We start from the raw sequence: 57,671 nt of genomic DNA on the forward strand, positions 1-57,671 counted from the left end.
TTCGAACTGTCTATTTATGTGACCCAGATCGGCGCGGGAGTTCTACCTGCCACCAAACCTGTACGCTTGTACCAGTTTGCAAGCCAAAAAAAATGAGCTGGCTGCCAGCGGGCCGATAGTATCCAATCGGCACACGGCCGGCAAGGCACATGTCTTGCCGCCAACGGCGCTGCGCGGTAGTGTCTTGAGCCAGAACAAGACAGAGAATGAATCCCATGCACACCCGAGCAGCGACTATCGCCATAAGCGCCCTCCTCGGCACTTCCGCAGGCGTCGAGGCCAGGGAGACCCTGGAGGTTTTCATCACTACGCCGGAGGGGCAGCGTTTCCAGGCCCACCAGGAGCTGGGGGCAACCTTCGAGGTATATGACTCGGGTGCGATCTCTGGTCCCAGCACCGTGCAGGAATACAGCGCCATCCGTTGCGACAGCGCATGGGGTGCCATGAAGTACCGGATCCCCCTGGCGAGCGGGCCCGGCTACCGCCTGGAGGCGCACGGGGACAAACTGCGGCTGCGCGTGGTGGAGTACTCGGTGCATAGCGAGGACACCAATATTGCCGCGATGGAAGTGCACTGCATTGATTCCGCGCCGAGACCGATCACGAACGCGCTCGGAGAAGTGACTCTGGAGCGGGGCAGCGAACAGAGACAGAGCTTTCAGCTGGCCGGCGGCTACCTTGTGGAGTTTCGTTACCGACCCAGTGGCAGCGGCGGCACCCTGGCCAGCGAGGGCGAAAAAGTCGGGGCTTCCGGTGCCGCATCACAGCAGGCGGACGCCGGCCTGACGACCAGTGATGAGGGCTGAATCCCGGAGGTGATCTCAGCCTGAAACATCTCTGCCGGTGTTCGCCCGGCAGGCCCGGGGCGAACACCGCGCAACATCAGTGGAATACCGGCGCTTCCACGAAGCTCCAGAACAGTACCGTGCCCACCATGACCATCACGGCAACCACCAGTGATACCGTGACAATGGCACTGGCAAACAGGAAACCGCGCTCCTCGGACACACCCATCACGATTGGGATCCCCAGGTACAGCAGGTATACCGCATAGGCCACCGCCAGCGTTGCCAGCAGGATATCCAGCCAGAGAATGGGATAGAAACCGGCGACACCGGCGAGGAAAATTGGCGTCGCAGTGAAGCCGGCGATCACCATCCCCTTCATGGGGTAGGTTTCGGCACCGTAAGTCTTGGCCATCCAGTGGATAAAGTACCCGATCGCCATCACGGCAATCACCATGGTGCAGTAGAACACTGCCACCAGGGAGAGGGCGCTGTCCCTTGTGATGCGGCGGGTTGCGCCATCACCGATGGACCAGCCAACTTCCGTGGTTCCGATAAACCAGGCCAACGCGGGCAACAATGCCAGCACGATGACATAAGGGATCTGCCGGCGCAGACTCTTTTCCGGCAGACTTCCAATTTGCTGCCACTGCCTGCGCGGCTGTACCAGCAGTCCGAACATATGGCTCAACATCCTGTTTTCCTCACGCTGTGCGAGGAACCCCGGGCGAGACCTGTCAGCTCAAATTGATCTGGATACTGCTTGTCAAAGTGAGGAATACCACTGAGGTCATTCCCGAAGCTCCAGCTTTTTCTTATTTTGCGCTTTCAGCTTGTAACAGCGTGGTCGCGCAAGTCAACGGGATTTCAGGAATTGGCGTTTTTGTTGCCGTGCACGTTTCTGCAGGAAACAGCCGCTTGTGAACGGGTGCTACCAATCAACCCGGATTGCACCAGATAGGCAGCAAAAAGTGTCGGCGGAAAGGTGTAGCCCCTGCCCGCCAACAATACTCAGCCCACTTCGGCGATATCGACGGGCACCATCCACCCGAAGGGATCCTCGGCCCGCCCCTCCTGGATATCGAGCAGCGCACTGCGCAGGCAGCCGGCGACCGGCCCCGGCGCAGTGGCAAGCTCGTAGCGCGCATCGCCGTCACCAAGGACGCTGATCGGACTGATGATTGCAGCAGTACCGCAGGCAAAGGCCTCACTACAGGTGCCGGAGCGCACCAGCGCCAGCAGGTCGTCGATATCGATCTCCCGCTCGTGCACCACATAACCCTGCTCGCGGGCCAGGGCCAGCAGCGTGTCACGGGTTACTCCCTCGAGAATAGAGCCGTTGAGGGCGGGGGTATGCAGCTCGCCGTCCATCACGGCAAAGAAGTTCATGCCCGACAATTCGTCCACGGTGTGACGATTGCCCGGGTTCAACCACAGCGACTGGTCGAAGCCGCGCTTCTTCAGGCGCGCAATGCTCTGCAGGGAGGCTGCATAGTTGCCGCCCACCTTGGCGTCGCCGGTACCACCCACTGCGGCCCTCGCATCATCGCGCTCCACCCATACCCGCATATTGCCGGGGTGATAAGCCTCCGAAGGGCTGGCAATCACATAGAACTCATAGGAAGTGCTGGCAGAAACGGAGAGGTCCGGCTGGGTGCCGATAAGGAACGGGCGCAGGTAAAGAGACTCCCCACTGTTCGCCGGCACCAGGTTGGCACAGTAAGCCGTCACGGTCTTTACCCCGTCCATGAACAGTGCCTCCGGTACCGCTGGCATGCACAGGCGCTCTGCCGAATAGGCCATACGGCGGGCATTGCGCTCGGGCCGGAACAGGCTCACCCCGCCACTGGTGCGATACGCCTTCATGCCCTCGAAACAGGACTGGGCGTAATGCAATACCTTGGCAGCGGGGTCCAGTGACAATGGCGCATAGGGAATCAGCCTGCCCCCACTCCAGACACCATCCTGACAGGTGGCGCGAAACATCACCGGGGCCATCACATTGCCGAAACCCAACTTCTCCGGCAGTTCAAATCCGCGCAGACTTGCCGCCACCGCGGGATCAATGGATACGCTCACCTCGGGCCTCCTCCTTATCTTGTGCGCTGATTATGGGGCCAAGCCGGGCCCACTCCAAATACTTCGACCGCCAGCCCCCTCTATTGCGCAAAATCAGACGGCACTAAACACGATCATTAGGATAGTAATATCGCAATGAACAGAGCTAATCCGGCAGTCACGCAGACAGCCCGACCGCGGCACATGCAAGCCGCGCCCATGAACCCGCTTTTCTAACCACCGCACAAAAATATTGGCGCGTATTTCTTAATATCGATGACCAGTGGCGCACTGCCGGCATCCCCGCTGCTAAACCGATTGAGGGGCGACCACGTAATTGAGTGTGAGGAGAAAAAACGCCGGACAGGCAGCACCCCCATCGCCGACATGGCGCGGCAAAAACGTGCCGTTGGCTATACTGATCTGGCGAGGCGCTGAATAACAGGCAACGGGCGTCTTGACGGGATTCGACGCATTATTCAACCTATCGTCGGACCCGGCTCGGGATCTAAATCACTCCGGGCACTGTCATGGACTGAGAGAACCACACTTCAGGGAGAGAAAATCCGCACGGCATCCGTGCCCAAGCGGAGTAAGTGCTCGACTCCTGGCCGCTGCGGCTGCGGGGACGGGTGAAGCAAAACATGGAACAGAAGTGGTTCAATCGTGACACAGACAGAAATCAGCAAAGACATTGCTATCGGCTTGATGTTTACAGCCACAGCTCTGCTGTGTGGCAACGCCTGCGCGGAAGTCGAAGACACATCCGCGACAGTGTCCAGCGCTCCACCTCCCGCCTACCTCGAAGCGGCATCAAAACCCCTGCACCTCGCCAAGCGGCAGCTGCGGCCCTCTGAGGTCGTCGACAGCTACCGCGAACGCATCGAGGAGATGGAAGCCCAGTACGGCGCCTATGGTGCCGGTATCGACGAGCAGCTTGTCGGCTTGGCCACGGCATTGCAACGCAACGGCGCCCACGAAGAGGCCATCAGCGAATTTCGCCGCGCCATGCTCATCAACCGTGTCAATGAGGGACTCTATTCACTCAACCAGGTCCCCATGATCGAGAACATGATCGAGAGCCAGATCGCACTCAACCAGTGGGAGGATGCCAACGACAACCAGCAGTACCTCTACTGGCTGCATGCGCGCAACTATGGTGAAAATGATCCCCGCATGCTGCCGGTGATCGACAGCCTCAGCCGCTGGCATTTGCAGGCCTACAAAGAGGAAAAGGGTGGCACCCTGTTCGAGCACCTGATCAGTGCCACAGATCTCTACAGCCTGGCGGTCGACATCATCACCAATAATTTCGGTGCCAACGACCTCCGTCTGGTGGAGGCTCTACGCGGCCTCAAGGCCACCAATTATTACCTCGCCACCTACAAGGGCGAGCCCCAGGAACCGGTGGTGGTCAATGCCAACTTCGGCGGCGGTCCGGATATGGACGCAGCCCGCCGCACGAAGCTCGATCACTACAAGCTCAACAGCTTCAGCTCCGGCAAGCAGGCGATCGCCAGGATCGTCGATGTTTACCAGAAAAACCCACAGTCGCCGCCGGCCGCTTCGGCCAAGGCCAAAGTTGAACTCGGCGACTGGTATATGATGTTCAACAAGTGGCACTCGGCCCGCGAAACCTATGGCGAGGCCTACCAGGCGCTGTGGGACAACGGTGCGACCAATCAGGAAATAGACGCGATTTTCGGCCGGCCCGCCGCCCTGCCCGCTCTGCCGATGCTCGAGGAGGACCGGCAGGGGCTCGCGGATGCCTACGTGACCGTGTCTTACGACGTCACCGCCTTTGGCAAAGTACGCAATATCGAGATACTGCATGCGGAGCCCGCGGATGATGTCGGCATGCGCTCCCGGGTTCGCAATGCGCTCAAGCGGGCAAAATTCCGCCCGCGGTTTGAAAACGGCGAACCGGTGGAGACCACCGGCATCGTGCAGCGATTCGTGTTCGACTGACGGGTAAACTTGGCGATTCCTGCGCCCCTCTGAACCGGCAGCCAAACCCAGCAGGGCAAGGCGCTGTCGAAGAAGACAGGACGCATGATCAGCGGGACGCAGGCCGGGCTATGCCCGGCCCTGTGCGCTGTGGAGATCGCCCAATTTTACCCTCGCGGGACTGCCGCCAAACGCTCACGCACGCACACGCATTAGCCCGGGCGGGAACCGGGCCTCAGGAGAGAACAATGACTCTACGGATAGCGGTACCAGGCTCAACGCAGCACACACGCAGCTGGCGCACCCTCGCTTCGGTCATCGTGCTGAGCGCAGTGATCGCCGGCTGCAAAACCCAGCAGACCCAACAACAGCCGCCGGCCCAGCCCCAGCAGCCGTCGTCGAGCTCATCTTCACAATCCCAGTCCCAGTCGCAGCCAAGCCCCAGCAGCCCGTCCTCGAGCCGCAGCCAGAGCCAGCCGCAGACTGCCAGCAGCACCTCCTCCAGCAGCTCCTCGCGCTCTTCGCCCAGCCAGAGCATGCCGAACAGCAGCGACAGCCGCACGAATACCAGCATGCCCACCATCGAGTCCGGCAGCGAAGCGAGCCGCGAAGCGACCACCGCTGCCAGTAGCGGCGAGGAACAGAGCCGGCGCCAGAGCTCTGCGTCCGATTCCATGCCGGATCCGACCGCACGGAATAACCAGCCGTCATCACCGGTATACAGTGAATCGGATCGCCGGCCGGAAGAGAGCAACATGCCCCCGGACCCCTCCACCAACAGTGAGGGGGAGCCACCGGATGAAATCGATTTTTCCGAGGAAGAGCAGACAGCAGCGTCCTCAAGTAACAGTTCCTCCAGCAGCAGCGCCTCGAGCAGCAGTTCCGCGAGCAGCGCTTCCAGTAGTTCTGCCTCGGCGACCAGCTCCGCCAGCAGCGCATCCAGTGCTGCCAGCAGCAGCGCCTCGGGCTCTCCCGCCAGTGGTGGTGGACCCTCTGGCGGCAGCAGCGCCCCCAACGAAGCACCCGCCACTGCCGCAGAGCGTGTGGAACAACTGGAGGGAGAATTTGAGGCCACCATGGCCAGCTATGACGGCATGATCCTGCGGGAGCGGGACTATGTGCGCAATCGGCCCGCCTCCGAAGAGGAGACCGAGGAGATGGACGAACCGCCACCCGGGGAATCCCTCGAGGACCTGATCGAGTCCGCAGAGGCTGAGATCCCGCCCCCGCCCGGCGGTGGTGAGGGGGGTGGCCCGGGCCCGGAGGAGAGCAACTCCAGTGGCCAGGCCACTGGCCCCGGTATGCAGACAGCTGGCCGCAAGGGAGAATTCGACCACAGCGGCAGCACGCCAGTGGTTCCCGCCGACATCCCCAAAGGAGATGACGATGATGTGGTGGCACGCCAGATTCGCGAAGCCGCCATGCGGGAGTCGGATCCGGAGCTCCGCGAGAAGCTCTGGGAGGAATATCGCAAATACAAGAAATCGCAGAAGTAGTCGCGGAGGGAACCCCAATGCAGTCACTGAATGCCACTCTGTTTCACCCCGGCATCGCCCGCTTTCTCGGTCGCAGCCTGGCCCTCGTTGCCGGCCTGGTCCTTTTCGGTTGCACCTCGACCGAGGTACGGACCACGGCCTACACCCCGCTGACCGTGGAGGATTCCGCCATTCCGGAAGGCCGCTTGCTGGATGTGGGTATCGTGCAGTTTGACCCGGGCCTCGAAACCACCGAGGTCAGCGAGGAAGACCTGGTATTTCCCGAACTGCGCCAGGCGGAATCCCGCTATATCGCGGTCACGCTGTCCGAATCCCTGCAGTCGAGCCAGGGCTGGGGGGCCGTGCGCGTTGTGCCCAGCGCGCGTTCCAACATCGATGTCACCGTGACCGGCCGCATCCTGCAGTCCGATGGCGAGACGCTCACCCTCGAGGTCACAGTGGTCGACTCCCGCGGTCAGCGCTGGTTCACCAGGGAATACAGTGAAAAGGCCTCCCACTACGCCTACGACCGCAAACACCCCACCGAGGGCGATGCCTTCCAGGGACTGTACAACCGTATTGCCAACGACATGATGGTCTACCGGCAGCAGCTGTCGGACCAGTATGTGGCCGAGCTTCGCACCATTTCGGAAATGAAGTTTGCCCGCAGTTTCTCGCCGGATGCTTTCTCCCGCTATCTCACCCAGAGCGAGGACGGCATCTACCAGCTCAAGGCATTGCCCGCTGAAGATGACCCGATGCTGCAGCGGGTACGACGTATTCGCGAACGGGACTACCTGTTCGTGGATACCCTGCAGGGTTACTACGGCACCTTCGTCAAGTCCATGGAAGCGCCTTACCAGGAGTGGCGTGCCCTGAGCTTCGAGGAGGTGCAGCAGATGCGCGAGCTCAAGCGCAAGGCACGTAACCACACCATTATGGGCGCAGCGGCGATTGTCGGCGGTATCGCTGCGGCAGGCGCCGGTGGCGGCGCCGCCCGCCAGGCCGCCAATGTGGCGGTTGCCGGCGGCGGTTACCTGGTCAAGAGCGGTTTCGATCGCCGCAGCGAAGCCAAGATGCATATCGAGGCCCTGCAGGAACTGGGCGATTCCATGGAGGCGGAAGTGGAGCCCCAGATCGTCGAGCTGGAGGATCGCACGGTGACGCTGAGCGGCACAGTGGAAAACCAGTACCGCCAGTGGCGCGAACTCCTGAAGGAAATCTACGAAGCGGAAACCGGCGGGCTCGACGGCAGTATCTGATGATGTGCGGCGGTGGGAAACACCGCCGCGCTGCCCGGAACAATAACCACGACTTTGCGGAATCACTATGCAACACCGCGACGAGAACCCGGATGACAAGGGCATCATCAGCCCCGCAGATTTCAGTTTTGGCGGCAGTGTCACACCGGAAGCCAAGCCCGGGCAGAAACAGGACTCGACCAGGGCCGCGCCCCCGGGCCGCGACTATCGGGCACTCACCATCGGCTCGCTGCTGGTCCTGGGCCTGGTCGGGGTTTTCTGGGTGCTGCCCCAGGCGGTCGACAAACCCAAACCCCAGGCCCCCGTGGCTGCGACACCTGTTACCCAGCAATCCCCTGCGGGCAACCGCGAAAAGCCTGTAAAGGCATCACCATTCAGCGATGCCGAGATTGCCCAGCAACGCCGCGAAGTGCAGAAGGTCCTGCAGGACATTCTCGCCCTGCAGGAAGAACTGCGTGAGCGGCACGTCGATACCTGGGCGGCCGAGGAATTCGGCAGCGCGCGAGGCCTGGCTGAGGAGGCCGACACCATCTACCGTCAGCGGAAATTTATGCAGGCACTGGAAAAATACCGCGCCTCCCTGGCCGCCCTGCAGGAAATCCGTGACAGCATTCCCGCGCGTATTGAAAAACATCTGGCAGAGGGCAATGAGGCCCTGGACCGCGGTGATGCCGAGGGGGCCCACAGCGCCTTCGACCTGGTACTCACCATCTCTGATGACCACCCCCGCGGGGTGAAAGGCAAGGCCCGGGCGGAAAAACTGCCAGAAGCCTGGCAGCATTTTTCCCGTGGCAAGCAGGCATTCGCAGAACAGGACCTGGATACCGCCCGCGAGGCGCTGCAACAGTCACTGAAGGTGGACGGGGAAACCCGGCCAGCCAAGGCGCTGTTACCTGAGGTGCTCGCCGCCATCAAGGACCGGGATTACAGCGAAGCCATGTCGGCGGGCTACGCCGCAATCAGTGCCGGGGATTTTTCCGCCGCCCTGGAGGCGTTTCGCAGCGCACAAAAGCTGAAGCCCGGTGAAGAGGATCCGGAAGTGGGCATCCAGCAGGCGAGGAGCGGGCTGACCCAAACCCGCATCGACAGCCTGTTCGCCCGGGCGCGTCAGCAGGAAGCCGCCGAGGAGTGGCACGGTGCGGTGAAGAGCTACGAAAACCTGCTGGAAATCGACAAAAGCCTGGTTTCCGCCATCACCGGCAAAGCGCGCTCACAAGCACGGGCGGAGCTGGACGACCGCCTGAGCGAGTTGCTCAAAGACCCGCTGTCCCTCGGTGGCAGCAAGCAGAACCAGTATGCTCGTTCCGTGTTGAAGGATGCGCGGGCAATCAACGCCGATTCACCCAAACTGCAGGGCCAGATCGAATCACTGGAAACGGCGCTCACCCAGGCAGTGATTCCAGTGGCGGTCAGACTGCAGTCGGACGCCACCACCCATGTCACTATCTACCACGTGGGCAGGCTGGGTAATTTCAGCGAGCGGGAAATCCCCCTCAAGCCGGGACGTTACACCGCAGTGGGAACCCGTGCCGGCTATCGCGATGTGCGGCGTGAATTCACCGTTGTTCCCGGGGAAGAACCACCGGTCGTCGTCATCCAGTGTGCAGAAAAAATAAACAGCGCCAATAACAGCTGAATCGAAGAACCGTCGCCCGGGATTCAGATCAAATAATCCGGGCAACTGCCAATTACCCACTCCGCCGGAAACCGGCAACGGCAGGGGCCCGGAATTATCGCTTGATGAAACTGGACCGAAAGGCGACGCCGGTATCCGCAAAAAGATGTTTTTTGCGCCAAAGGGTCCGACGACCATCATGCCAGGCAGGGTTGCGGGCTAAGCTTGAGTGCACGGAGCGAGGGAGTGCCGGAGCCCTGACCCGGGCGCGGCAGTCGCTGCCGCCATTGCGATAATTCAGATAAGTGCGCAGTAACAGGAAAGCATAAATGACAGCGAAGGAAGCGGTACCTGTCCGTGATGGCGATCGCGCGGACGATGAATTTTCGGTCATCCAGCCCACTGGTTTCTCGCCCGTTCAGGTTGAGGACCGTGCGCGACAGATGCTGTTCTCAACCCGGGCTCTCGTAATTGCCGGTAGCATGCTCTTTGGCCTGCTGGTCCTGGTTTACCTCCTGGTCGCACGTTCACTCATCTTTGAAACCCAGCCTGCCGATGCCGACGTCAAAGTCAGGGGCTTTGCCATTCCCCTGGGTGACGGTCACCTGGTGTTGCCCGGCGATTACGAATACACGGTGACAGCCACAGGCTACCTGCCCAAGAGCGGCAAGGTTTCCGTGTCCGAGGAAAAGAACAGCCGCCATGCGGTCAAGCTGGAACGCCTGCCCGGCCACCTGCAGGTGGTCAGTGATCCGCCGGTTCCGGTGCGCATCCTTGTGGACGGCGCCGAGGTGGCCAGTGAGCAGGGCCTGGCGCAAAACATCCCGGCTGGCCGCAAACGCATTACCGTGCTGACCGATCGCTACCTGCCCTTCACCCGCGAGGTGGACATCGAGGGCCTCGACAATACCCAGCACCTGCAGGTCAAGCTGCGCCCCGCCTGGGCCAATGTACGCATCAGCAGCAATCCCCCGGGTGCCACCGTCACGGTGGGAGGCGAGGTGTTGGGCACCACCCCCATGACCGCCGAACTGATCCAGGGTGACCGGATCGTGGAAATTTCCAAGCCACAGCACAAAACCGCGGAAATACCAGTGGCGGTAACCGCCGGCGTCGACCAGACACTCACCCCGGTGGATCTCGCAGCAGCAGACGGCATCCTGCGCCTCGCCAGCACCCCCGAAGGCGCCAGTGTCACCGTAAACGGTGAATTCCGCGGCCGCACACCGCTGGATGTCGAGTTGGAGCCGGGCTCCACGCACCAGGTGCGGCTGTTCAAGGATGGCTACTCCGCCGTGGAGCGCACCATTGATATCGCCGCCGGCGTCGAGCGGGAAATGACCATCGACCTGTCGGCAGTATTCGGCAAAGTGCGCATCACCAGCAGTCCGGCCAATGCAGAGGTCTACATCGATGGACGCCTCGCCGGCAGCGCCGGTGAAACCTTTACCCTGCCCGCCCGCAGTCACCGTATCGTTGTTCGAAAGAGTGGCTTCGAGGACTACGAAACCACCGTGGTTCCCAGTGCCAAGCTGGAACAGAGTATCCGCGCAGTACTGCTGACCGCAGAGGAAGCCCGCTGGAGCCAGGTGCCGGCCGAATTCACCCATGGTGCCGGCGGTCGCATGGTTCTCATGCGCCCCAACGCGGAATTCACCATGGGCTCCTCCCGGCGCGAGCAGGGCCGGCGCGCCAATGAGGTACTGCGTCAGGTTGCCCTGACACGCCCCTTCTACCTGGGTACCACCGAGGTCACCAACCGCGAGTATCGCCGCTACAAGCGCATGCACTCCTCAAGCCACGTGAACGGTGTCAGCCTCGACAACGACAACCTGCCGGTGGTGAACATCAGCTGGGCCGATGCCGCCATGTTCTGCAACTGGCTCAGCGCCCGCGATGGCCTGAAGCCGGTCTACCGCACTGAGGGAGAGCGCGTTGTCGGCTTTGATGCCAGCGCCAACGGTTACCGGATGCCTACCGAGGCAGAGTGGGCCTGGGCCGCGCGCTACGAAGGTGGCAGCATGAAGAAGTTTCCCTGGGGCGATGAATTACCGGTGCGGAAAAACTCCGGCAACTATGCCGACAACAATGCTGCACAGCTGCTTCCCGCGGTGCTGCGCACTTACAGCGACCGCTATGCCGCCACAGCCCCGGTCGCCAGCTACCAGGCCAATTCCCTGGGCATCTACGACCTGGGCGGCAATGTCTCGGAGTGGGTGCACGACCTCTACACCATCGGTACCGGTCTCTCGCTGCGCAGGGAGGAAAACCCGGTCGGCCCGCAGGATGGGGATTACCATGTGATCCGCGGCTCCAGCTGGCGCCATGCAGGGCTGACGGAACTGCGACTTTCCTACCGGGATTACGGTGCCGAACCGCGCAACGACGTGGGCTTTCGTGTCGCACGCTGGGTCAACTAGGAGACTGTCATGAAGTGCCATTCAAAAGAGCAAAGACATGGCCGCCCCGCGGGCCTGCTGGGGGCGCTCCTGTTCGCGACTTCCATCGCTCTCTCCGGGCTGCCAATCGCCGCAGAGGAAACGACTGAGGGCGAGAAGGATACGCAGGAACCGGTGCAGGTGGCCCAGGTCGGGGAGAAAGCCAGTGAAGGGGAAAGCTCCGGCACGGCTGGCGGCTCGGCGAGCAATAACAACGCGGATGATTACGAGGCCTCGGAGGAAATCTCAGAGGACCTGTCCGTCTCGTTCCCGGTGGATATCTGAGACAGGCGCACAAAGGAACCATCACTACAAGTACAACGAAAAATGAGGTCTGCAGGGGCGAGGCTCATCCCGTCGCCCCGGTAACTGAGCGAGAAGCACTATGAAATTCAAGTCGTCCGATTTTGTCTTCCAGCTATTTGCCCTGCTGGCGGCGGTCATCCTCGTGCACGCCGTGTATGTGGCAGTCATCCGCCCCAACGCCGATGCCCTGATCGAGGAGCAACTGGCGCGGGAGGCCGCCGGTGAAACCTATGTCCAGCAGCGCTCGCTGTATATCGTCATGCGCGATTACGAGCAGGAAGCGTGCTTTGTGCTGATGCTCTGGGCCATGGCCATCATGGGCCTGAAGGCGCAGCGCAGCATGCGCGAGCGCCGCCTCCTGGACAAGGCGCTGCTCAACGTCAGCGAAGGCACCCCGATCCTGCCGGAGGATGCGCGGGACCTGTCGCGGCCGATTCAGGCCCTGCCGGAGGAGGAGCGCAACTACCTGCTGCCCCGGGCCCTGCTCACGGCCCTGCAGCGCTTCGCCTCCACCAAAAACGTGGCCGCGGTCTCGAACTCGGTCAAGGAGGTGTGTGAAACCGAGGGCGACCGCCTGGACTCCGAACTGGCCATGGTGCGGTACATCACCTGGGCCATCCCGTCGATCGGCTTTATCGGCACGGTGCGCGGTATCGGTGAGGCACTCTCGCAGGCACACAAGGCCGTGGAAGGCGATATCGCCGGTGTGACCGTCAGTCTCGGTGTGGCTTTCAACTCTACTTTCATCGCCCTGGTGATCAGCATCGTGATCATGTTCTTCACACACCAGCTGCAGCTGATGCAGGAGCGGCTGGTACTGGATACACAGAATTATTGCGACAACCACCTGCTGCGGTTCCTCAAGGTCAGTTGACAGGTTTCCGCCAGCAAAAAACAGACGTTGCCAAAACAGCACCCCATCCCCGCTTGAAGCCGGGGCTGGAAAGTGAAAAGAGGAATGCCCTATGGGACATGGTGTCCTTGAAATCAATGACTGCGGGCTGCGTGTCTTTACCGGCACCGACGAAATCCTGGAAAGCCCCGGCATCGCCGTCGTGGAGCCCCATAAAATCCTCGTGGGCACCGCCGCGCAGATGCGCGCCCGCTGCCACCCCACCCAGGTCAACAACCAGTTCTGGCGCCGCCTCAGCCTCGAGAGCCTGAAGTCGGAAAATGCCCGCTGCCGTCACCATGCCGATCTGGCCTACTGCCACCTGCAGGAAGTGGCCGATCACTGCGACCTGCCCGAGCAGGTTACCCTCGCCGTGCCCGGCAACTTCAGCCGCGAACAACTCGCCCTGCTGCTGGGCATCATCAAGGAAAGCCCCATCAATGCGGTGGGACTGGTCGATGCGGCCACCGCCTGTATCAGCGCCACTGCACCACGCGGCGTCCATCTGCATGTGGAACTCCAGCGCCAGCAGACGCTGGTGAGTCGCGTTGCGGTCCATGAGCAGGCGTCATTGGATATCGCCGAAACCGTCAACGACGCCGGCCTGCAGAACTTCCAGGACGCCTGGGCCCGGGTATTCACCGATGCCTTCATCATGCAGTGTCGCTTCGATCCACTGCATTCCGCGGATGCGGAACAGCAGCTTTACGACCTGATGCCCCAGTGGATCAACCGCGCCATGCGCGGCGGCGAAGTACTGGCGGAGATGGAAGACCGCACCGCCAAGGTGACCCTGCGCCAACTCCAGGACGCCAGCACTCCGATTCTCTCGCGTGTGCGGGCACTGATCGAAAACCTGTCAGAGTCGTCCAGCGTGGTTTTCGTATCCCATCGCTGGGCAGAAATACCCGGCGGCGCACAGCTCGCCGAGCGCATTCACCTGTTGGCCCACAACTGCATCGCCCAGGCTGTCGCCGGTCGCTGGGAGCAGATTTACAGCCCCTCCGAGGCCCTGCCACTGATCAATGTCCTGGACGCCGCTCCCCCCAGCGAAGTGGTGGTCCAGGTCAACAGTGCCGCCGAGGCAGCGGCAACCCACCTGCTGTTCGGTCACCGGGCACTGGCGGCACAGCAGCCACTGTTCGTCAGCTGGCAGGAAGGCAAGCTCAATATCACCCCCACCCCGCCGGAACATCCTGCCGGGACCGTCACCAGCCATGCCGGTCGCCTCGCCCTGCGGGTGGATGCAGGTGCACGCCTGATGCTCAACGGCCAGGAGATTTCTGCACCGGTCAACCTGACCGCCGGGGACAGGATCGGCGTACCGGACCTGGAAGATGTGATTACAGCAATCAGCGTGGAGCGTTATGGCGCGTAAGAAAAGGCGCTTTTCCGCCTTCAGCCTGTCATTTCTGGACATCATGTCCTGTGGCTTCGGTGCCGTTGCGCTGATCTTCCTGATCATCAAACACGGTACCGACCGGGACATACAGGCGGAAAACCAGGATCTCGCTGCCGAGGTCAACCTGCTTCAGGAAGAAGTGGAGTTCGGCCGCGAGCACCTGGTACTGGCCAGAAATACCCTCGATGTGACCAGTGACGAGCTGGCGGAAGCCCAGGGCCTGGCTCGCCGCATCATGGAACAGATCGAGGATGTGAAAGGCAACATCGCCGAGGTCGACAGCAACAATGATGAGCAGGACATCAAGCGCCTGCAGGAGAAGCTGAAGAAGCTCGAGGAAGCCAAGAAGGAACTGGAAGCCGAGAACAAAAAGCTCGGCAACAACGTGCGCAAATATGTCGGTGATGGGGACCGGCAGTATCTCACCGGATTGCGCCTTGGTGGTGACCGCATCCTGATCCTGCTGGATTCCTCCGCCAGCATGCTGGGCGATGAACTGATCAAGGTGATCCGTGCCCGCAACATGTCCTCACGGGTCAAGCGTGACACCGAAAAATGGCGCCGTGCGGTCAACACGGTTTCCTGGCTCACCGCACAATTCCCGCAGGACAGCCAGTACCAGATCCTTACCTTCAATACCGGTTTCCGTACCGCACTGCCCGGTACCGAGGGGCGCTGGCTGAACGTGGACGACCGCGACCAGATGGACCAGGCCATCAAGGAACTCAATGAGATAGTCCCGGAAGATGGCACCAGCCTTGAGCGGGTCTTCAATGCCATCAACGGCATGAGCCCTCTACCGGACAATATCATCCTCATCACCGACGGCCTGCCCACACAGGGCATGAAGGCCCCGCGGGGCAATACGATTACCGGCAAGCAGCGCCTCGACCTGTTCAAGCGCGCCGTCAAGGCGCTGCCAAAAAATATTCCCGTGAATGTGATCCTTGCTCCCATGGAGGGCGACCCCTACGCCGCCAGTGAGTTCTGGAAACTCGCCATGGAGACCCAGGGTTCCTTCCTGGCACCTTCGAGAGACTGGCCATGAGACGCAACCGAAACAAGCGACAACAGGAAGAGTTCAACATTTCCTTTCTCGATGTCATCTGCTGTGGCTTCGGCGCCATCGTCCTGCTGCTGATGATTGCCAAGACCGTCGAGCCCATCGTACTGGAGGAGGCCGAACTGGACCTGGACGGGCAGGTGGAAGAACTACAGGAGCAGCTGGCGGAAATCCGCGGTGAGACCACCGTGCTCAACCGTGACCTGAACGCCAAGCGCGAGCAACTGGATATCGAACGCGAGCGCATCGCCATCCTGAAGGGCGAGCTGGAGACCCTGCAAGTCCAGTATGCGCGCAAGACCGAGGGTGAGTCGGAAGAGGGCAAAATCCGCGGCGAACTCACGGTCGCGTTGCAGAGCCTCACCGACGAAATGCGGCGCCTGCTGGGGGAAAACTATCAGCGCAAGAACAACGTCATTGGCGGCATCCCGGTCGACAGTGAATACATCCTGTTCATCATCGACACCTCCGGCAGTATGTTCAATTACGGCTGGGATCGCATGATGCAGGAGATGGTGAACACCCTGAACCTGTATCCGAACGTCAAGGGTATTCAGGTGATGAACGACATGGGGGACTACATGTTCTCCAATTACCGCAACAAGTGGATCCCCGACACTCCCGGCCGCCGGGACGCCATCCTGCAACGACTCCGTTCGTGGAACCCGTTCAGTAACTCCAGCCCGGTCGAGGGTATCCAGAAAGCGGTGCGCAGCTTTTACGACCCCAACAAGAAAATCAGTATCTATGTGCTCGGGGATGAATTTACCGGCAAGTCCATCCGCAATGTGATGCTGGCGGTGGATCGCGTCAATGCGCAGCACGGAGAGAGCAAGCGCAATGTGCGTATTCATGCCATCGGCTTCCCGATCCAGTTCTCACGTCCCCCACATCTGCAGACCACAGGTCTACGCTTTGCAGCATTGATGCGGGAATTGACCTACCGCAATGGCGGTACTTTCGTCGGTCTCAACGATTTCCGCTAGCAGAGGGCCCGTCCAGGAGCAGATTATGGCGAACAGAAAGAAAGGATTTCCCTCGGCGATGCGGACAGGCCTCGTAGCGGCAGCACTGTTGCTTGGCGCCTGTTCACATACGGTGAGAGTGGACGGGGAATTCCCGCAACCGGTCGGCCCCCAGCATCCGCTGACCGTGGGCGTCTATCTCAGCGAGGACTTCCGTGAATTCACCCATCACGAGGACAGCGAGGATCGTGAAGAGTGGAATATCAGCACCGGCAGGGCGCAGGAAAATCTCTTCCAGACCGTGCTGGGCTCCATGTTCGCGGAGACCATCCCCCTCGGGCAGTATCCCGCCAATGTGCCCGGTGACGTCGAACTGGTGATCGTACCGGAAATCCGTGAACTGCAGTTCACCATGCCGCGGGAGACACGGGTCAACATCTTCGAGGTGTGGATCAAATACGATATGAATGCCTACGCACCCAATGGTGACTCGGTCGCCAGCTGGGTGATCACTGCCTACGGCAAGACACCAACGGCATTCCTCAAGTCCCGCGAAGCCGCGCTGGCCCAGGCGATCAATGTGGCGCTCAGGGATGCAGGAGCCACTCTCTATACGGGTTTTGCCCGCGTACCCGAGATGCAGGTACTGATCGAGGAAAAACGTCGCGCCCTGGCCCTGGAAAAGATTCCGTCGCCAACAGACAGCGCCAGTGCCACTGACGCGCCGGTGGAGTAACGGGCAGTAAACCGACGGCCGGTGATTGTGCCATCACCCGCTGCCGGCCCCATCGACCCCGGCGCAGGGTTGCCCGGGGCCGACCAATCGACAGGAGGTTGTTGTGGTTAGAGCAATTTTTGGTTTTGCACTGGTGCTGCTGAGCGGCTGCACCACCGTGGTCATCGACGAGTACCGTCGCAGCGATGGGGAGCTGGCCAAGGGGGACAGTGTGGTCATTCTCGGTCGCAGGCACTCCAGCGACTACGAGACCGAACCGGACCTCATCGACTGTGTGGGACGGCAACTGCACGACCCCGACGCCGGTCTGAACATCATTCCCGAGCGCCAGTTTGTCGATGCCATGTACCCATGGTTCGAACCACGCACTGCCCCGATGCACCTGCGCTCCCTGGACCGCATGCTCGAAAACCAGGAGTTGCGTCAGCGTCTCGAGACATATGGCGTGAAGTACATCATCTGGATTGATGGCTCCACGGAAACCACTGCCAGTGCGGGTTCCATCGGCTGCTCCATCGGTACCGGTGGCGCCGGCTGTTTTGGCTTTGGCACCTGGGACAAGGAGTCCGACTACGAGGCATCGGTCTGGGACTTCCGTGACCAGGAGCTGTCCGGCAAGCTGAGCGCGGATGCCAAGGGCACCTCCTATATGCCGGCCATCGTGGTACCCATTCCACTGATTGCACGGGTGCAGACCAACGCCTGCAAGGGTATGGCACTTCAGCTACAGGAGTTTCTGCTGCCCTCGCAAAGCACCAAACAGAAATCCTAGGGAGGCAAAGGATCGATGCATACTTTCAATAAAATACTCATCGCTGCCCTGCTCGCAACGACTACCGGTTGCGCATTCAATCCGGCTACCAACCGGCCGGACCTGGTGCTGATGTCGGAGGAAAAGGAGATCGACATCGGCAAGGAGATGCACGAAAAGCTGGTCGCCAGCACCCCCATTTACCGGGACCCGGTGCTGACCGCCTACGTGGATCATGTCGGGCAGAAGGTTGCCAAGGCCAGTGACAGACCCGACCTCGGCTACACCTTCACCATCATCGACAGCCAGGACATCAATGCCTTCGCCCTTCCCGGCGGTTACGTGTACATCAACCGCGGGCTACTCACCTACCTGCACTCAGAAGCGGAAATGGCGGCCGTGCTGGCCCACGAAGTGGGACACATCACTGCACGCCATGCCGTGCGCCAGAAAACCGCTGCCACCGGCGCCGGTGTCGCATCGGTGCTCTCCGTGCTCGTCACCGGCAGTGGCGTGGTCGGGGATGTTGCCAGCCTTTGGGGGACCGCCGCAGTCAAGGGCTACGGTCGCGAGATGGAACTGGAAGCTGACCGCTTTGGCGCCCAGTACATGTACAACGCGGGCTATGATCCGCAGGCAATGATCAATGTGATCGGCCTGCTCAAGGACCAGGAGACCTTTGCGCGGCGCAAAGCCCGACTCGAGGGCAAGAAGCCGCAAACCTACCATGGTGTTTTCTCCACCCACCCACGCAACGATATCCGCCTGCAGGAAGTGGTTGCGGCAGCCGGCAAGCTGCCCGAGGACAAGAAAATCACTAAGGTGGAATATTATCGCGAGAAGACCGAGGGCCTCGTCTACGGACAGAATGCGCAGCAGACGGAGAAGAACCGCTACAACCACAAGCGACTCGGTTTCTCCCTGCTCTTTCCAGAGGGCTGGACCATAGAAAACCAGCGTTCGGCCATCGTCGGCACTGCGCCGGACAAGAGCGCCACCATTACCATCAAGGTGGATCAGCGCAATGGCAACCAGCCCGCCGATATGGCCCTGCGGGAAGCTTACGACGTGCGCAACCTGGAGCAGGACGAAGTACTCAACCAGTACAGACTCACCGGGCATACCGGCAAGCTCCCCTCCGCCACCACCGAAACCCCCGACCGGGTGGCCGTCATTTACTACGGCAGCCGCCAGTACCTGCTCGAGGGCAAGGTCCAGGGCGAAGCGTCGGATAAGGAAGTCAGGGAGCAATATGACAACCTTTTCCTGAGCAGCATCCGCAGCTTCCGGCCTCTGCGCAAGAGCGATGTCGTCGAGCCCGATATCAAGCGGGTCAAATATGTGCAGGCGAATGAAAAAACCACCTTTGCCTCGCTGGCGCGGCATATGGATATCGGCGACTACGCCGAGGAGCAACTGCGGCTGTTGAACGGCTACTATCCCCGCGGAGAACCCAAGCCCGGCGAGTGGATCAAGATCGTCCAGTAAATCAAGACCCGGGCGACCCCTGTGCCGGGTCGCCTGCAGTCGGGTTTTACTGAGTTACATTTTGTACAGCGAGGTGAAAAACTCTGACGTTTGTCCCGTAGGCATCCAGAGGACAATAAAGCGATAACAATAAGGGAAACAAAAGGAGAGCCCCATGAACGGCCTGATGATGGGAACACCACTCACCCTGACCGGAGTCATGCGCCATGCGCAACAGAACTTCCCGGACAGTGAAATCGTCTCTGTAACCGCAGACAACCCCCTGCACCGCTACCGCTATCGCGATGCCTTTGCGCGGACCGCACAACTGGCCAATGCCCTGAGGGAACTCGGCGCCCGGCCGGGAGACAGGATCGGCACCCTGGCCTGGAATGATTACCGCCACTTCGAGCTCTACTATGCCACCTCCTGCTCGGGTCTGGTCTGCCACACCATCAACCCGCGGCTGTTCGCAGAGCAGGTTGCCTACATCATCCGGCACGCGGAGGATCGGTGGTTGTTCATCGATCCCATGTTCATTCCGCTACTGGAAGCCCTGTCCGATCAACTGGAGTGTGTGAAGGGCTACGTCGTGCTCACCAACAGCGCCAATATGCCCGAGACGAGCCTGCCCAATGTGCTCTGCTACGAAACACTGCTCGAGAGCCAGCCAACCTCCTTCGACTGGCCCGAGCTGGATGAACAGGCAGCCGCTGCGCTCTGTTACACCTCGGGCACCACCGGCAACCCCAAAGGGGTGCTCTATTCCCACCGCGCCATGGTGCTGCACACCTACGGGGTGCTGCTGCCGAACGTGTTCAACCTGCAGCAGCACGAGGCTGTGCTTCCCGTTGTCCCCATGTTCCACGTCAATGCCTGGTCGATCCCCTACGCGGTACCGGCTGTGGGCGCCAAGCTGGTGTTGCCCGGGCCGAAGATGGCGGATGGCGAGACTCTCAGCAGCCTGATGAACAACGAGGGCGTCACCATCGCCGCGGGGGTTCCCACAGTCTGGATGGCGCTGCTCAAGTACCTGCGGGAAAACGACGAGACCCTCACCAGCCTCAACCGGGTGGTGGTCGGCGGCTCCGCCTGCCCCTGGAGCATCATGGAGGAATTCGAGCAGCGACATGGCGTCTACACCCACCACGCCTGGGGCATGACGGAAATGAGCCCACTGGGTACTTACAACAGCCGCATCGCCGAGACCCTGCCAGCCGAGCAGGCGCGGGCCCTGCGCCTCAAGCAGGGGGTCGCCGCCTATGGGGTCGAGATGCGCATCGTCGATGACGAGGGCAGGGAATTGCCCCGGGATGGCGTGGCGTTTGGCGCTCTGCAGGTGCGTGGCCCCTGGGTCTGCGAGCGCTACTTCAAGGCCGAAGAGTCCGCGCTAACAGCCGATGGCTGGTTCGATACCGGCGATGTGGCCACCATTGATCCGCAGGGTTATCTGGGAATTACCGACCGCACCAAGGACGTGATCAAATCCGGCGGAGAGTGGATTTCCTCGATCGAGCTGGAAAACATCGCCGCCGCCCAGCCCGGCGTTGCCGAAGCAGCAGTGATCGGCGTGCCCCACGAAAAGTGGAGTGAGCGCCCACTACTTGTGGTGGTGCCCGCCATTGGCGCGCAGCTCGATCGACAAACCCTGTTGAGTGCCTTCGAGGGCAAAGTGGCCAAGTGGTGGATTCCGGAGGATTGCGTGGTGATCGATGAAATCCCCCACACGGCCACCGGCAAGGTGAGCAAGAAAGACCTGCGCGAGCAGTTCGCCGGTCATCACTGGCCCGAGGAAGCTCCCGCATAACCGCCCGCCCCGATGCCGACCGGGCCCCTGCCCGGTCAGGCATCACCCACCCCGTTCGGTCATCACATTCTGGTAGAAGGGAACCTCGCGTTCCCACCGGAAAACTTATGCTGCCCATCAGAAAAAGAACCCTACTCGCCCTGCTGTCAGTGTTCGCCACAGGTATGCCCGCACCGATTTGCGCAGGCCCGGCTGAGCCACTGGTCATCGCACATAGAGGTGCCTCCGGTTATCTGCCCGAGCACACCCTGGAGGCCAAGGCCCTCGCCTACGGCATGCGACCGGACTACATCGAGCAGGACCTGGTCTTGAGCAAGGACGACCGATTGATTGTGATGCACGACATTACCCTCGATGCGGTCACCGATGTGGCCAAACGATTCCCCGGCAGGGCCCGGGACGATGGACATTTCTACACCATCGACTTCACCCTCGAAGAGCTCAAACAACTGCGGGTGACCGAAGCTTTCGAGCGCAACGGGCAGAGCACCACGCAGAAATACCCCGGTCGTTTCCCCCTGTGGAAATCGAGCTTTCAGCTTTCGACTCTCGAGGAGGAAATAGAAATGATCCAGGGGCTCAATCAAACCCTTGGCTACGACATCGGGATCTACCCGGAAATCAAGAAGCCCTGGTTCCATCATCGCGAGGGCCGGGATATTGCCAGGCGCACGCTGGAAGTCCTGCACAACTATGGCTACAGGGACCGAACGCAGAAAGTCTTTTTGCAATGCTTCGACCCGGAAGAACTACAGCGTATCGACAGCGAACTGATGCCGCAAATGGGCATGGACCTGCCACTGGTGCAACTGGTCGCCGAAAACCGCTGGGGCGAAAAGCAGGTGGAGCAGGAGGGATATCTCATCAATTACAGCTACGACTGGATGCATGAGCCCGGCGGCCTGGACAAAGTGGCGGACTATGCCGATGTGATCGGCCCCTGGGCCGTGATGCTCGTACGCAAGGGTGACAGCGGCCTGCAGGCCAGCCAATTGCGGCTGTCGGCAAAGAGACTCGGGTTGCCCGTGCACCCCTACACGTTTCGCGCCGATACCCTGCCAGAGAACCTGGACGGCATAGGAAGCTTCGATGACCTCCTGTCCCTGTTCATTGGCCAGCTGGCGGTCGAGGGACTGTTCACCGATCATCCCGACCGGGTTCGCACCTACATCACGGATCGACAGTAAAGGCTCACAGCCCCAGCGGCAGAGTCATCGTCTCTCTGATCCTCACTGCGTCAGGCACGCGAAAATCACTCTCATCCCGACCCCGCTTCCCACTCACCCTTCAGGACCGGCCCGGGAGGGTAACCGACCGCCGGCTATACTTGCCCCGCGCGCCGCTTGAGACGTCACCCCATGGAAAACGAACTGCAGTCGCTCCTCCAGTCCACCAAAGCCGTGGTAGAAGTGATCGGCTATGCCATCGAGGTGTTCGGGGTGCTGGTCATGGTGATCGCCACGGTCCACTCTACCGCCCACTTCCTCCGCACCCGCGCCCAGGTGCCCGACGAAGAGGCGTACACCCGCTACCGACAAAGCCTCGGGCGCGGAATCATCCTCGGCCTGGAGTTCCTGATCGCCGGGGATATCGTCAGGACCGTCATCGTTGCCGACAACCTGGAGAATGTCGGCACACTCGCACTGATCGTTTTCATCCGCACATTCCTCAGCATCACCCTGCACCTTGAGGTGGAAGGCCGCTGGCCCTGGCAGGTGCGCCACGGGCAGCGGACGGAGTAAGTGTTCACATTCGGCCTGCGCAAGGAAATCCAACGATCATCGAGACCACTGGGCCGCCTTGCAGCCGGATTCCCGGGGCGGTAACAATAGTCGCACTCAATACACGGGCTCAAAGCCGCAGAACTGCATAGCGGGACCCGCAGCCATTGCCGGAGCAGTAATCACTGCACGCTGCCTTCAAGCCACAGCAGGGGAGAACAACAATGCTGAAAACCACCACCAGCGTCGTCGAGGGGCATGAAGTGCGCGAATACCTGGGTGTCGTTGTCGGCGAGGCAATTCTCGGCGCCAATGTCTTCAAGGATATTTTCGGATCCATTCGCGATATTGTCGGCGGACGCTCAGGCTCTTATGAACAAGAGATGGCACGCGCCAGGGCGCTCGCGTTTGCGGATATGGAGGAAAGCGCCAAGGGTCTTGGCGCCAATGCCATCATCGGCATCGATATTGATTACGAGGTGGTGGGCGCCCAGGGGGCAATGATGATGGTCAGTGTCAGCGGCACCGCCGTGCAGCTGCGCTGAGCCCGTAAGTGCCAACTGGCGCGGCGCGGGGTTTGGTATAGGCTATTAGGACGAGGGGCCGGCCATGGACGCCGGCACAGGGAAACAGGCCAATCTTTTCTGAGGAGATCCCCATGCACTGCCCTGCCTGCAAGGATACCAGCCTGATCACGTCAGAACGCGCCGGAATCGAGGTGGATTATTGCCCGAACTGCCGCGGCATCTGGCTCGATCGCGGCGAACTGGACAAGATCATCGAACGCTCCGCGACCGAGGCACTGGGTCCCGGCGCTGCACATCGTGAGCAGCATGCCCAGCCGGCCCACAAGCAAAAGCGCAACCTGATCACCGAATTGTTCGACTTCTGAATTCCCGGTCGGCCGGCGCTGGCCCCCTGCCCCGTCTTACCGATATATTGTCTCCTGCGAGATAAACACTGGGGGCCGTCATGAACACGGATCGGACACATTTTCTCTCTGAAGTTGAAGCGCGGCTGCTACGGCTGTTCTCTTGCTCCAAGAGTGGTTACCGCATCTCTCCACAGGAGCGTCACCGGCTGGAAGGATTTATGCAGGCTGGGGTCTTTCTTGGCCTCACCGACAACTCCGCACTGGGAGTATTGATGGAGCGGTGTCACCAGACGGTATTCAACAAGAGTATCGCCGAGCGTCGGGCAGAAAACCCCATCAATGCCGGCTACGAACGCATCGATTACAGCCCCTACGAGCAGCCGGCTTACACCAGGCGCCGGAGCTGCCGCCGGCAAAGGGAGGACTCGCAGGAGACCGGTTGAGTCCGGCCCCGCTGCAGCATGGCGTTATTCGAAGCTGGAAAAGTCTGCCGGTCGCTTTTCCATAAAAGCGGTCGCGGCCTCCCTGAACTCCTCAGAACCGAGCCTTTTCTGGAAGTGCAGCGCTTCTTCCTGAATGACCTGTGAACCCGCCTCACGGGTCCCGGCGCGCAACAGGCGCTTGGTCAATCGCACCGCTTCCGGTGCCTTGCTGGCCAGCTCCGCCGCGGTCAGGCGCGCTCGGGTCAGCACTTCATCCGCCGGCAGTGCCGCGTTACAGAGTCCCAGCGCCACCGCCTCCTGTGCATCAAACTTCTTGCTCAGCAACAACAACTCCGACGCACGCGCATGACCCATGATCCGGGGCATGAAAAAGCTGGAGCCGTATTCCGGGCACAGCCCCAGGTCGACGAACGGCATCTTGAACATGGCGTCGTCACCGGCGAAGGCCAGATCGCAGTGCAGCAGCATGGTGGTACCGATGCCCACCGCAGGACCGTTGATGGCGGCCACCACCGGCTTCGGGAAGTTGTACAGGGCCAGCATGAACTGGAAGACCGGTGACTCTTCGTTGGAGGCCGATCCACCGAGAAAGTCCATCAGGTCATTACCACTGGTGAAGATCCCTTCGGCACCGGTGATGATCACCACCCGAACCTTGCCATCGTCTGCAGCGCTGTTCAGCAGTTCGGCCATGGCTGAATACATGGACATAGTCAGCGCATTCTTACGCTCGGGACGATTGATGGTGATCTCCAGCACGCGATCGGTCAGCTGTGCCTGGATTTCCGCACATGAACTCTGCATGGGCCTCTCCGTTCAGGTCATTTGAGCCGCGGCAGCGCAGACAGGGCCGGCCGCCGCCATGAATAGCCCCATGGTAGCGGCTCTACCTGACAATGGCAGTTCCGAATCGCTCAGTTTGGGTGACACCCCTGAACTGCAGCTGAGACCGGGGCCAGCTACAGGGCGAGTCAGCCCGAATTGCAGGTAAAGCACTGGGGCGAATCGTTCGAAACCGTCGGTGCCAGGGACGGCACCGATGGAGCTACACGGACGTATTCATGCGTTTTCGAACGATTCGCCCCAGTGCTTTGCCGCCCCCCTGCCAGCTACTGCTATGGAACTGTCCCACGAACAGAGAAAAGGCGCCCGAAGGCGCCTCAGATCATGAATAAACTCACCTTCACCCTGTGACTGGGGCCGGTGGCGGCAACGTAAAAGAGCGGGCATCTAAGCGGGCATCTAGGGGCGCTGTGAATGCATCCCTGCGCGCTCCGCCGACGATATCCTGTCGCCAACGGTTCGAAATACCCGCCCTGCCGCATTGCCTTGGCTTTTGACTACGATGCCCTGTCAGCGCCCAGAGACGCCCGAAGACACCCCTGAATGAACGTTACTTGCCGACAAAATCCCGCCGCAATGGCTGGCACATGCAGTGCACTCCACCGCCCCCCGGAGTGATCATGGAGATATCCGGGTCGATCACTTCCAGGCCATGGGCGCGGCATTTTTCCGCCAGACCCTTGTTGGCTTTCGGCAACATTACCCGGTCGTTACCCAGGGCTACAACGTTCACGCCCAGCTCCAGTACCTGCGGGAATGGAATATCGATGATCTCGATCTTGCGGTCACGGAACCACTGCACCAGCTCAGGCTCCACTGCGTCGATGCAGATCGCTGCCAGCTTCTCCGCCAGCATGGCTACCATGACGTCAATGTGCAGGAAGAAAGGATCGAACTGGTAACCCTTGACCTCCCAGCCCTCTTTCTCGATCCAGCCCTTCATCTGCTCGAAGCCCTGCGGGCTGGTGCGCTCACCGGAGTAACCGCAGAGAATCACACCCGGTTCCAGCACCATGAAATCACCACCTTCGAGTGAGCCGGCGGTAATGATGTCGTACAGGGGAATATCCAGCTCCATGTACTTCTTCACGATCGGTGCCCATTCGCCCCGGCGCCAGGGGCTGTACATCTGTGTCACGATCGGGCCCCAGGGGGTCATCACCGAGGAATCGCGGCCGTAGATCTGGTACGGCAGCGTGCTGTCCGCCGGAATCAGGTGGGTATTTACACCGGCGTGACGATACGCATCCAGCATCTCTGCATGCTGGGCTGCGGCCACCTTGTGATCGAACTTCATCCCCAGGCGTACCGCCCGGCGGGCACTGGAATTACCGGTGCGCCAGCTGAAGTTGTCCACCGGGCCGATCAGCACGTCCCGCAGCGGGCCGTACTCGGAATCCATACCCCACTTTTCCAGGGGCTTGGTGCCGCCATTCTCTTCGCGGCGGCGCATGACGAATTCACTCATGACTTCACTTCCAATGGTTGCTTGCCCGGCGAGGGTTCGAAGCGCCGGGGCTGTCTTTATGTTTGTCTGAAGCGCGTGGTTCAGGCGATGCCGGCACGATCCAGCATGGCCTGCAGCAGTACATTACAGCCGGCTTCCAGGTGCTCCGCTTCAGCCGACTCCGCCTCGTTGTGGGAGAGCCCACCGGCACAGGGCACGAAGATCATGGAAACAGGAGCCACTCTGGACACATACACCGAATCGTGGCCGGCACCGGACACCATCTTGCGATGGCTGTAGCCGAGGGACTTCACCGCCTTGTCCACCGCAGCAATGCAGTCCTCATTGAACGCCACGGGAGGGGAGTGCCACTCGTCGCGCACCTCGACGGTGGTGCCGGTGGCCTCCTCGACCTCCTTCACCAGTCGGTGCAGACTCTGGTGCAGGTGCTCCAGCCCCTCCGGCTGCGGATGGCGCAGGTCCAGTGCCAGCACTACCTTCTCCGGCACGGTGTTGCGACTGCCGGGCTCTGCACGCAGGTCACCGCAGGTCATGCGCGCGTCCTCGCTGAACGCTTTGACCTCGCCGTAGAGCTTCTGGCATAGCAGCGACAGGGCCTGCACCGGATCGCGGCGATCCTCCATCGGGGTCGGACCCGCGTGACAGGGGGTACCGTGGAAGGTCACATCGTACCAGCGGATGCCCTGCACCCCGGTGACCACCCCGATCACCTGCTCCTGTTTTTCCAGGATCGGGCCCTGTTCGATATGCGCCTCGAAGGCCGCGGTGATCGGCTTTGGCTCGGCGGGCTCGTCGCCCAGGTAACCGATGCGTGCAAGCTCACCGCCGATGGTCTTGCCTTCTTTGTCTGCACGACCGTGACCGTAATCAAGGCTGAATTCGCCTGCCCATACCCCGGAGCCGATCATCGCCGGTGAGAAGCGCGCGCCCTCCTCGTTGGTCCAGACCACGACTTCAACCGGCGCTTTGGTCTGGATCTGGTGCTGGTCCAGCGTACGCAGCACTTCCAGCCCCGCAAGCACGCCGTAAACGCCATCAAACTTGCCCCCGGTGGGCTGGGTATCCAGGTGGGAACCGGTGATCACCGGCGGCAGGTCTTCGCTGCCGGCACGACGGGCAAAGACATTGCCCATGCGATCAACCCGGATCTCACAGCCGATTTCCTGACACCAGCGGACGAACAGGTCACGCCCCTGCTTGTCCTCATCCGTCAGTGCCTGCCGATTGCAGCCACCCGCAGGGGTACCACCGATCTCGGCCATCTCCATCAGGGTGTTCCACAGGCGGGTGCCGTCAATACGCAGTTTTTCTACAGTGTTTTCCATTCGATGGCCTCCGGACCTTATAATGCCGCCAATATTAAGCTGATTTCGGCAATTTTATTTTTGATCCGCACCCCGCAAAGTGCGCATTATTTTGCCGCCGATCAAAATCCAACCAGGTACCGTTTTTTCATGACCGTTACATACAGTTCCTACCTCAAGGTCGATGACCTGCTCAAGTGCCAGCATCCCCTCTCAGAGGGACCGGAGCACGATGAACTGCTGTTCATCATCATTCACCAGAGCTACGAACTGTGGTTCAAGCAGCTCCTGCACGAGCTGGATTTCCTCACTGGCCTTTTCAACCGGGGCGAGCAGAACCGGGCGCTGCATACCCTGAAGCGCGTAGACGCTATTTACCGCACCCTGATCCAGCAGGTAGACATCCTCGAGACCCTGACACCCCTCGAGTTCATGTCGTTCCGCGATCGCCTGTCCACCGCCAGTGGCTTCCAGTCCTATCAGTTCCGCGAGCTGGAATTTCTCTACGGGGCCAAGGACGCGAAGAAACTGGACAACTACCCCGAGGGCTCCGAGCACCACCAGCGGCTGAAGAAACGCCTGGAGAGCCCCACCCTGTGGGACGCCTTCCTCAAGTTCCTCGCCGGAGAGGGGCACGATATCCCGGACAGCGTCCTCAACCGGGATTTCTCCCAGATGGCCGACCCCTCAAAGGCGGTCCAGCGGGTGCTGATTGATATCTACCGTAACGACCCCCTGGTAAGCGAAATCTGCGAGGCGCTGGTGGATATCGATACATCACTGCAGCAGTGGCGCTACCGGCACGTGAAGATGGTAGAAAGAACCATCGGCAGCAAGATGGGTACTGGCGGCTCGACCGGTGTAGGCTATCTGCAGAGCACCCTGTTCCGCCCGGTCTTCCCCGACCTGTGGGCGATTCGCTCAGAGTTCTGAGCCCGGCAAGGGCCGGCCACCTGCCGGTCCCCAACCTGCAGACATAAAAAAAGCCAGCTGCTAGCTGGCTTTTTTGGTTCGCCGGAGCGAGGCGAGGATTACTCCTCGAACGGTACCAGGGATACCTGGATGCCCGGGTTTACCTCTTTGGCGGCGTCAGCGATCTGCACATAAGTGTCCGCGCTGGACTTGTTATGGGCACGCACGATGACGATCGCCTGCGGGTTTTCAGCGAACAGCTGGGCAATACGGGCACGTACCGCGCGGGTGTCGATACGGCTCGGACCCATGTAGATCTCGTCGTTGGCATTGACGGTCAGCAGGATGTTCTGCTTGTCGGGGTCCGGCGGCGTCTGTTCGGTCTGGTCCGGATCCGGCACGTTGACGTCAAGCGCCTTCTCTTTAACAAAGGACGCCGTCACGATAAAGAAGATCAGCATGATGAACACAACGTCCAGCATGGGCGTCAGGTCGATATCGGCTTTTTCCTCTTCTACGGCCTTACCGCGTCGTCTACTCATAAAACACCGTACAGTTGTCTAATTCGAATGGCGCCGGATTGACCGGTCTAATCAGGTGGGCAAGATTGCCGCGAAATTGCCCAGTTTGCAAGCGAAACCTGCCAGACGGAACAATCTTCTTTGAAAATCAATGAGTTAGGAGCACGCCCACGCCAGCCGCTCACTAATTGAGCAGCCGGCGTATGGCCTAGCGCGCTGCCAGATAGCCCGCATAATCCGGCACCGGCCGCTCGAAGTCGGCCCCCATCAGGGTCGACTGGACCATCATATCGGCGCTGGCGGAATTGCAGGCCACCGGGATGTTCCACACTGCGGCGATGCGCAGCAATGCCTTGACGTCCGGGTCATGAGGCATCGGCTCGAAGGGGTCCCAGAAGAATACCAGCAGGTCTATCTGGCCCTCGGCAATCCGGGCGCCCAGCTGCTGGTCACCACCGAGCGGGCCGCTCAATAGCTTCTCCACTCGCAGACCTGTCGCTGCCTCAATACGGGTGCCGGTCGTCCCGGTCCCGAGCAGGCTGTGCTGTGTCAGAAGCGTACGGTGGCGACTGCACCACTCAATCAGGTCACCCTTGCGGTTGTCGTGCGCCACCAGCGCGACACGCTTACTGGCAGGGATGGTTTTGGAGATGAATTGCATGGGTCCCCCGTCTGGCCTCCGACCGGTTGTGATCGCGCCATTGAGACACGTTCCCTGGCCGATGACAAGCGCCCCCGGGGAGGCGGAGCGAGCCGCCCAACTGTAGGGGCGCAACGCACTCTCCGGCGAAAGCGAAGCCGCTGCGTCACGGCCAGGCACGCCCTATAATGGGCCCCACCGGAAAACTCTATATAAAGAAGTAAGGAATCAGACCATGAGTGTTGGAGCCTGGGAACCGGAGCAGCCAAACCCCACACAGCCCGAAATTGATCGCGAGCGCCTGCAGCGTTTCATCGCCTCAGTGGCAACCGGGCAGATTCAGCTGGAAAAGTTGAGCGAAGAGGACCGTACAGCGTCTCAACTGATCCGCTTGCCCGCCCAGCACTGGCTGGAGGAGAGCGAGCACTGGGAGGCGGAGGAAATCTGGCAGTTGATCCGCTTCTTCACGCTGGCCGAGGCACAATTGCCGGGGTGGGATGCCGCTGCGGAGTCCGCGGTAATTCCACTGGCAAGGGCGCTGCGCCGCCGCCAACAGCCACTGTCGAAAGAGCAACTACTCTGGATCCGCCAACACTCGGACAACCGCTACCTCCCTTACGGCCCACTCTGAGGCTCTCCGCCCTTGGCCCGGAGCCCAGAGTCCGGAGCCCGGATAAAGTCTCCGTCGATAGGGACCGGCAGCGCCACCGGAGCTGCCGGTTCTCTTCCGGATTCAATCGCCCAGTCGCGAGACCTGACCAAGAAAAAAATCCCCACTGCCGGGCATGCGGTAATTGGCCGGCAGGTGGCGCCACACTATGTACCCCTCATCATCGAGCAACCAGGCACTGGGCCGGCAGGCCGCAGCACTGGCTGGCCCGCGCATTCCCAGTAAGCGCCCGGTCAACCGCAACCATAACGGTACGCCAGCAGGAGCAATAAAAGCCTCATTTTTCGCATTATGCGCATCCAGCTGCAGGACTTTCGGTTTGTCCTTACCCGGCCACCAATGATGCCAGTGTTCCGGCGCCTCGGTGCTCACCAGCACCAGCTGTACACCAAGCCTGTCCAGACGGGTCTGCAGGCTTGCCAACTGCAATAGCTGGGCGCGGCTGTCTGCACAGAAAGAACCTCTCATGGCCACCAGCAGATATCCGCCCTCCCCGGTCGCAGACTCCCCTTCCCTCTCCTCAACAGGCGCTGCCCCGGTAGTGTCGAGGGGCCAGGATCCACCGCCGGCCAGCAGGAGCGGCGGAAATTTCTGATTCACAGGTGGCATTACCGGATGGCGTAGTGCACTGGCATGGAACAGGTACAGGAGCACCACGAACAGATTGTATATGGCGAGATGAATCGGCAGGCTTTCTTCTCGCGCGCTCAAAATCACGAAGGCGAGCCCCAGCAGAACCAGGACAAATGCTTTTGGCTCCCGCTGCTCTCCGGAAAATTTTTGTGGCTGCCAAAAGCGCAGCAGCATCCATACAGGCAGCGCCCATGCATTGACAGCCACTCCCAGCCATGGAATTTCGCCACCGGAAAAATACGCCCAGAGCGCCCAAAAACCGCATCCCCACAGCCAGATAAATGCTGCGAAGGTAAAAAATCCCTTGATAGTGGTCATATGCTGGTAAAAATGCCCTGAAAAACTTGCAATTCAGTATATAAATAAGCTGCAATTAGCGCGATGTTTTCCAAGCTTCAAGCATTTTCTTTTCATCGCTACAACAATACTTAAATACAGGGATATTTTATGGCTGCAAAAAAGAAGTCTACCGCCAAGAAGGCCGCGGCGAAGGTAAGCCCCATTGCCAAGCTGGAAGCCGAGCTCAGCAAGCTGAAGGATCAGCTGGATAAAACCCGCGAAAAGCAGGAGAAGGACGCTGCCAAGACTGCCGACAAGCTGGCCAAAGATGCGGCCAAGGCTGCTGACAAGGCCAAGAAGGCTGCGGCAAAACTGAAAACTGTTAGGGCCAAAAAGAAAACTCCGGCCCAACAGAATCAGCTGAAGAGCGCCAAGTCGGCTGCTGACGCTGCCAAAAAGGCTGCAGACAATGCCAAGGCCACCGCCAAGGAAGCCAAGGAACAGCTCGCAAGCATCAAGTCTGAAAACCAACTGGCAGCCAAGGTTGCCAAGGCAGTTGCCAAGGAAGAGGCCGCCGTAGCCAAGAAACTGGCCGCGGAAGCCAAGAAGAAAGCCGCCGCAGAGGCCAAGAAGGCCGCCGCTGCAGCCAAGAAGAAAGCTGCTGCAGAGAAGAAAAAAGCCGCCGCAGCTGCCAAGAAAAAGGCTGCTGCAGAGAAGAAGAAAGCAGCCGCAGCCAAAAAGAAGGCGGCAGCTGCCGCCAAAAAGGCCAAGGTGAAAGCCGCAGCAGCGGCCAAAAAAGCCAAGGCGAAGGCAAAAGCCAAGGCCAAGAAGACCACCGCCAAGAAGAAGCCAGGCCGGCCGAAGAAGGCTGCCACCAAGGCGACAACCAAGAAGTCTCCGGGTCGGCCAAAGAAAGCCGCCACCAAGAAGGCAGCCAAGAAGTCTCCCGGCCGCCCGAAGAAAGCTGCAGCCAAAAAGAAGACTGCCGCCCGTCGCGGTCGTCCGCCAAAGGCCAAGTAACGACTGCGCAAAAACAACCAGTGCCTGTCGTGGGCCCCGCCCCTGGCTCTGCCATCAGACCCCGGCTCCCGCCGGGGTTTTTTCATTTTGGCCTCAGGAGGAAGGTGGCCGGTCGGACTCTGGCAGCCATGTCATGCAAGATCTGCAAGGCAGGGAAGTCGTCAGTGCGAATTGAGGCGCAACCCTGCAATACCGTGATCGCGGCCCAACTCCAGTACACAGTCCGCACGCGCGGGCATTTCCCGCAGTAGGTTACGGGTGATGCGCTCGTAGTGCTGCACGAAACGCTCGATCTGATCATCCGACATTCCGCCACCACTGACGCTGCGCAGCTCGTGCTCCTGCTGAGTACGCCATGCCAGCACACACTGCATGTCGGGCACTTTGAGCATTACCAGAGTATCCATCCGGGCGAATAAGTCCCGGTACGACCCAGCCAGCGCACGATTGATGTAATTGCGCCAGATACCTTGCGGATCCTCGTTCCGCTCAAGCGCATTGATGGGTTCATCATTGCCCTGCCAGGGCTGCGCCCCCACGCACCAACCCTCGAATACGAGGATGTCCACAGGGCCATGCTGGCGAACCCATGACTGCCGTGGTGCGCGGTCGTCGATGGACTTGTCGAACCAGGGGATCGGTACGCTTTCCGTGTCACTGCTGGTGCACAGTCGATCAATAGTCTCTATGCCGAGCGGCACATCGTGGGTGCCGGGCACACCCCGGGTTGCGAATAGCGGATGCACAGTGCGGGCAAGCTGCAGGCGTTCGGCGCGGGTGAGGTAGATATCATCGAGGGAAAAACCGGTGCTGCGCAGTCCCATTGCGGACCAGACGAGGTTGAGAAATGCCGTCAACGTCGACTTGCCGGAGCCCTGGCCGCCACATAACCCCACGACAAGGCAGCACTCATCCTTGCGCTGCTCGGCAAGCCAGACGGCAAGGGGTAGCAGATAGGCATCGATAGACAGGTTGAACTCAGGCGGTAACCGCCGCTCGGTGACAAAACCGGCGATTGGCATCGCCAGACTTTGCCGCAGCGCCTCCGCCCGCTCCAGAACGAATCGCGGCCAGGTGGACGTCATTGCACTGTTAGCCATAAGCCGGGGACCGCAAACATTCCGCTGTTCCTGTTCATCCGCTCTCTCCCTGCTGCAATACCCCGGAAGGAATGCACTTTCCGTTCCAGCCCTGAAGGGGCGGGCGGTCAGCCCTCCCCCCACTGGGCGCCGCGAATCCGTGGCGGCAACAGCCCGGTGCACAAATCGCGCAGACGGCTCGGCAATACCAGCATTACCGGCGTCACCACCAGTGTCAGCACGGTGGAGAATGTCAGGCCATAGACGATGGCACTTGCCAGCTTCACCCAGAAGGAAGCAATCACGCCGCCCACCACGACTTCACGCCCGACCATGTCTACACTGACGCCCAGCGCCAGCGGGAACAGGCCAAGAATGGTCGTGGCAGTGGTGAGGAACACCGGCCGCAACCGCTGCGCCGACGCTTTCACTGCGGCGGCTGCCGGCGACAGTGCCGGCTCACTGTTGCGCACGTAATTGTAGGTATCGATGAGGACAATGTTGTTGTTCACCACGATACCCGCCAGCGCCACGATACCTACACCGGTCATGATCACACTGAATGTGCTCTGGGTGATCAACAACCCCAGCATTACCCCCAGGGTCGACATCACTACCGACGACAGGATCAGCAGCGACTGATAGAAGCTGTTGAACTGGGTCACCAGCAGGATGAACATCAGAAACAGCGACAGCAGGAAGGCCACCGCCAGGAAGCTCAGCGACTCATTCTGCTCCTCATCGGCACCGCGGAAAAGCAACTCTACCCCGCTGTCAACAGGGTTGTCCGCCACCCAGGCACGGATCTCCCGTACCTTGTCGTCCGGCAACACGCCTTCCTGGGCATCTGCTTTTACCTGCATACGGGTGATGCCATCGATGCGCTCGATCTTGTCGACCTTCGGATGGGCCTCGGTGCGCACAAAGCTGCTGACAGGCACAGCACCGCCTGGGGTATTCACTTTCAACTGATCCAGTGCGGTGATACCGCGGGCAGTCTCTGGGTAGCGGATGCGGATATCCACTTCCTCGTCACTGTCATCAGGACGATATTCTGCGACCCGCACACCGTTGGTCACCAGCTGCACCGCGCGCCCGACTTCCGTCAGGTCCGCGCCGTAAAGGGCGGCCTTGGCCCGATCCACCTTCACCTCCCACTGGATCCCCGGCAACGGCGCGGTGGTGGTGATGTCCCGCAGGCCCTCGAACTGGTGAGAAAGCGCATGATGCAGCCGGCGAGTCTCCGCCAGCAATGCGTCATAGTCCTGTGAGCGCAGCTCCAGCACGATGTCCTTGCCGATGGGCGGTCCACCCTCGAATTCATCGGCGGTTACCTTGATGCCGGGGAAGTCCGCCGTGCGTGCGCGCAGATCGGCAAAGATCGCGCCGCTGCGACGCTGGCGCTCCTTGGCCGGAATCAGCTCGACCAGAATATTGGCGATCTGGTCCGGTGCCCGGTCGCGATTGCCGGAGAGGCCACTGGAGCCGATCGCGGTGTAGGCAACGCGCACTTCCGGCACCCCCAGCACCGCACGCTCCACCTGGGCCACCAGCTCCCGCTTTTCGGCCACGGAAAGGTTGCCCTGGGCCCGCACCTCGACGTTGCCGTACTGCTCTTCGGTATCGGTAAAGAATTCGACCCCGGCACCAAAGCGGCCGAAGCCGACAAAAATACCGAATAGAAGAACCAGCGTGGAGACAAACGCAAGGATCGGGCGCTGTACGATGGCCTTCAGCAGCCGCGCGTACCAGCCGGTGATTCCGGACAGCGCCGTGGGTTGGCCGCTCTCCAGTTGCTTGAGGTAGTCCTGCGCGGCCACATCCAGGCTGCCCTTGCCGAACAGGGATCCCAGTACCGGCGCAAAGAACAGTGCATACAGCAGAGAGCCCGACAGCACGGCGAACACCGTCACCGGCAGGTAACGCATGAACTCGCCGACCACCCCCGGCCAGAACATGATCGGCAGGAAGGCCGCCAGGGTCGTGCCGGTGGAGGCCAGTACCGGCCAGAACATGCGACGCACCGACAGCGTGTAGGCAACCCGCGCAGACATGCCTTCGGCCATCTTCCGGTCAGCGTACTCGGTGATCACGATGGAACCGTCGATCAGCATGCCGAGGGCCAGCAGCATGCCGAACATCACCATGAAGTTGAACGAGTAGCCCAGGTACCAGGTGATGATGGATCCGAACAGCAGCGAGAATGGGATGCCGAGCCCCACCAGCATACCGGAACGGAAGCCCAGGGCGGCGACGACGATGATCATCACCAGCAGCATGGCGGTGAGAATATTGCCCTGCATCTCGCTGACCATATCGCGGGCGAAATTCGACTGATCGAAGACAAAGTTCAGCTCTACGCCGCGGGGGAGATTATCCCGCTCGGCCAGCACCACTTCGCGCACCGCGTCCGCCAGTTGCACGGAACTGGCGTCATTGCGTTTTTCTACATTGATCGCCAAGCCCTGCCGGCCGTTGACGCTGGTGTAACTGGAGGCATCCTTGAAAGTGCGGCGGATATCCGTCACATCCGAGAGTGTCACCACCCCGTCGCCAGAGGACTTGATGGGGATATCGTAGACATCCCTCGCGGTCTCGATCAGGCCGGGCACTTTCACCGAGAAACGCCCGCTCTCCATTTCCAGCTCGCCTGCAGGAATCAGCAGGTTGTTGCCGGTGATGGCACTGATCAGCTGGTTACTGGTGATCTGGTAGTGCTCGAGGCGCACCGGATCAATGGTAGCCTCCACCACTTCTTCGCGGTTGCCCTGGATATCGGCACTCAGCACCTCGGCAATATTTTCGATCTTCCGCTGCAGGTGCTGCGCACTCTGCAACAGTACCCGCTCACCCAGCTGCTCGCCGGCCAGGGTGACCACGATCGCCGGGAATGGCTGCGCCGCCGCTTCTTCCACGATCGGCTCATCCGCATCCCGTGGCAGTTCCGCCTTGGCCCGGTCGACGGCATTGCGCACTTCATCCACGGCCTCGTCGACATCGATGGCAGCGTCGAACTCCACCACCACATAGGCCAGGGACTCCCGCGCAGTAGCAATGGTCTCCATCACGCCCTCGATGGAGCGGATTTCCTGCTCCAGAGGACGCACCAGCAGGCGCACCCCATCCTCGGGGGAAATGCCCTCGTGCCGGACCTGTACGATCACAAACGGCGGGTTGACCTCCGGATTGGTCTCAATGGTCATCAGGCTGCGGGCAACGATACCCACCAGGACGACCAGCAGCATAAAGCTGATGGTGCTTCGGGCCCGGTCTACGGCTCGCTCGAGGATTCTCATTACAGCTCGTCCCCTTCCGTCGCGGCGGCAGACTCAGCAACGGCAGCACCGGTTTCTCGACCCAGGGACTGGCTCGGGGGAGGCAGATCACCGGCGGCCTCTTCCATCTCCACCTCGACCATCTCGCCCACGGTGACATACTCCTGGCCCACGGTAATCAGTGTTACCGGATCTGGCAGTCCCGTCACCCAGATGCCCGCATCACCATCGCTCACCAGGGTGACGTTGCGGAACTGCACACGGTTTTCCTCATCGAGGATACGCACGCCCAGATCACCGCGGTCATCGAGAGTCAGCAGGGAGGCATTGATCCGGTGGGCACTGACTTCACCGGTGGGGAGCGCGAGCTGGCCACTGAGGCCCCCGCGCAGCGAGCCGCTGTCATTGGCCACTGCCACCTCAACCCGGTAGGCGCGGGTGACCGGGTGAGCCTCCTGGCTCACATAGCGCAACTCCCCCTGCACCCGCTCGCCCCCGCGCAGCTGCGCACTGGCGGGCGCCCCGGGTACCAGCCTGCCGACCTGGGATTCGGGTACTTCACCGACCATCAGTATCGGGTTCAGGTCCAGCAGGGTGGCACATTCCTCGCCCCGACGGATGAAGTCACCCAGCTCCACGGCGCGATGGTTGAGCACGGCATCAAAGGGTGCGCGGATTTCCAGGTTCTCCATCGCCACCTGGGCGCGCTTGAACTCGGCCCGGGCATCCGCCAGGGCAACGGCGCGCTGGGCAATATCCGTCTCGGACTGGAGACCTTTGTCGCGCAGGCGCTGGGCTCCGGCAAAATCCAATTCCGCCTTGCGCAGGGCAGCTTTTGCCTGCTCGAGCCGCTCCGGCCGGTCCTCGGCCTCGATCCGGCAGATGACTTCACCCTGGCGAACAGTGCGGCCCTCTGCCACCGGCAGTGCGGTGATGACCCCATCGAGCTCCGCTTTCAGTTTCACCGTCCGATTGGCCTCCGTATGTCCGTTGACCAGCACCCGGGTGGTATAGGGCTGGGCCTGCAGCCGCCGGGCCTGGACTGCCAGCGACTCCCCGGAGCTGGCCGGAGCACCAGCCTGCCGGTTAGCTGCGCCGTCACCCGAGCCTTTCTCGGGGGCGAGCAAACCGCTGGCCAGCCACAGCAGCGCGATCAGCGCCACGATCGTGGCAATACGGTAGTTTCTCTGTTGCCAAAAGCTCGCAAACACATTCATAGCGGGGAAAAACCTGTCATCGTTCAGTGGGGCATCGCCGTCATCACGCTTTTTACGTGCGGGGACGGACAGCAGATTGTACGGCCGCATTGTGAGCGGCTCTAATGACAATTGCTAACTGAAACCGAAATCAGGAATGGATCAGCCTGTATGACGGGTTGGTCAACCCGCCATGGGAGTGGCTTGTGGGGCGGCCGGGAGGGCAAAGGTGCTCAGGACAGCATGGACTCGAGGAAGTCCGACATGTCTGACTTCTCGTCCACCAGCTGCCCGCTGCCGAATTCCGCGTTCCAGTCCAGCAGGATGCGGGCCAGGGCCCGGGCCTGATCCGCCAGCGCCAGCAACTCTTCACGGCTGTTCTTGGGTCCGGTGTAGAGCTTCAGCTTGCGGTGGCTGTTGGCCAGCTCGTGTGAGGGATACTTGGAGCGGTAGACCTCCAGCTTCCAGCGCAACGAGTGCACCATGTTGCGATAGAAAACCAGCTTGGTCGGCAGGTGCAACAGGGAGAAATCCTCGAGATCTGTAAAGAGGGTGCAGTCCACCCCCAGCACCAGCGTCTCACGACTGGTCGGGGAAGCGACCACATCGGCGCTGCGGGGCTCCGCCAGCAACATGGCCAGGTCCCCGAACAACTCACCCGGCCGGATCATGGCCAGTGGCCGCTCGGTGGGCCCGCCTCCCTGGGGCTCGACTTGCACGTGCAGCTCGCCGCGCAGAAGAAAATACACCCATTGATCCATGTCCCCTGCGGCAAAGAGCTTTTCCCCCGGGGCGAGACTGGTGAGCCGCGACCGCTTCAGCAGTACGTCGTACTGCCACTCGCTGCTGGCACGAATATCACGAAATAAATGAATGACATTTAGAAGTCGATCCACGGCATCCCGCGGATAATTGCTGAGCGGTGTAATTTCCATCCGGTACTTCTATATCTTTATCGTTTGAAACAGCAGCCAAGCAGACATTGACTCCATGTCGGCCAACTGCAAAAGAAGATCCTTGGTCAGGATATTCTAGGTTCAGGATGACGGCTGTGTTCCCCACGCGCCACCATTTTCAGAAAAACGAGACATTCTACCCATTCCAGGGTTGAACTACATTCCAGTTACAGTAGAGTTAAGCAGTATCCAGATTATTCAACCCCAAAATGCGGGGTTTAAAGGACTAAAATCTGGAGGCATACCTCGGGGGAGGGGGCGTGCCAGAATTCTTATCCGCCGGAATATCCCGCCCGGAATAAAAGAAACCCTGAAAACCATGAAACCGATAAAAATTCTCATCGCCCTCATGGTGTTTGCGACGGCTATGACTGCCCAAGCCGCACCTCTACTGAACGGACTCGCACTCGAACAGCAATTCAACAAAGACCGCTACATCGCTGCGGTCTATTCCGACACCCTGGCAGACAGCGCCAGCGTACTCCTGGATAACAACACCACACGCAAGCTGGAAGTCCGCATCATTGCCGACGGCCTGTCCGCCCGTCGCTTCCGCAACCAGTGGATGGAAGGCATCGCCATCAATAACTCCGGCGATATACTCAGCGGCCAGGCAGAGAACATGGTGACTTTCGCCAACCTGTTCAAGGGACGCTTCTACAAAGGTGACCAGCTCAGCGTTGCTTTCGACGGGAACAGTGGCAAAACCACCGTGTCCCTGAACGGCGTAAAACTGGGTCAGATTGCCGACCGCGACTTCTTCAACACCCTGCTGCGCGCCTGGGTTGGCCCGGTCCCGCCGTCCACGGATTTCCGCGACCACCTGCTGGCCAATGGCAACGTGGATTCCGGCCTGCTGGGCACCTACGAGTTGCTTGAGCCCTCGGCTGACCGTGTTGCCCAGGTAACCGCCAGCGCGCAGCCCGAGCCAGAAACACCGGCACAGCCCGAGCCCAGCAAGCCAGCTGTCGCCGCCACTCCTGCAGTTGAGAAGCCCAGACTGGCCGCCGATATCCCACCGCCTTCCCTGGCATCTGTGAGCAATGCGGCCCCGGAGTCCACAGCCAAGCCGGCACCGAGCAAGCCCGCTCCGGCCCAGAAGCGCCCACAACCCAAGGCTGCCCCGGCAGAGCTGGAAGCGGACGAGGAAGACGAGGCGCCGCTGACCGCCGATATGATTTTGGCCAGGCAGATTTACCACTCCATGCTGCTGCGTCACACCTACAAGTTCATCCGCTACCCGAAACGCGCCCAGGAGCGCGGCCAGGAAGGCAGCGTTCGGCTGAATGTCTCGATCGGTGCCAATGGCGAGATCCGCGATATCCAGTCCGTCCAGGAATCCCGCTTCGCCACCCTCAACCGCGAAGCCCGCGAGGCCGTCGAGCGCGCCGGCCCCTACCCGGCCGCACCGCCGCAGCTGGTCAAAGACACCTATCAGTTCACGGTGCCGATCACCTTCCGCCTGCCGGACTGATCAAATTCCAACCAGCCCCCTGTAAAACCCCGCCCCGGCGGGGTTTTTCGTTTCTGCACCGCCAGGCTATCCTGGCCGGTCCGCTCAACGCTCCTGCTGCACCACTTACCGCCCCGCTGTTGCCGATCCGTGTCCGCACGGCGTACTATCCGGGCGGACAATAATTCATCTAACAACGAAGTACCCTTATGAAAAGACTACTGCTACCCCTCGCCATTGCCGGTGCAATCGCCGGTTGCTCCAAGTCTGAAGCGCCGAAAATGGCGGAAGATGCTGGCAAGCCCGCTGTCGAAATGACTGAAACTGCTGCCAAAGTCGAGCTCGGCTCCGGCATCGACCTGTCTGCCATGGACACCTCCGTGCGTCCGCAGGATGATTTCTTCTCGTACGTGAACGGCAGTTGGATGAAGAACACCAAAATTCCCGCAGACAAATCCCGCTGGGGAGTGTTCGACCAACTTCGGGACACCAGTACCGAGCGCGTAAAAGTGCTGATCGAGGAAGCCGGTCAACATGCCGAAACCACCGATGCCAAGAAAATCGGTGCGCTGTACAACAGCTTCATGAATGAGGACAAGATCGAGCAACTCGGCATGCAGGCCCTGGCCGAAGAGCTCGCCAAAGTGGATGCGATCACCGACCTGAAGCAGCTGAGCGCCTATTTTGCTTACGCCGACAGTGTCGGTTACGACGCGCCCTTTGGTGTTTACATCAACCAGGATGTAAAGGACGTTGAGTCCTACACCGCCTACTTCAGCCAGGCTGGCCTCGGGCTTCCGGATCGTGACTACTACTTCGACGACAGTGAGCGCGGCCAGAAGCTACAGCAGGCGTACATGACCTTCCTCGTCAAGATGCAGCAGATCGCTGGCCTCGCCGACGCTGAGGCCATGGCCGAAAGTGTCTATGATCTGGAGAAGCGTCTCGCCGAGCACCAGTGGACCCGCGTCGACAACCGCGATCCGGACAAGACCTACAACAAGAGGACCATGGCTGAGCTGGCCGAGCTGATGCCTTCCATCGACTGGGACACTTACCTGGAAAAAGGCCAGCTGAAGACACTGGACAACGTGATCATCCGCCAGCCGGACTATCTTGCCGCGGCCGACGAGATTATCGCCGAGACCGAGCTGGCCACCTGGAAGCGCTATCTCAAGATCAAGCTGCTGTCCTCCATGGCACCCTACATGCACGACGAGCTCGCCCAGGCAAACTTCGATTTCTACGGCACGGCAGTGCGTGGCATCCAGGAAATGGAACCTCGCTGGAAACGAGCGGTGCAATTCGTCAGCGGTACCGCTGGTGAGCTGGTTGGCAAGCGCTATGTTGAAAAACACTTCCCGCCGGAAGCCAAGGAGCGCATGCTGGAGCTGGTCAATAATCTCAAGGCCGCCTATCGCGACTCCATCGAGTCCCTGACCTGGATGAGCGAGGAGACCCGCAAGCAGGCGCTGCATAAGCTTGACAACTTCACCACCAAGATCGGGTACCCGGACGAGTGGCGCGATTATTCTGCCCTGCAAGTCTCTGCCGACGACCTGGTGGGCAACGTGCTTGCTGGCCGCACTTTTGCCAATGACTACGAGCGCAACAAACTTGGTAAGCCCCTGGACCGCAGTGAATGGTTCATGCCACCCCAGATCGTCAATGCCTACTACAACCCGCCGATGAACGAGATCGTATTCCCGGCCGCGATCCTGCAGCCGCCGTTCTTTGACTTGGAGGCTGATGACGCAGTCAACTACGGCGCCATCGGCGGCGTCATCGGTCACGAAATTGGCCACGGCTTTGATGACAAAGGCTCCAAGTATGATGGCAAGGGCTACCTGAACAACTGGTGGACCGATAGTGACCGCAGCAACTTCGAGCAGCTGACCGGCAAGCTTGTGGCACAGTACGATGCCTTCGAGCCGATTGAAGGCGAGCACATCAATGGCAAGCTGACCCTCGGTGAGAACATCGGCGATCTCTCAGGTCTCGGCATTGCCTACAAGGCCTACAAGATGTCCCTGGAGGGCGATGAAGCCCCGGTGATCGACGGCTTTACCGGCGATCAGCGCCTGTTCATGGGCTGGGCGCAGGTGTGGCGCGGCAAGTTCCGGGAGGATGCACTGAGCACACAGCTGAAGACCGGCCCCCACTCCCCTGGCAAGTACCGGGTGCAGGGTGTAGTGCCGAATATCGACGCTTTCTACTCTGCCTTTGACGTCAAGGAAGGCGACGATATGTACCTGCCGGAAGAAGAGCGCGTAGTGATCTGGTAATTCAAGCCACAATCGTCGCTCAAGGCTGAAAAGCCACAAAAAAGCCCCGCTCGCGGGGCTTTTTTGCTTTCTCAGGCTCAATCAACGTCGACTGATCCAGTCCACGACGATGCGGGCCAGGACCGATCGCCCCACGGCCGCCGCGGACACATCAACGCGCCTGGTTTTTAGTTTTCTTTTTCCTCATTTTCCGCAGGAACCCCCTGGACTCTCGACGAGGCCCAGCTGCCCACTGCCATCTGCATCACCTCAGTCACTTCCCCTCTCTCGGGCTCGGAGCCCGCCTGGCTGTTTTCGGCCTCGGCGTGGAAAAGATAGAGGCGTGACACCAGCTCGGCAAAGGGCAGTGAGGACTCACCATGGCGCTCTCCATGGCCATCCGTGGAAACCTGTACTCCGCCGCCCCAATTCTGGCCGCTGTCGTTATTCGGGTTGAAGAAATAGACCCGCATCGCCCCCTCCTGGTCCAGGGCTACGCGGATGAGGGTAATCGCATGCCACCCCACAAAGGCGCCGTTGCTGTCTGTGATTGCCAATCCGGCGGGCTGCGGGTGGATGATTGGCTGGTTACCGTTGTAGTAGGGGTGATAGCTGCGGTAGAAGCGCGAAATAAAATCCCGGTATGCCGTCAACTGCCCGCTCTCGAGATCCACTGCCAGGTTGAAAGAACGTCCAACCCACCAGCCGTGAAACTCCGGATTGACCCAGCGATGGGGGTCGTCCCCCCGGTCCGCGCAGAGTTGCCCCATGTGGTGATAGATCTTGTCCAGGTGTGGTACCAGCAGCACCGAAACCGGGTCCGTATCCAGCGGCAGCTGCCGCAGGTCGGTGGCCGCGACACCTGCAGAGGAGATCGGCGTGCCCTCGAAATGCATCACCACTTCATCGAAGCGGGCCGCTTGCTGAATCAGGTAAAGCAGGTAATCCGGGTCATTGTAAGCCCACATTGAGATGGCCCGCGCCGACTGGCAGGTGGGATTATTACCCTGGCCAATGCCAAGGGGCTGACCAAGGATTGCCAGCGCTCCCGCCAGCAGGCGGTCAGTGGCCGGGACGGCATTGCCGAAGGCAAAGGTGAGTAACGTTTCACAGTGGGGCGACAGCGGCAGGTCGATCTGGCGCCACAACGCCGGCGCTATGGGCGGTGCATACAGCACACCGCTTTCCAGCATCATCGCCAGACTATAGACACACTGTGCCGTCTGCGGATGAACCGCCCTCCCCACCAGCCGGTGCACCAGCTGCTGATAGCAGCGCAGAACATCGATCCCGGTACTGCTCAGACCCAGCGCATCTGCCAGCAGTTCCTCGCGCCCACTCGCAAGCGCCCAGCGCAGGAACTGCGCATGATAATCAGAGACCAGCCCGACGCCGTGCATATGTTCGGCAAACTGCCGCGCCTCGGCCAGCAAACCGTCGGGCTCCAGTGCAGCCAGGCGCTGCTCAAAAACGTCCAGTCCCGGATCATCGGCACAGGACGAACTGGGTCCGAACAATGCCCGAACCAGCAAGTCCGCCTCCGCTCCGGCGCTCTCACTGGCGTCGTCACCACGGGCGCGCGCCACCGCGATCTGGGTGATCATGGATTTGATACTGTCTACCTGGATGGGACGCTGGGCCAGCATCCGCTGAATTTCCGTCACCAGGCTACCGAGGATATCGGCAAAATCGATCCCGGCAAGCAGCAAACGGAATACCCGATCCACGGCAGGGGCTGAATTGCCGAGCCGCACACGGGACGATTCCGCAGGGCCTGCCAGCAGGTAATCAAGGTTCAGCGCCAGCACCTGGGTGAGAAAGTGGCGCGCCTGCTCACCGGGCACGCCGGCGTGGCAGTGAAGCCCCCGGGCGAGTGCCAGCAGGCGCAACTCGCTGAGCAGTTCAATGGTCACCGTGACCCGGTCACCGCTCTCCAGCGAAGTACGCACAAGGCCCGGCAACAGGGTCTCGGGGTTGTCCCAGGCCGTATCGACGAACAATCCTGCGCGATCATATCGAGCCGCATGCTCGAAGAGCAGCTCGACACCACCCTCCAGTGGAAGCAGACGTGCGGCCGCCTCCAGCGTGGCCGCCTGGTAGCGCTGTTTATTGAAGCGGCGCGCCTGCTCCAGCTGGCTCAGCACATGCTCAAACTTTTCTGCCAGCTTCCCAAGATCCCATTCACTCACGGCTTTTGCCCAGCTTACTGCTCAGTTCATCAGATATAGTAATCCAGTTCTTCCTGAGCTTTCAGCAGGTCTCGCAACCGGTAGGGATCATCGCCGAAGAAATAGACCAGCCCCCAGTGTGTGCCAAAGGCGCTACGCTTGGGCACCTTGTTTTGCATCGGCGACTGCAGCTCGTGAAATTCGAAGTAGGCATCCTGCGCAGTGTCGTCGGGAATCTTGAGTTCGTTGATCACCCGACGCCGGGGATATACGCCGAAGCAGCCCGCGTGCCCCTTGGCATCCACCACTTCCCGGGGGAAAAACTCGGCGATTTCTTCATCGGTGGTCTTGGGATCAAACATCATGACCATGGCCTGGTAGGCATTGAAACCATAGGCGCGTTCGATCAGCTCGAAAGCATTGAAGCCCGGTGGCCGATATGCCACTTCGCCGAAATACATCTTGCCATCACTGGTCACGAAGTACTCCGGGTGAATAAAGCCGAAGTCGATATCAAACGCCTCTATCAGCTTTTCAATTTCCTCTTTCACCCGCGGTCGCCATTTCTCCAGATCCGGGGTCGCAGGTACGAATACCGAGTAACCCAGCGTCACGTACTCGGAGATGTTCATAAACTGAATCTTGCGATCCTTAATGAAGGCCTCAACGGCGAATTCCCAGCCGTCCAGGTGGCTCTCCATCAACACCGGAAATTCATCCTCGGGGATGTTATCCACATCATCGGCCGTGCGCACCACACGATGTCCCAGGCAACCGGCCTTGTCGAAAGCCTTGAGATGGATCGGGTCATTGGGGTCACCATCAAGTTTCAGCAACGCCTGATTGACCCGGGTCAGAAAGCGGATCACGTCGGACTTATCCTGGGCTTCTTCAAAGATACCGACCCGGATTCCGCCGAGCTGCGCACGCCTTTTCATCAACGCCTTGTCACGAAACAGCAGTGCCTGTCCCATCAGACGGGGATTGCCCAGCAAAACGGAATTGATCGCACCCGCCCACTCGACAGTTTCCTCGTACAGCGGGATCGCCACATCCACACCTTCATCTTTCAGGCGCTGGGCAATTTCCATGGAACGCTCGTTAAGACGCTCAAAATTCCATGAAATAAACGGGATGTCATAGCGATTTGCATACTCCTCCGCCCAGGGCGGCGCCACAATGACATAGCGCCGGTCGAAGCGGTCAATCGCATCGATGGCGTTCAGACTCCATCCCAGAATCGCGACATATCCCTTACTGCGGTCATAGTTACCCATGGGAGACTCCCTTTGCTGCATTCAACAAGCAGATGAACAGAATCAGAGCCGCATTCTGGCCCAACCCACGACCATGAACACGGTCCAACTCGTTCGCTATTACCACCCTAACGCAGCAAAATTTCAGTTGAAAGGAATCTGGCGCCTGAATAGACGGCCTCGATGGGTGAGACTAATCTTGTTGCCAGTTGATCCTCCGCGGCCATTGTCTTCGTATCGCCTCTATATACCAGAGAATGTGGAGCTCATTGATTCAAGGGAACCCCATGAACAGCAGTAACGAACGATGCATGGACAACTTTATTGACTGGGTAGAGTCGCGAAACGCCGATGAGCCGGAATTTATCCAAGCAGTGCGCGACCTGGCCTGTGATGTCTATGCGTCCTACTCGGAAAGAAAAGCGTGGCAATCGGCGAAAGTACTCGAACGACTGAGCGAGCCCGACCGAATTATCAGCTTCCGGGTGTGCTGGGAGGATGATCGAGGTGACATCCATGTCAACCGCGGATGGCGCGTCCAGCATTGCGGCGCGATCGGCCCCTACAAGGGGGGTATCCGCTTCCATCCATCGGTCAACACCTCCATTCTGAAATTTCTCGCGTTTGAGCAGACCTTCAAGAGTGCACTGACTGGCCTGCCTATCGGTGGTGGCAAAGGGGGCTCTGATTTTGATCCGCGCGGTCGTTCCGATCGTGAGATCATGCGCTTTTGCCAGGCTTTCATGAATGAACTCTATCGCCATATCGGCGAAAACACTGATGTGCCCGCCGGGGATATCAATGTAGGGCGCCGGGAAATTGGCTACCTGTTCGGTCAGTACCGCCGCCTCGCCAATACATTCAGCGGCGCACTGACCGGTAAGGATATCGAATTCGGCGGTAGCCATGTACGAATGGAGGCCACCGGCTATGGCCTGATTTATTTCCTGCGCTGTATGCTTGCCCGTCGCGATCAGGACCTGGAAACTCAACGTGTCGCGATCTCTGGCTCGGGCAATGTCGCCCTGCACGCCGCTCAGAAAGCCATCGACCTGGGCGCCAGAGTTATCACGCTCTCTTCAAGTAAAGGGGTACTGCATCATTCCGAAGGTATCCCTGGCAAGGAGATCAACCGGGTAATCGAATTGCGCATGGACAGCACGGAATTATTGGAAAAAATCCGTGCCGCTGCCGGTGGGGACTGGCATGAGGGAGAAAAACCTTGGCAGTTCGAGTGTGATATCGCCTTGCCCTGCGCCACCCAGAATGAGCTCGATGGTGAGGATGCAAAGGCGCTGGCGCAGAACCAGTGTCTTATCGTCGCAGAGGGAGCCAACATGCCCTGCACAGAAACCGCCATTGAAATTTTCAAGGACAGGAAAATATTGCATGCACCGGGCAAAGCTTCCAACGCCGGTGGCGTGGCGCTCTCGGGACTGGAGATGGCCCAGAATGCCTCGTTCTCACGCTGGGAGCAGCAGCGCCTTGACGAAAAACTGTTGGAGATTATGCAGGATATTCACAACCAGTGTGTAAAGCATGCCGGTGAGCACGACGGTTATGTGGATTATCACCGTGGTGCCAATATCGCCGCTTTTAACCGCGTTGCCAGTGCGGTATTGGCTCAGGGCATCGGTTGATCCAGCCAACTCACTCAGCAACGGGCGTCCCACTACACAAGCCTGCAGCAACCGCCTGCTGATCCCTGTTGCCGCCCAGCCATCGCCAAACCGCTGAAGGCCTGCCTTTCAGCGCTATCCTGCTCCCTTTATCGCACCGATGCGGTAGAAGCCATTGCGGGGAGATTCCCGTAATATACGAAGCAAATCGATCACAGGGGAGCCCGGAAATGGCCCACCGCAATCAATTCCAGCTGCTCGGCAGCCGTCGATTCCTGCCGTTCTTCACCACACAGTTTCTCGGCGCTTTCAATGACAATGTGTTCAAGAGCGCACTGATGGTGATGATTGCCTTCCGCCTGGCAGCGGATCAGGCAAATACGCTCAACAACCTGGCCGCTGGCCTGTTTATCCTGCCGTTCTTCCTGTTCTCCGCCACCGCCGGCCAGCTCGCCGACAAGTACGACAAAAGCCTGCTGATCCGCCGTATCAAGCTGGCGGAGATCGGCATCGCACTGCTTGGCGTCTACGCGCTTGTCAGCGGCAACAATAACCTGAGCCTGCTGGTGCTGTTCCTGCTGGGCGTGCAGTCGGCATTTTTCGGGCCGATCAAATACGCCATCCTGCCCCAGCACCTGCAGCGCAACGAACTGGTGGGCGGTAATGCGCTGGTGGAGATGGCCACCTTCGTGGCCATTCTCTCCGGCACCATCACAGGCACCATCCTGTTCGGCATCGGTGATAGCGAAAGTGGCGGCACCTGGTGGGTCGGCGGTGTCATCATCGCCGTTTCCATGGCCGGCTACCTGGTCTGCCGTAGCGTGCCGGCTGCACCCGCTCCGGTACCGGATCTACAGATCGACCTGAATCCCATGCGCCAGACGGCGCGTCTGCTGCGGGAGATCGTCAAGACACCGGCCATTTTTTATTCCATTGTCGGCATTTCCTGGTTCTGGCTGCTGGGCGCAGCCTACCTCACCCAGATCCCCAGCTTCAGCAAGAATGTGCTCGCCGGCAGCGAGAGCCTGGTAGCGCTGCTGTTGTGCAGCTTCACCATTGGTGTCGCTATCGGCTCACTGCTGTGCGAGCGGCTCTCCGGTGGCCGCATCGAACTGGGGCTGGTGCCTCTGGGAGCCGCCGGGCTCACCTATGGCGGCGTAATGCTGGCGGTCATTGGTGGTGGACTGGAGCCATTGCAGGAACCGAGCCTCACTGCTTTCTGGCATAGCCCCGGAGCACAGGCCTTCCTCGCACACCTGGTGCTGATCGGCATTTTCGGTGGCTTCTATATCGTGCCACTGTACGCAATGATCCAGGACCGCACAGAAAAAGCCCTGCGCGCACGGGTGATTTCCATCACCAATATCCTCAATGCGCTGTTCATGGTGATCTCGGCAATCCTTGGCATCACCTTCCTGAACCTGCTGAACTTCAGCATCCCGGAATTCTTCCTGGTGATCGCGCTGATGAATGCCGCGGTAGCAGTGTTTGTTTTCAACAAGGTGCCGGAATTCGCCATGCGTTTCCTGGTATGGCTCCTCTCCCACACCATGTATCGGGTCAGGCATGAGGGGCTGGAACAAATTCCCGATGAGGGCCCGGCCATCATTGCCTGCAACCATGTGAGCTACGTGGATGCGTTACTACTGGCCGGGGCGGTACGCCGGCCGATCCGCTTTATCATGTACAAGCCCATCTACGAGATTCCGGTGCTGCATTTCATCTTCCGCACCGGCCGCGCCATCCCCATCTGCTCGAAGCAGAAAGACCCACAGGGTTACACCCGCGCCTTCGAGGAAATCGAGCAAGCGCTGAACGACGGCGACCTGCTGTGCATCTTCCCCGAGGGGCAGCTGACCAGGGATGGCGAGCTCGCGCCTTTCAAGGCGGGTATCGAGAAGATCCTGCAGAAAAATCCAGTGCCGGTGATCCCCATGGCCCTGCGCGGCCTGTGGGGCAGCTTCTTCAGCCACAAGGATGGCAGCGCCTTCAGCACCTGGCCGAAGCGCTTCTGGTCAAGGGTCAGCGTGGTGGCTGGCAAGCCACTGGATGCAGCTTCCGCGCGGGCAGAGGAGCTCGAGCAAGTAGTACTGGGATTGCGAGGTGAGCAGCGCTAGATCACCAGCATAGCCGCAGTTGCCAGGACTCCAGTGACACTACCCCACGGGCTTTCATGCGGGCGCTGGGGGCGACTCGTTATTGTCCTCTGGCCGGAAACTGACCCAGCATGCGAATGACGTTAGTCTGCACTGGCCATAGGATCGTGACCAAGTCGGCCTTGTTCGCCTCTTTTCTTCCCAGGATGATCCGTCACGGGCTGAACAGTGGGCGCAGGACATGCAACTGGAGGGTGTTGCCGTTGAATGCCTCAGGTTAACGGATCGGACTCCCCGGCTCACAGTTCCTCTTCAGGTAGGTCGGGGCGTCAATTACCTATCCCCGGGATTGCCCCTGGTCGGCTTGTCGTATAGCGCGCGCAGCTCTTCCTTGGCCTGCTCCAGCACTGCGCGCTGCTCGTCACTGAGGCTTTTGCCTGCACGATTGATATAGAAGGTGAGCATCGACATGGCAGAGCGGAAAGGGTCTGACTTCCTTCGCCGGCTCTCCTCCGCAGATTGGCTCAGCGATCGGGCAATCTCGCCCGGATCCTGCAGGGTAAAGACCCCCTCTTCAAGGTCGAGTGCGTCGCTTGTCTCCGTGACCTTTTGCGACCACTTGGCCGACTGCGGGCCTGCCCCCTTGCCTTCTCCTGGCACTGCGTCGCCCTACCAGTGCTCTGGCGCACTCAGCGCAGCCGCACAGCCAGCCACCCCGGCCACTTGCTCCAACACACCGGGTTTCAGCTCCAGCGCCATCCACGCTTCAGGGTAGGCCAGGTCATGGGGTGCCTTCACCAGGTGACCAGCGCGGAAACCAAAGCGTGAATAGTAGGCAGGATCTCCCAGCACAAATACCAGTTCAATACCGCCTTTTTGCAAGAGATTGAGCCCTTCCTTTACCAGGGCAGTTCCGATGCCCTGCCCGTGGTAGCGTCGCAACACCGCCAGGGGCGCCAGGATGGAAGCACTAACTGAGCACTCCCCCTCAACATGCACATTGGTAAAGATCACACAGCCAACGGGGTCGCCCGCGCCTTCGGCCACCAGCACCAGACGAGGTTCTGCTGTGACGTCCTGCAGCAAGTCCACTGCCAGCTGCGCCACTGTCGCACCCTCCTCTTCCTCGAAAGCGTCCAGGTGAATGGTGCGAATAAGTTCGCCCTCATTGGGGCCTGCTGTGCGTATCGTGATTGACATTACTCCACCTTGAATCTCAGCGCCTGACTTATTCCAGTGCCTAACTAATTCGCCTGACGCCGGTAGCATGCTTTCTCGGGAGGGTTGAAGGGCAGAGCCGGCGACTGTCAGATCGTCTCTGGACTAAGCCAGTTCAGCCATCTTTTGGCCAACATGTGCCAGAACTTCATTCAGATCATCGGTTGGGCTGAACTCAACGCAGTGCGTATCTGTCTCAAATCTCACTGAATGACCAGGCCGAAGATAGTAGGTCTCACCTGGACCGATCCTTGCAGACTGGCCATCAGAATAATCAACAATGACTTCCCCTTTAAAAACATACCCCCAGTGGGGACACTGACAAGAGTTGTCTTTCAGGCCATTCAATAGCGGCGCAAAGTCTGTACCGGGAGCAAACTGCAGGTGGCTAATGGTCATTCCACCAGCCTCTTCAGCCTGAACTCGCGCGGACGGGATATCCATTACAGTTTTCATTTCAGCTATTTTACAATGCATCTTTCTCACCTTTTTATTGACTCAACAGAGCCATCTTATTGACTTAGCACAGCCATACAAATCTTGCCCCACATGCGATCGCCTCTGTTTAAGAATCCAGCATAATTTTCTGTGTGAATGAGCTGGTGACGGCCGCCCTCCAACAATACTAATCGGACGCCACCTGGGAATCCTTTATTGATTTATCGCCCTTATTAAGACCGTAAAAGAGGGGAAGCAAAGCTGCCATCACTAAAAAATAAAAAAACTGGAGAGATTCACTCTCCGTGATTGCAAGCCCGACAAGGGCCGCACTGAACATCATACTTAAACCGAGGAACCTCGAAGCTGATTTCGGCTTATCTTTTCGGCAGCTCACTGAATCTTATCCTCTTTGATATTATTTGATCCTGCAGTATACATAACACCCAACCAAATAGCGGTCTAAAAATGCGCCACGCACGTATCAATATTGAGAAATTGCGTTCAACCTAAAATTGGCACAAAGGTTATAGGCATCCCCCTCAATGGATTCTCTAGAGTGAGAAAAGAACTCGTCGACACGCCGGGAAGATGATAGCCACACGAGCAAAATCACAGCAAAGCCTCCCTGAGCAATGCTGACCATCCATTGGATTTTCCTGGCCGCACTTTCTATGAACTGCCGAAAAACCAAAAACCAGCAATATCTGGATAGCCATTCCGCAGTAATGGCCTAGCCTACCCCCCCATCTGCATCAAAACCACACCGTGGCAACTCCCCAGCATTCTAGACGCTTGATTGCGTTAAAATAACGCCAAGAAGAGAGGGCTAACTGATGAGCAGAAAGCGCCATTCAGGAGAATTCACGCATCGATGAGGGCTTGCCATCAAAACTGGGCTCGTCATCATCGCGCAGTCGCAAAACATGACCAATGAAATTATTACGATCTAGGAGCCTTATGTCCGCATAACTCTGGAGGCAATAATCAGGAGGCCAGCACCATCACGCCCAAACCAATAAAGCCGGATTGAATACCATTGCCTCGCCGGGTTTAGCGGATGCCGCGCCGGAACCACCAAGGTCCATAGTGCGACCATGGAATGAAACAAAAGATACCGCTTCTGCAATATAGGTTGAGATACAATACATAATGCACAGAATCTGTTTTTGCATCTCAGGCATTATGCTTGTGCAACCTTTATAAAATCCACGAAATCTCACAGCGATAGTGAATGGCATCAGCTTTCTGCAATACAGTATGAGACCAGCAGACGCGACCAAGAGCGAGCTCAAAATAGAACATGACGCAAACCACTGCAGCATACCTCTCCTGACCCCTTCCATCACGTCAAAGCTGAAAAATGAGCACCCACTGAGACCAAAGACATGCGCTACTGATATGGGAAGCATTTGCGACCCCAAGCAACAAAAGCCCTACAGAGCAACTCACATAATGCGTGCGGGGCCAAGGAAAATCATTCTTCAACCAAGCCTAAATTTCGACTGTAGCATTAAGCGCATTTAGCAAAAAAATGAATGCACCCACGGCAACGATACCGCCAACCACTGCGACACTCTTACCCACGGCAACTTCCCTTAACTGCAAGGCAACCACATCATCTATTTCCACTCGGCTTTCCAAGCCAATGATATATACAGAATTCACCTCAGACACAACCAACGCCAATGCGCCGTCTTTCTTGGTAAATACCACTATCTCATCACCAGGCTTTATAATTTCACCTTTTCTTATTTCGTCTCTCAGCTGCTGCGATGACATCTCCACGCCTTCAAATGTGGCACAACCAGAAATCAAGCTCACCGAGAATAAAAGAACTATCAGGACAACTCTCATAGCCCACCCCCTCCGTCAAAAATAAAGCTTCCCCGCCTTACCTTATCGCCATATGGCCCAGCCCCTACTGAGTCCAAGATACAGGGAGGTAACCCTACTGAAATTAGGACTTACCAAACGAACACAGCAGCCACCCTTCAGCCAGCCTGTTCGTGTTGATGCAAGAAAGCTGATAGCCTTCACACACAAGAAAACAGGTTTCCAGCCTTATAAGGGCCTTAAATCTCCTGCCAAATCACTTAGCATCTACTCCGACAACTACAAGTTGCAAGCGACCGATATACAAGGCACACTTGGCAGCCCCTGGTGCAAAAACTCGGTGACGAGAGGGACCAGCATCGACCAGAAGACAAGGCCGCTTCCGTAACCGACAGGTTCACCAGCTTTGGAGGAGCGGCCTGTGCTCAGCACTAAAACCACCCCTCACCCAGCCCAGGTCCTGACGTCACCTTCAGCGGCACCGCCCATAGCTTCCCCTAAAACAGGACAAATCTATGGACACAGAGGCTTCAGAGCTTTGCCCTGGAGCCCATCATACTCAGGCGAACTTGGGGCTCACTCCCCACTGATTTTCCTCTTCACTATCCATCACCAGAAAAACGATCAATACAATGCCGCCGATAACGGGGATGAGTGCGAGAAGCTGCCACCAACCACTTTTCCCTATGTCGTGAAGACGGCGGGCGGTGATACTGATATTGGGGATAAGCAGTGCTAGAGCATAGAGACTGGTGAACAAAAGCGTACCGAATATGGCATCCACGATACTGAAGCCAATATAGAGCACAAAATAAACAAGCACGAACATCCAGTATTCTTTCCGGCGGGCCCGCCCCGTGAAATCAGCATACCTGTTCAGTGCGTCCAGAAAATATTCCATAGGGATCCTTATTCAATATTGTTATTCCGCGAATACTCCAGCAGCGTCAAAAATTCACAGATGCCACTTTCGCTTTACTATTCGATTACCACTGGCCAAGAAAACCCTGATCCAGCAGGAAAATCAAGCCAAAGTTGACACCCCGCTGCCTTATTGCCCCTTGAGCACCTAATCTGCACGGATAATTTGCCATACGCCTGCTGTATCTTTTATTTTTGTGGGCCTGATACCACGGAAGGGGACGCTTCGGACCTGCAGCTTTGGCTGCCCAGCACCGTAGGCGCCTGTACCCAGACACAAAAAACCCCGCACAAGGCGGGGTCCAGTCAGTTAGCAAGCTTCAGCTCTTGCTGGCTTCGCCGGCATCAGTTTTCAGTAGGGACCCGACCCAGGTCGCCCTCCATTTCGGAAGCGAGGAAAGACATCACCACCCAGGCAGCGACGTTCTGCTTGAGGATCTCCGGGTCCACCTTGTCCAGGGTGTCATTGGGCGTGTGGTGGTAGTCGAAGTAGTCGGTACCATCCTGATACAGGCCGAAGGCCGGCACTCCACGGGCGACGAACACGCTGCTGTCGGGACCGCCGGAGGACTGATTGTTGCCACGCTTGATACCGAGCGGGGCCAGCAGTTGCATCATCTGGTCGGCAATGTCGAACTTGGTTTCCGGGAGGCGGGTGTCGAAGCGCCAGATCTTGCCGGCACCGAAATCCGATTCGGATACGGCAATGATGTTGTCCAGCTCGCCCTGATGTCTTTCCACATACTGCTTGGCGCCGACGAGACCGATCTCCTCGGCTCCGTAGAGGATCACCCGCAGGGTGCGGCGTGGGCGCTGGGGCAGCTCGGCGATCATGCGCGCGGTTTCCATGACGATGGCAACGCCAGCGCCGTCATCCAGCGCACCGGTGCCTTCATCCCAGGAATCCAAGTGGGCGCCAATGATCATCACTTCCTCGGGGTTTTCACGGCCGGTGATCTCGCCGATCACGTTGAACGAGGGGCCGTCCTCAAGGCGCTGGTTGTGTACGTCCAGGTTCACCACCACCGGCTGGCCGCGCTCCAGCATGGCTTCCAGCAAATTGGCGTCCGGGGCGGACAGGGCCAGGGCCGGGACCGGATTCTCGACGCCGTCGATGGACATCATGCCGGTGTGGGCGAAGCGGTCGGAATCGGTGCCCACGGAACGGATCATCAGCGCGGCAGCCTCTTTCTCGGCCGCGGCACGCATACCGCGGCTGCGGCCGCCAACGGCCGGGCCATAGCCCTCACCGGTACGGGTACGCTCCATACGCTTGTTGATGAATGCAATCTTGCCGCGGACTTTCTCCGCCGGAGCTTCGATGAGTTCGCTCACATCGCTGAACTCGACGATCTCAGCAGTCAGGCCCTCTTCCGGAGTGCCGACGCTGTAGCCAAGAGAAGAGACCACCAGCGGCTGCGGGAAGGGGGACACCACTCGGGCATGGGCATGGCCGCGGTTCCAGCGCGGCACTTCGATCTGCTCGGTGTAGACCCGGTCAAAGCCCAGCGCTTTCATTTTCTCCTGCGCCCAGGCGACGGCTCGGCGGTCGCCTTCGGAACCTGCCGGCCGCGGACCCACCTCAACGGTGAGAGACTCCACGATGCTGTAGGCATCGGAAGACTCCAGCGCGCGGTCCCGCAGCACCTCGGCCACGGAGAGGTCTTCCTGGGACAGGGGCTTGGCAGCGGCCGTGGTGACGGCAAGCGCGGCGAGGAATCCACTGGTCATGGCCAGCAGGGGTCTGAGTTTCATTGTGGTTACCTTCGGTCTCAAGCGGTTTACAGCGGTTTGTTTTCTTCGTCGATCAGGGCCAAGAGCCGGCGGCGCACATCGTGCAGCCGCTCCAGCCCGGCCCCGGTGAACAGGTAGGGCAGCATGCCGGTGTACTCGTCCTCTTCAATGTCGAGACACTCGAGCCGCAGCGCTTCCAGTTCCGGGTCATGGCGCATGGGGTAGCCCACCAGCACGCGCCACTCGTTATCGTCGGCCTGGCCGGCGATCACATCTTCCAGTCCCTTGAGAAAATCGCGCCGCTCCATGCGAAAGCGCGGGGTGCGCATATGCATCAACGCCCAGATTATCAGGGCGAAGACGAGGAATGAAAGGACGATGGTCAGCAGGATCGTCATCCTTTCAAGCCTCCAGCAGCAGTTTGACTGCGATCGCCACCGTGGCCACGATGATGACCGGGCGCACCAGCGCGGCGCCGCGGGCGATCACCATGTTCGAGCCCAGCCGGGCACCGATGACCTGGGCCACCCCCATGCACAGCGCCAGCCCCAGCAACAGGTGCCCGCCAGCGATGAAGATCACCATGGAGGTGAAATTGGTGGCCAGCACCAGCGGTTTGGTATGGGCCGTGGCCCGCCGCATGTTGTAACCCAGCAGTGCCGCGAAGGCCAGTGCATAGATGGACCCCATGCCCGGGCCGAAAAAACCACCATAGAAGCCGACCCCGCCACCGATCAGCAGATTGAACATGCCATTACCCATGCGCGGCTTGCTGTCCACATCCGCGATTCGCGGTGAAATGGCAAAGTAGATGGCGATCGCAATCAACAGGATGGGCAGCAATGTCTGCAGCTGCTCACCCCCCAACCGGGTCACCGTCCAGGTCCCCAGTGCAGCGCCGACCACCGCAACCAGCAGCCCGGGCCAGAGGGGACGGAAGTCCAGGTGCCCGGAACGGAAATAATTGTGGGTCGATGACAGTGTGCCGAACACGCTCTGGAACTTGTTGGTACCCAGCGCGTCCAGCGGTGGGACACCGGCCCACAATAGAGCCGGCAGGGTGATCATGCCCCCGGCACCGGCGATGGAGCTGATGAACCCCGCCGCGAACCCCACTGCCGTCAGCAGCAGGTAGGTCAGCGGGGTGAGGTCACCAAGCTCCGGCACGATTATTCCGCCGTGCTCTTTTTGTCATCCTCGACCAGGTCGGTCTGGTTTTCCGGCTTGCGCCCCTGGTATTTATGGAAGCGTCTCTGGATTTCACGCATATCCGTTTCCAGGTCACCGGTGGGCTGATACAGGGAGTCCACCACGACACGCTTGTTGGGGAAGTCCCAGGCAATAAGCAGGATCGGTACCTTGGCGGCATAGGCGATGCGCAGAAAGCCGTTCTTCCACTTATGCACCTTTTTACGCGTGCCCTCTGGCGTGATGGCCATCCACATTTTTTCCCGCTCGCGGTAGGCGCGGGCCATCTGCTGGGCCAGACCACCGGGAGCGGAACGGTCGGTGGGCAGACCGCCCAGCCACATGAAAAAACGCTTGAACGGGAAAAAGAAGGCCTCTTTCTTCATCATGAAAGAGACCTGCACCTTCAGCGCCATGATCATCGGCATGGCGATGACAAAATCCCAGTTGGACGTATGTGGGGCCAGCGCCACCATCAGCTTTTTCTCTGCCGGCAGGTTGCCATCGAAGCGCCAGCCCAGCAGCTTGATGATCAACAGACCGATACCACCGGTAACCCGGTTGCCAAAACGGGGAACCTCTGGCGGTAACGCTTTTGGAATTGTGCTCACGTTCTTGTTATCTCGCATGACTGCTTCCGTCAATCCGCGGCAACCTCTCCCTGGCCTCCGTCGGTT

Annotated in this window: 52 protein-coding genes; 28 read left to right on the forward strand and 24 right to left on the reverse strand. The window is 59.7% G+C overall.

Going from position 1 to position 57,671, the window contains the following annotated elements; all coding sequences use genetic code 11:
* Positions 1-215 precede the first annotated feature (215 nt).
* Entirely contained in the window at positions 216-806 is a 591-nt protein-coding gene (locus LVD12_RS06645) for a hypothetical protein (RefSeq protein ID WP_237066680.1), read from the forward strand.
* A 76-nt stretch (positions 807-882) separates the two neighbouring features.
* Here LVD12_RS06645 and LVD12_RS06650 read toward each other — a convergent pair whose 3' ends face one another.
* Together LVD12_RS06650 and LVD12_RS06655 are read right to left on the reverse strand one after the other, a co-directional pair.
* The gene (locus LVD12_RS06650) at positions 883-1,479 is read right to left on the reverse strand and encodes a Yip1 family protein (protein WP_237066682.1); all 597 of its coding nucleotides are present in this window, start codon (positions 1,477-1,479) and stop codon (positions 883-885) included.
* Between the two features lie 317 nt (positions 1,480-1,796).
* Positions 1,797-2,864 carry a branched-chain amino acid aminotransferase gene (locus tag LVD12_RS06655; RefSeq protein ID WP_237066683.1) on the reverse strand — a complete coding sequence of 356 codons (1,068 nt, stop codon included), beginning with the start codon at positions 2,862-2,864 and terminating at the stop codon, positions 1,797-1,799.
* Positions 2,865-3,509: 645 nt separating this feature from the next.
* Between LVD12_RS06655 and LVD12_RS06660 the strand changes: the two genes are divergently transcribed.
* Positions 3,510-4,811 carry a hypothetical protein gene (locus tag LVD12_RS06660; protein ID WP_237066685.1) on the forward strand — a complete coding sequence of 434 codons (1,302 nt, stop codon included), beginning with the start codon at positions 3,510-3,512 and terminating at the stop codon, positions 4,809-4,811.
* Between the two features lie 214 nt (positions 4,812-5,025).
* Here LVD12_RS06660 and LVD12_RS06665 read toward each other — a convergent pair whose 3' ends face one another.
* Complete coding sequence (locus LVD12_RS06665; RefSeq protein ID WP_237066687.1) at positions 5,026-5,805, reverse strand: hypothetical protein; 780 nt, start codon at positions 5,803-5,805, stop codon at positions 5,026-5,028.
* A 28-nt stretch (positions 5,806-5,833) separates the two neighbouring features.
* On the opposite strand from LVD12_RS06665, the gene LVD12_RS06670 reads away from it, so the two are divergent.
* From LVD12_RS06670 to LVD12_RS06755, 18 genes are all read left to right on the forward strand, one after another.
* Positions 5,834-6,286, forward strand: coding sequence for a hypothetical protein (locus LVD12_RS06670; RefSeq protein ID WP_237066689.1), 453 nt, complete (start codon positions 5,834-5,836; stop codon positions 6,284-6,286).
* Between the two features lie 17 nt (positions 6,287-6,303).
* On the forward strand, positions 6,304-7,527 hold the full coding sequence (locus LVD12_RS06675) for a hypothetical protein (RefSeq protein WP_237066691.1): 1,224 nt from the start codon (positions 6,304-6,306) through the stop codon (positions 7,525-7,527).
* Between the two features lie 67 nt (positions 7,528-7,594).
* Positions 7,595-9,163 carry a tetratricopeptide repeat protein gene (locus LVD12_RS06680; protein WP_237066693.1) on the forward strand — a complete coding sequence of 523 codons (1,569 nt, stop codon included), beginning with the start codon at positions 7,595-7,597 and terminating at the stop codon, positions 9,161-9,163.
* Between the two features lie 308 nt (positions 9,164-9,471).
* On the forward strand, positions 9,472-11,562 hold the full coding sequence (locus LVD12_RS06685) for a PEGA domain-containing protein (RefSeq protein WP_237066695.1): 2,091 nt from the start codon (positions 9,472-9,474) through the stop codon (positions 11,560-11,562).
* Positions 11,563-11,571: 9 nt separating this feature from the next.
* Entirely contained in the window at positions 11,572-11,865 is a 294-nt protein-coding gene (locus LVD12_RS06690; RefSeq protein ID WP_237066697.1) for a hypothetical protein, read from the forward strand.
* Positions 11,866-11,965: 100 nt separating this feature from the next.
* The gene (locus LVD12_RS06695; protein ID WP_237066699.1) at positions 11,966-12,760 is read left to right on the forward strand and encodes a MotA/TolQ/ExbB proton channel family protein; all 795 of its coding nucleotides are present in this window, start codon (positions 11,966-11,968) and stop codon (positions 12,758-12,760) included.
* A gap of 91 nt (positions 12,761-12,851) precedes the next feature.
* On the forward strand, positions 12,852-14,156 hold the full coding sequence (locus tag LVD12_RS06700; RefSeq protein ID WP_237066702.1) for a hypothetical protein: 1,305 nt from the start codon (positions 12,852-12,854) through the stop codon (positions 14,154-14,156).
* Positions 14,146-15,228 carry a VWA domain-containing protein gene (locus LVD12_RS06705; protein ID WP_237066704.1) on the forward strand — a complete coding sequence of 361 codons (1,083 nt, stop codon included), beginning with the start codon at positions 14,146-14,148 and terminating at the stop codon, positions 15,226-15,228. Before LVD12_RS06700 ends, LVD12_RS06705 begins: the two co-directional genes overlap by 11 nt.
* A complete protein-coding gene (locus LVD12_RS06710; RefSeq protein WP_237066706.1) occupies positions 15,225-16,229 on the forward strand; it encodes a vWA domain-containing protein in 1,005 nt (334 codons plus the stop codon). The genes LVD12_RS06705 and LVD12_RS06710 overlap by 4 nt, the downstream gene beginning before the upstream one ends.
* Positions 16,230-16,254: 25 nt before the next feature.
* On the forward strand, positions 16,255-16,944 hold the full coding sequence (locus LVD12_RS06715; protein WP_237066708.1) for a hypothetical protein: 690 nt from the start codon (positions 16,255-16,257) through the stop codon (positions 16,942-16,944).
* Between the two features lie 103 nt (positions 16,945-17,047).
* A complete protein-coding gene (locus tag LVD12_RS06720) occupies positions 17,048-17,716 on the forward strand; it encodes a hypothetical protein (protein WP_237066710.1) in 669 nt (222 codons plus the stop codon).
* 15 nt (positions 17,717-17,731) lie between these two features.
* Positions 17,732-19,183 carry a M48 family metalloprotease gene (locus LVD12_RS06725; protein ID WP_237066713.1) on the forward strand — a complete coding sequence of 484 codons (1,452 nt, stop codon included), beginning with the start codon at positions 17,732-17,734 and terminating at the stop codon, positions 19,181-19,183.
* A gap of 154 nt (positions 19,184-19,337) precedes the next feature.
* Entirely contained in the window at positions 19,338-20,969 is a 1,632-nt protein-coding gene (locus LVD12_RS06730) for a long-chain-fatty-acid--CoA ligase (protein ID WP_237066715.1), read from the forward strand.
* Between the two features lie 107 nt (positions 20,970-21,076).
* The gene (glpQ, locus tag LVD12_RS06735; protein WP_237066717.1) at positions 21,077-22,156 is read left to right on the forward strand and encodes a glycerophosphodiester phosphodiesterase; all 1,080 of its coding nucleotides are present in this window, start codon (positions 21,077-21,079) and stop codon (positions 22,154-22,156) included.
* A gap of 171 nt (positions 22,157-22,327) precedes the next feature.
* Positions 22,328-22,711, forward strand: a complete 384-nt coding sequence (locus LVD12_RS06740; RefSeq protein ID WP_237066719.1) for a DUF1622 domain-containing protein — start codon at positions 22,328-22,330, stop codon at positions 22,709-22,711.
* Between the two features lie 203 nt (positions 22,712-22,914).
* The gene (locus tag LVD12_RS06745; protein ID WP_237066721.1) at positions 22,915-23,235 is read left to right on the forward strand and encodes a heavy metal-binding domain-containing protein; all 321 of its coding nucleotides are present in this window, start codon (positions 22,915-22,917) and stop codon (positions 23,233-23,235) included.
* 113 nt (positions 23,236-23,348) lie between these two features.
* Complete coding sequence (locus tag LVD12_RS06750) at positions 23,349-23,582, forward strand: TFIIB-type zinc ribbon-containing protein (protein ID WP_237066723.1); 234 nt, start codon at positions 23,349-23,351, stop codon at positions 23,580-23,582.
* 80 nt (positions 23,583-23,662) lie between these two features.
* The gene (locus LVD12_RS06755) at positions 23,663-24,007 is read left to right on the forward strand and encodes a hypothetical protein (protein ID WP_237066725.1); all 345 of its coding nucleotides are present in this window, start codon (positions 23,663-23,665) and stop codon (positions 24,005-24,007) included.
* Positions 24,008-24,031: 24 nt separating this feature from the next.
* On the opposite strand, the gene LVD12_RS06760 is transcribed toward LVD12_RS06755, so the two are convergent.
* The 3 genes from LVD12_RS06760 to LVD12_RS06770 form a co-directional block, all read right to left on the reverse strand.
* Positions 24,032-24,811, reverse strand: a complete 780-nt coding sequence (locus LVD12_RS06760; protein WP_237066727.1) for an enoyl-CoA hydratase — start codon at positions 24,809-24,811, stop codon at positions 24,032-24,034.
* A 589-nt stretch (positions 24,812-25,400) separates the two neighbouring features.
* Positions 25,401-26,318 (reverse strand): dimethylarginine dimethylaminohydrolase family protein, encoded by a 918-nt coding sequence (locus LVD12_RS06765; RefSeq protein ID WP_237066730.1) that lies wholly within the window; start codon positions 26,316-26,318, stop codon positions 25,401-25,403.
* Between the two features lie 80 nt (positions 26,319-26,398).
* Positions 26,399-27,643 carry a Zn-dependent hydrolase gene (locus tag LVD12_RS06770; protein ID WP_237066732.1) on the reverse strand — a complete coding sequence of 415 codons (1,245 nt, stop codon included), beginning with the start codon at positions 27,641-27,643 and terminating at the stop codon, positions 26,399-26,401.
* A 129-nt stretch (positions 27,644-27,772) separates the two neighbouring features.
* Here LVD12_RS06770 and LVD12_RS06775 point away from each other — a divergent pair, with 129 nt between their 5' ends.
* A complete protein-coding gene (locus LVD12_RS06775; RefSeq protein WP_237066734.1) occupies positions 27,773-28,555 on the forward strand; it encodes a tryptophan 2,3-dioxygenase in 783 nt (260 codons plus the stop codon).
* Positions 28,556-28,653: 98 nt separating this feature from the next.
* Here the strand turns inward: LVD12_RS06775 and LVD12_RS06780 are convergent, their stop codons facing one another.
* Positions 28,654-29,076: an ExbD/TolR family protein gene (locus tag LVD12_RS06780; RefSeq protein ID WP_237066736.1), complete on the reverse strand. Its 423-nt coding sequence runs from the start codon at positions 29,074-29,076 to the stop codon at positions 28,654-28,656.
* Positions 29,077-29,263: 187 nt separating this feature from the next.
* On the reverse strand, positions 29,264-29,716 hold the full coding sequence (locus LVD12_RS06785; protein WP_237066738.1) for a methylglyoxal synthase: 453 nt from the start codon (positions 29,714-29,716) through the stop codon (positions 29,264-29,266).
* A 214-nt stretch (positions 29,717-29,930) separates the two neighbouring features.
* Here LVD12_RS06785 and LVD12_RS06790 point away from each other — a divergent pair, with 214 nt between their 5' ends.
* Positions 29,931-30,326 carry a hypothetical protein gene (locus LVD12_RS06790; RefSeq protein WP_237066740.1) on the forward strand — a complete coding sequence of 132 codons (396 nt, stop codon included), beginning with the start codon at positions 29,931-29,933 and terminating at the stop codon, positions 30,324-30,326.
* Positions 30,327-30,428: 102 nt separating this feature from the next.
* Here the strand turns inward: LVD12_RS06790 and LVD12_RS06795 are convergent, their stop codons facing one another.
* On the reverse strand, positions 30,429-30,965 hold the full coding sequence (locus LVD12_RS06795; RefSeq protein ID WP_237066742.1) for a thioredoxin domain-containing protein: 537 nt from the start codon (positions 30,963-30,965) through the stop codon (positions 30,429-30,431).
* Positions 30,966-30,998: 33 nt separating this feature from the next.
* On the opposite strand from LVD12_RS06795, the gene LVD12_RS06800 reads away from it, so the two are divergent.
* Positions 30,999-31,337: a hypothetical protein gene (locus tag LVD12_RS06800; RefSeq protein ID WP_237066743.1), complete on the forward strand. Its 339-nt coding sequence runs from the start codon at positions 30,999-31,001 to the stop codon at positions 31,335-31,337.
* A 108-nt stretch (positions 31,338-31,445) separates the two neighbouring features.
* Positions 31,446-32,297 carry a hypothetical protein gene (locus LVD12_RS06805; RefSeq protein ID WP_237066745.1) on the forward strand — a complete coding sequence of 284 codons (852 nt, stop codon included), beginning with the start codon at positions 31,446-31,448 and terminating at the stop codon, positions 32,295-32,297.
* Between the two features lie 161 nt (positions 32,298-32,458).
* Here LVD12_RS06805 and LVD12_RS06810 read toward each other — a convergent pair whose 3' ends face one another.
* From LVD12_RS06810 to LVD12_RS06825, 4 genes are all read right to left on the reverse strand, one after another.
* A complete protein-coding gene (locus LVD12_RS06810; RefSeq protein ID WP_237066747.1) occupies positions 32,459-33,397 on the reverse strand; it encodes a phosphoribulokinase in 939 nt (312 codons plus the stop codon).
* 107 nt (positions 33,398-33,504) lie between these two features.
* Complete coding sequence (locus LVD12_RS06815; protein ID WP_237066749.1) at positions 33,505-36,672, reverse strand: efflux RND transporter permease subunit; 3,168 nt, start codon at positions 36,670-36,672, stop codon at positions 33,505-33,507.
* Positions 36,672-37,958: an efflux RND transporter periplasmic adaptor subunit gene (locus LVD12_RS06820; protein WP_237066751.1), complete on the reverse strand. Its 1,287-nt coding sequence runs from the start codon at positions 37,956-37,958 to the stop codon at positions 36,672-36,674. The genes LVD12_RS06815 and LVD12_RS06820 overlap by 1 nt, the downstream gene beginning before the upstream one ends.
* Positions 37,959-38,080: 122 nt before the next feature.
* Complete coding sequence (locus LVD12_RS06825; protein ID WP_237066753.1) at positions 38,081-38,782, reverse strand: cyclic nucleotide-binding domain-containing protein; 702 nt, start codon at positions 38,780-38,782, stop codon at positions 38,081-38,083.
* 340 nt (positions 38,783-39,122) lie between these two features.
* Here LVD12_RS06825 and LVD12_RS06830 point away from each other — a divergent pair, with 340 nt between their 5' ends.
* Positions 39,123-40,277 (forward strand): TonB family protein, encoded by a 1,155-nt coding sequence (locus LVD12_RS06830; protein WP_237066755.1) that lies wholly within the window; start codon positions 39,123-39,125, stop codon positions 40,275-40,277.
* 188 nt (positions 40,278-40,465) lie between these two features.
* Positions 40,466-42,541 (forward strand): M13 family metallopeptidase, encoded by a 2,076-nt coding sequence (locus LVD12_RS06835; protein WP_237066757.1) that lies wholly within the window; start codon positions 40,466-40,468, stop codon positions 42,539-42,541.
* A gap of 167 nt (positions 42,542-42,708) precedes the next feature.
* Here LVD12_RS06835 and LVD12_RS06840 read toward each other — a convergent pair whose 3' ends face one another.
* Positions 42,709-44,709 carry a hypothetical protein gene (locus tag LVD12_RS06840; protein ID WP_237066759.1) on the reverse strand — a complete coding sequence of 667 codons (2,001 nt, stop codon included), beginning with the start codon at positions 44,707-44,709 and terminating at the stop codon, positions 42,709-42,711.
* Between the two features lie 29 nt (positions 44,710-44,738).
* Positions 44,739-45,965 (reverse strand): ATP-grasp domain-containing protein, encoded by a 1,227-nt coding sequence (locus tag LVD12_RS06845; RefSeq protein ID WP_237066760.1) that lies wholly within the window; start codon positions 45,963-45,965, stop codon positions 44,739-44,741.
* 266 nt (positions 45,966-46,231) lie between these two features.
* Between LVD12_RS06845 and gdhA the strand changes: the two genes are divergently transcribed.
* Both gdhA and LVD12_RS06855 read left to right on the forward strand, forming a co-directional pair.
* The gene (gene gdhA / locus LVD12_RS06850; RefSeq protein WP_237066762.1) at positions 46,232-47,584 is read left to right on the forward strand and encodes an NADP-specific glutamate dehydrogenase; all 1,353 of its coding nucleotides are present in this window, start codon (positions 46,232-46,234) and stop codon (positions 47,582-47,584) included.
* A 209-nt stretch (positions 47,585-47,793) separates the two neighbouring features.
* Positions 47,794-49,680 (forward strand): MFS transporter, encoded by a 1,887-nt coding sequence (locus tag LVD12_RS06855; protein WP_237066764.1) that lies wholly within the window; start codon positions 47,794-47,796, stop codon positions 49,678-49,680.
* A gap of 312 nt (positions 49,681-49,992) precedes the next feature.
* On the opposite strand, the gene LVD12_RS06860 is transcribed toward LVD12_RS06855, so the two are convergent.
* From LVD12_RS06860 to LVD12_RS06900, 9 genes are all read right to left on the reverse strand, one after another.
* On the reverse strand, positions 49,993-50,319 hold the full coding sequence (locus LVD12_RS06860; protein WP_237066766.1) for a DUF3175 domain-containing protein: 327 nt from the start codon (positions 50,317-50,319) through the stop codon (positions 49,993-49,995).
* Positions 50,320-50,328: 9 nt separating this feature from the next.
* The gene (locus LVD12_RS06865) at positions 50,329-50,859 is read right to left on the reverse strand and encodes a GNAT family N-acetyltransferase (RefSeq protein WP_237066768.1); all 531 of its coding nucleotides are present in this window, start codon (positions 50,857-50,859) and stop codon (positions 50,329-50,331) included.
* 123 nt (positions 50,860-50,982) lie between these two features.
* Positions 50,983-51,354: a cupin domain-containing protein gene (locus LVD12_RS06870; RefSeq protein ID WP_237066770.1), complete on the reverse strand. Its 372-nt coding sequence runs from the start codon at positions 51,352-51,354 to the stop codon at positions 50,983-50,985.
* Between the two features lie 1,455 nt (positions 51,355-52,809).
* Positions 52,810-53,172: a hypothetical protein gene (locus LVD12_RS06875; RefSeq protein ID WP_237066772.1), complete on the reverse strand. Its 363-nt coding sequence runs from the start codon at positions 53,170-53,172 to the stop codon at positions 52,810-52,812.
* 538 nt (positions 53,173-53,710) lie between these two features.
* Positions 53,711-54,052, reverse strand: a complete 342-nt coding sequence (locus tag LVD12_RS06880) for a DUF805 domain-containing protein (protein WP_237066774.1) — start codon at positions 54,050-54,052, stop codon at positions 53,711-53,713.
* A 365-nt stretch (positions 54,053-54,417) separates the two neighbouring features.
* Positions 54,418-55,827 carry a M20/M25/M40 family metallo-hydrolase gene (locus LVD12_RS06885; protein WP_237066776.1) on the reverse strand — a complete coding sequence of 470 codons (1,410 nt, stop codon included), beginning with the start codon at positions 55,825-55,827 and terminating at the stop codon, positions 54,418-54,420.
* A 26-nt stretch (positions 55,828-55,853) separates the two neighbouring features.
* Complete coding sequence (locus LVD12_RS06890; RefSeq protein WP_237066777.1) at positions 55,854-56,204, reverse strand: hypothetical protein; 351 nt, start codon at positions 56,202-56,204, stop codon at positions 55,854-55,856.
* A 4-nt stretch (positions 56,205-56,208) separates the two neighbouring features.
* Positions 56,209-56,973, reverse strand: a complete 765-nt coding sequence (locus tag LVD12_RS06895) for a TSUP family transporter (protein WP_237066779.1) — start codon at positions 56,971-56,973, stop codon at positions 56,209-56,211.
* Between the two features lie 2 nt (positions 56,974-56,975).
* Entirely contained in the window at positions 56,976-57,623 is a 648-nt protein-coding gene (locus LVD12_RS06900; protein ID WP_237066781.1) for a 1-acyl-sn-glycerol-3-phosphate acyltransferase, read from the reverse strand.
* Positions 57,624-57,671 lie beyond the last annotated feature (48 nt).

The sequence above is a fragment of the Microbulbifer guangxiensis genome, assembly GCF_021729075.1.
Classification (GTDB): Bacteria; Pseudomonadota; Gammaproteobacteria; order Pseudomonadales; family Cellvibrionaceae; genus Microbulbifer; species Microbulbifer guangxiensis.

Bases quoted from the DNA above. Each gene is read 5' to 3' on its own strand.
- LVD12_RS06745 (WP_237066721.1), top strand. From the start codon at position 22,915: ATGCTGAAAACCACCACCAGCGTCGTCGAGGGGCATGAAGTGCGCGAA.
- LVD12_RS06810 (WP_237066747.1), bottom strand. From the start codon at position 33,397: ATGGCTAACAGTGCAATGACGTCCACCTGGCCGCGATTCGTTCTGGAG.
- LVD12_RS06835 (WP_237066757.1), top strand. From the start codon at position 40,466: ATGAAAAGACTACTGCTACCCCTCGCCATTGCCGGTGCAATCGCCGGT.
- LVD12_RS06900 (WP_237066781.1), bottom strand. From the start codon at position 57,623: ATGCGAGATAACAAGAACGTGAGCACAATTCCAAAAGCGTTACCGCCA.
- LVD12_RS06815 (WP_237066749.1), bottom strand. From the start codon at position 36,672: ATGAGAATCCTCGAGCGAGCCGTAGACCGGGCCCGAAGCACCATCAGC.
- LVD12_RS06695 (WP_237066699.1), top strand. From the start codon at position 11,966: ATGAAATTCAAGTCGTCCGATTTTGTCTTCCAGCTATTTGCCCTGCTG.
- LVD12_RS06755 (WP_237066725.1), top strand. From the start codon at position 23,663: ATGAACACGGATCGGACACATTTTCTCTCTGAAGTTGAAGCGCGGCTG.
- LVD12_RS06725 (WP_237066713.1), top strand. From the start codon at position 17,732: ATGCATACTTTCAATAAAATACTCATCGCTGCCCTGCTCGCAACGACT.
- LVD12_RS06765 (WP_237066730.1), bottom strand. From the start codon at position 26,318: ATGAGTGAATTCGTCATGCGCCGCCGCGAAGAGAATGGCGGCACCAAG.
- LVD12_RS06775 (WP_237066734.1), top strand. From the start codon at position 27,773: ATGACCGTTACATACAGTTCCTACCTCAAGGTCGATGACCTGCTCAAG.
- LVD12_RS06870 (WP_237066770.1), bottom strand. From the start codon at position 51,354: ATGCATTGTAAAATAGCTGAAATGAAAACTGTAATGGATATCCCGTCC.
- LVD12_RS06845 (WP_237066760.1), bottom strand. From the start codon at position 45,965: ATGGGTAACTATGACCGCAGTAAGGGATATGTCGCGATTCTGGGATGG.
- LVD12_RS06875 (WP_237066772.1), bottom strand. From the start codon at position 53,172: ATGAGAGTTGTCCTGATAGTTCTTTTATTCTCGGTGAGCTTGATTTCT.
- LVD12_RS06710 (WP_237066706.1), top strand. From the start codon at position 15,225: ATGAGACGCAACCGAAACAAGCGACAACAGGAAGAGTTCAACATTTCC.
- LVD12_RS06700 (WP_237066702.1), top strand. From the start codon at position 12,852: ATGGGACATGGTGTCCTTGAAATCAATGACTGCGGGCTGCGTGTCTTT.
- LVD12_RS06890 (WP_237066777.1), bottom strand. From the start codon at position 56,204: ATGACGATCCTGCTGACCATCGTCCTTTCATTCCTCGTCTTCGCCCTG.
- LVD12_RS06880 (WP_237066774.1), bottom strand. From the start codon at position 54,052: ATGGAATATTTTCTGGACGCACTGAACAGGTATGCTGATTTCACGGGG.
- LVD12_RS06705 (WP_237066704.1), top strand. From the start codon at position 14,146: ATGGCGCGTAAGAAAAGGCGCTTTTCCGCCTTCAGCCTGTCATTTCTG.
- LVD12_RS06830 (WP_237066755.1), top strand. From the start codon at position 39,123: ATGAAACCGATAAAAATTCTCATCGCCCTCATGGTGTTTGCGACGGCT.
- LVD12_RS06855 (WP_237066764.1), top strand. From the start codon at position 47,794: ATGGCCCACCGCAATCAATTCCAGCTGCTCGGCAGCCGTCGATTCCTG.
- LVD12_RS06760 (WP_237066727.1), bottom strand. From the start codon at position 24,811: ATGCAGAGTTCATGTGCGGAAATCCAGGCACAGCTGACCGATCGCGTG.
- LVD12_RS06800 (WP_237066743.1), top strand. From the start codon at position 30,999: ATGGAACAGGTACAGGAGCACCACGAACAGATTGTATATGGCGAGATG.
- LVD12_RS06680 (WP_237066693.1), top strand. From the start codon at position 7,595: ATGCAACACCGCGACGAGAACCCGGATGACAAGGGCATCATCAGCCCC.
- gdhA (WP_237066762.1), top strand. From the start codon at position 46,232: ATGAACAGCAGTAACGAACGATGCATGGACAACTTTATTGACTGGGTA.
- LVD12_RS06785 (WP_237066738.1), bottom strand. From the start codon at position 29,716: ATGCAATTCATCTCCAAAACCATCCCTGCCAGTAAGCGTGTCGCGCTG.
- LVD12_RS06770 (WP_237066732.1), bottom strand. From the start codon at position 27,643: ATGGAAAACACTGTAGAAAAACTGCGTATTGACGGCACCCGCCTGTGG.
- LVD12_RS06715 (WP_237066708.1), top strand. From the start codon at position 16,255: ATGGCGAACAGAAAGAAAGGATTTCCCTCGGCGATGCGGACAGGCCTC.
- LVD12_RS06750 (WP_237066723.1), top strand. From the start codon at position 23,349: ATGCACTGCCCTGCCTGCAAGGATACCAGCCTGATCACGTCAGAACGC.
- LVD12_RS06645 (WP_237066680.1), top strand. From the start codon at position 216: ATGCACACCCGAGCAGCGACTATCGCCATAAGCGCCCTCCTCGGCACT.
- LVD12_RS06650 (WP_237066682.1), bottom strand. From the start codon at position 1,479: ATGTTGAGCCATATGTTCGGACTGCTGGTACAGCCGCGCAGGCAGTGG.
- LVD12_RS06820 (WP_237066751.1), bottom strand. From the start codon at position 37,958: ATGCGGCCGTACAATCTGCTGTCCGTCCCCGCACGTAAAAAGCGTGAT.
- glpQ (WP_237066717.1), top strand. From the start codon at position 21,077: ATGCTGCCCATCAGAAAAAGAACCCTACTCGCCCTGCTGTCAGTGTTC.
- LVD12_RS06885 (WP_237066776.1), bottom strand. From the start codon at position 55,827: ATGAAACTCAGACCCCTGCTGGCCATGACCAGTGGATTCCTCGCCGCG.
- LVD12_RS06675 (WP_237066691.1), top strand. From the start codon at position 6,304: ATGCAGTCACTGAATGCCACTCTGTTTCACCCCGGCATCGCCCGCTTT.
- LVD12_RS06865 (WP_237066768.1), bottom strand. From the start codon at position 50,859: ATGTCAATCACGATACGCACAGCAGGCCCCAATGAGGGCGAACTTATT.
- LVD12_RS06685 (WP_237066695.1), top strand. From the start codon at position 9,472: ATGACAGCGAAGGAAGCGGTACCTGTCCGTGATGGCGATCGCGCGGAC.
- LVD12_RS06790 (WP_237066740.1), top strand. From the start codon at position 29,931: ATGAGTGTTGGAGCCTGGGAACCGGAGCAGCCAAACCCCACACAGCCC.
- LVD12_RS06730 (WP_237066715.1), top strand. From the start codon at position 19,338: ATGAACGGCCTGATGATGGGAACACCACTCACCCTGACCGGAGTCATG.
- LVD12_RS06780 (WP_237066736.1), bottom strand. From the start codon at position 29,076: ATGAGTAGACGACGCGGTAAGGCCGTAGAAGAGGAAAAAGCCGATATC.
- LVD12_RS06690 (WP_237066697.1), top strand. From the start codon at position 11,572: ATGAAGTGCCATTCAAAAGAGCAAAGACATGGCCGCCCCGCGGGCCTG.
- LVD12_RS06825 (WP_237066753.1), bottom strand. From the start codon at position 38,782: ATGGAAATTACACCGCTCAGCAATTATCCGCGGGATGCCGTGGATCGA.
- LVD12_RS06740 (WP_237066719.1), top strand. From the start codon at position 22,328: ATGGAAAACGAACTGCAGTCGCTCCTCCAGTCCACCAAAGCCGTGGTA.
- LVD12_RS06805 (WP_237066745.1), top strand. From the start codon at position 31,446: ATGGCTGCAAAAAAGAAGTCTACCGCCAAGAAGGCCGCGGCGAAGGTA.